Consider the following 56328-nt stretch of genomic DNA (forward strand, 5'->3'; position numbering starts at 1 on the left):
CAGTTGAACATGGCTAAGGTGCTATCAAACAACTGATTAGCAATCGCAATCACCTTCATATTGGCCTGATACATTTTCTGGTATTCAACGATATTCATCGCTTCTTCATCACGGTTTACGCCGCTGGTGCTTTTCCAATCCTGCTCAGATTGACTCCGCACCACCTTGGCCGTAGCTAGGGACGATTGGTTTTGCTGGCTTTCAGAGGCCAGTCGCCCTAAAAGCTGAGCATAGGCGTCGCTCAGCGTCACCGTACCCAAGCCCGGCACCGTAAGCGCCTGGCTTTGAATATCAATCAATTTTTGTAAATTACCGCTGCCGCCGGGCTTATCCGCCGCACTGGCAAAAGCTAAATCTTCTGCCACGATGCCGGGTCGCAGTTTGAGCATGGCTTCCGGGTTTTGTGCGTCAAACACAAAGAGCGCCTTGCCAGGCGTGCCTGCTGCACCGGCAGTTGTGGGTAAATCAAAACCGGCAGCAAGTTGGCTGTTAATCCGCCCGGCAACTTCACTTGCCAAGGTACGGATGGCGTCTTCCATGGGCTTTAAACTGTTTTTCTCGTACTCATTTAAGCCGCCTAACTGACTGCCGATACTGCCGCCATTTAGGGTGAATTTTTCCTGAGCAAAAGACAACTTAATCAGCTGGCTACCATCAAGCTGCGCTTCGGTGCTCATCACTGAGGAGCTATCACCGACGACCAAAGGCTGGCCCGCACGCAAGGTGACCGAGATTGCACCGTCGTTTTGATTCACCACGCGCACATCAACAAGGCCGCTGAGCTGATCAATTTTGCGATCACGCTCGTCTAATAAGCCCGATGGATTCACGCCGGTGGCGGTAGCTGCAACGATTTCTTTATTCAGGCGGGCAATCGATCCGCCCAGAGAATTTACCTGCGTGACCAAGGCAGTGCGCTGCTCATTAATCGAGGCATGCTGGGCGCTTAATACGCGGTTTAGATTATTAAAGCGCTGCGCCATTGCGCCCGCTTCGGTAATCACACCTTGACGCAACGCTAGGGAGCTAGGCTCTACGCTGGCTGCGCCTAAAGCGGCATAAAAGTTATCCAAGCCGCCGCTAATGCTGCTGCCCGAGGCGCTCATCACCTGCTCTAGCTGGGTCAGATACCCTTGTTTGGCAGCGCTTTCGCCCATATTGGCCGATGCCTGCCACATTTGCAGGCTGCGATATTGATCATTAAAGCGGCGAATAGATTGGATATCCACGCCCGAACCCGCACTATGCGGGTCGCCCACCGATGGGGCGATGGCGGATAAAACTACGCCCTGACGCGAGTAGCCGGGAGTCATTACATTAGAAATATTTTGGCTGGCGGCATTCAGCGCGGCTTGTGCAGCCAGCGCTCCGGCCAGCGCATTTTGCATCATGCGCATCGGGGGGCTTATTTAGGAATAAAAGAAAGTGTGGCAAATGCGCCAGCAAATAGCAGCGCACTCTGTTTTATGGCGACACTATTGGCGTTTTTATTAAGCAGAATATTTACATATTTGTCTGGCGGCTTCCGGGCTAAGCCGCATCATTTTTCCGGCAGCAGCTGCGTCATAATGGCATTGGCGACGCCAAACACCCGTTGCTTCGCCAGCTCAGCAGCCACGACCTGATCGGCAAAATCAAGCATATCGCTATTGATGGTGTTTTTAAAAATACTGTCTTCGCTGCTGATTTCGCGAGTGGCTTTACGCATTTGCTTGAGCATATCCTGGATAAAAAAGCTCTCGAACTGCACCGCAGCTGTTTCAGCTTTTTTACGATAAGCTGTATTCTCGGCAATAACTGGCGAGTCTGATGCTGCAATTTGCAAAGGCGAAGAAGAAATAGGATTCATCAAATCACCACCAGCTCGCCGTCCAAAGCGCCCGCCTGATCCAGCGCCTGCAAGATCGCCATAATGTCGTCTGGCGACGCGCCCGTGCTATTAATCGTATCGATAATCGTCTTTAAGCTAGCTCCCGGTGGCCAGCGGAACATCTGGCCCGAGCCTTCGCGCACATCCACTTTAGACCGAGGCACGGTGGCGGTGGTGCCATTGCTAAACGCGCCCGGCTGACTAACTGCAGGCGCTTCGGAAATGACAATTCTTAATGAGCCATGCGAAACTGCGGCGGCTCTAACCGTTACCCCCTGGCTGATCACCACCGTGCCTGTGCGGGAATTAAACACCACGCGTGGCACTTCGGCAGCGGCAGTGATATTTAAGGCTTCCAGCCTGGCAACAAAAGCCACCCGCTCACTTGGATCGCTAGGGGCAATAATCTCGATATTGGTGGCATTCTTGGTGCTGGCGATTTTGCCAAAGCGCTGGTTAACCGCGCTGACAATTTGCGTGGCGTTTTGAAAGCTAGGTCGCTTTAAACTCAACGTGACCGTTGGCCGAGTATCAAAATCACTCTCGATCTCGCGCTCCACACTGGCCCCGTTCGGAATCCGCCCCGAAGTGGGCGTGTTCACCGTTACGCTGGAGCCACTGCTGCCCTGAGCCGACAAGCCAGTAATCACCACATTGCCCTGCGCCAAAGCATACACCTCACCATCGGCGGCACGTAAAGGCGTAAGCAGCAGCACTCCGCCGCGCAAGCTTTTAGCATCGCCTAGTGATGAAACCGTAATATCTATCGTCTGCCCCTTGTGATAACCCGAGGGCAAAACCGCATTCACCACGACCCCTGCCACATTCTTAACCTTGGTCTCGCCCGTCTGCTTAATACCAAACTGGCGCAGCAAATTAGCCACCGACTGCCCGGCAAACTTCACCTGAGAGTTATCCCCCGTGCCGTTCAAACCCACGACCACACCGTAACCCATCAGCTGATTCTCACGAATCCCTTCCACATTCACCAAGGTACGCAACTCCTGAGCACTGGCAGTTTGCAACAGCAGGCAGAGCCAAAACAGACATTTAAACTTCATAGATTCCACTTCAAAACAACGATGTGCAGCCCTGTAGGGCGGGGGCACCCCGCCAGACTTTGGCATTAGAGACAACAAGCGGAGGGTTACACCCCACATATGCTAAGCAAAATACAAAAAGACCTTCTTAGTGCCTTCGGCACATTGATTTTGGAACGGTAGCCACCGTGAGGGCGTTCTTTTCTTGAACGGCCAAGAAAAGAACCAAAAGAAGGCCGCCCCACGAAACACGAAAGCCCCGTGCCACGGATTGCGCTATAAATCCGTATCTTTGAATTTGAAAAGACTAAATTCCTTTTAAAAATTCTTTCCTTTTCTCCGTGAAACTCCGTGTTCTCGGTGCCCTCCGTGTTTCAAAATTTGGGTTTTCTTGCACACCACAAAATCAAAACGGCATCCACGGACTGTTGAACAAACGGGTCAGCCAACCCGCTGTATTCACATCATTTAATGCGCCTTTGCCTGAATAGCTGATTCTGGCATTGGCGACGCGTGGTGACATGACACGGTTGTCGCTATCGATATCGTCGCTGCGCACATAGCCCACTAAGCGGATCGATTCTTCGCCTTGATTCAACGAAAGTTGTTTTTCGCCACGGATCAGCAACAGGCCATTGGGCAGGACTTTCTCAACCACTACGGTGATTGCACCGCTCAACATATTTTGCTGGGTGCTAGAAGACGAACCAGCAAAATCGCGCTTGGCTTGCACCCCTACATTGGTGGCATAGCTGGATGTGCCCAAGATAGTCGGCTTGATATCGACGCCGCTGCTTTTATCAAAATTGGTACCCGCTTTTTTGCTGGCCTGCGTGGTTTCCTGCAAGACCACGGTGAGCAGATCCCCTGCGCGAAACGCTCGGCTATCCGCCAACCAAGAGCTAGCGGTATCAGCCGTAAATACTCCGCCCGATTTGGCTTTGGCCGCCGGAGGAATATGCACCGGCGCAGGCGGATCTTGCTCCGGTGCTTCGACCAAAGGATTACTCACGCAGGCGCTGAGCAAACTAAGGAGCAGCAACATCAAAAAGACACGCTTCATCTCACAGACTGCGCAAGGTATTGCATCATATTGTCGGCTGCAGAAAGCACCTTGGTATTCATCTCGTAAGTGCGCTGTGCCGAAATCATATCGACCATTTCTTCGACCACTTGCACATTGGAGCCTTCTAAAGAGCCTTGCTTTAGCTTACCCAGAGAATTCTCGCCGGGATTACCCAAAGTTGGTGCACCGCTGGCAGCGGTTTCCTGAAATAAATTGCTGCCCAAAGCCACTAAGCCAGTTGGGTTTACAAAGTTTGCTAGGGTAATCTGGCCCACTTCTTGTGGCGTGGCATTGCCTGCCAGAGTGATAGAAACCAAGCCGTTTTCAGCAATCGTGACCGAAGCCGCCTCTTTGGGAATCGTGATTTCTGGCTGCAAGGGCACGCCCTGCGCGTTCACAATCCGGCCTTCAGAATTAAGCTGCAATTGCCCAGCACGGGTATAGCCCGTTTCACCGCTGGCCATTTCAACCTGCAAAAAACCGCTGCCCATAATCGCCACATCCAGCGGCTGGCTGGAAGTCATCACCGAGCCTGTGGTAAATACTTTTTGCGTACCCGCCAAACGCGTGCCATTCCCCAGCTGCACGCCTGAAGGCGCGGCGTTGTTCTGATCCACTTTAGCGCCGGGCTGACGCTCTACCTGATAAAACAGATCTTCAAACACCATACGATCACGCTTGAAACCAACGGTGTTCACGTTGGCCAGATTATTAGCGATCGCATTAAGCTTAGCGTCTTGCGCCTGAATACCGGTCTTGCTGATCCACATAGCTGGATTCATAAAATAGTCCTTATCAGGGTGTTTTGTTCGTTCAATTGATACTTCGCAGGGCAGGTAACCCCATGAACGCTGAGTAACATTTTTTTATTAGCAAACAACAAATAAACTGTAATGACCGCGCTCTCAGCACGGGGCCTTTTAAAATCCCCTTGAAACACGCCGAGGCGAGGAACAAGCGGGCGGGGTTTCGGCGAGGACTGTCTGAGCGAAGCGAGTTCCGCAGCCGCCGCTCGATTGTCCGCAGACGAGGGGCCTTCGTGTTTCGTGGGGCGGCCTTCTTTTGGTTCTTTTCTTGGCCGTTCAAGAAAAGAACGCCCCCGCGGTGGCTACCGCTCCTAAACCAACGTGCCGAAGGCACAATCACAAGACCTTTAAATCTTGCTTAATCACGCCCCATCCCTAGCCACGAATCAAACGATTGCCAGCATCGGCCATATCGTCTGCACTTTTAAACATTTTCATTTGTACTTCAAAGCTGCGCGTCAGCGTCATGGTGGCGATCATTTCTTCGACTGCCGATACATTGCTGCGCTCCAGATGGCCGCCCAGGACTTGCACTGTTTCATCCACCGGCAGCGGCTGACCAGAGCGGCTAACGACTAAACCTGCTTCATTTTTGGTCAGCTCGCTAGCATTAGGACGAACCAATTTAAGCTTGCCTGCTTCTTGCAAAGCGCCTGTCTCACCCTGTGGCAGCACAGAAATCGTGCCGTCATTGCTAATCGAAACCTGAGCAAAAGCAGGCAAGATAATGCCCCCGCCATCGCCCAAAACAGCACGGCCATTGATGGTCAGCGCGCCTTGGCTATCCACATTTAAATTGCCACTGCGGGTATAGGCTTCACCGCCTGCGTATTCAACGGCCAGATAGCCTTCACCTTTTAGCGCCACATCTAGGGATCGGCCTGTCGGCGTAACCATTCCGGCGCGGGCATCCACCGCGCTGGCTTGCAGCTGCGCCATATGGCGGGCTTCATAACCGTAGCCCGGCACGGCTTGTGCACTAGCCACTTCGATATCTGCCCTAAAGCCGGTAGTTTCGGCATTGGCCAAATTATTGGCGTGAATTTGCTGTGCGCGCAGAGTGCGATCTGCGCCGCTCATTACCGTGTAGATCAGTGCATCCATGGTGCTTACAGCGCCTGCATCAGGGCTTGGATCACTTGATTCTCGGTAGAGATCACCTTGGTATTGGCTTGGTAATTACGCTGAGCTGTCATCAAGCTCACCAGCTCACCCGTCATATCCACATTGGATTGCTCCAGTGCGCCAGCGGTCAGCTTGCCGGTCATGCCGCTACCAGGCGCTGAATACAACGCCGTACCTGTAGCGGCCGTTTCTGCCCAGCTGGTATTAGAGATTTGCTGCAATGCGCTTTCATTCGGGAAAGTAGCCAGTACCAGTGTTCCGGCGCTTTGTTTCTGGCCATTGCTGTATTTGGCCATCACTTCGCCGTTTTCTTCGATCACCACACCGGTTAGCGTGCCAGATGCATAGCCATTGGCGCTGTTTACGGTATTGCTTACTTCGCCAGCAAAGCGCGATGTGCCTGCGTAATCTAGGTTAATCGATAGTGGCGAAGCATTAGCAGGCGTGCCTAAGGCCAATGTAACCGGTGCTGTTGGGCTGCTTAATTTACCGTTGGCATCAAAGCTCAAGGTATTGGTGGCCGCAATCGTTGCACCATCAAAGGAGTAATGAGCCGTTACACCTGCAGCCCCTTTTACAAAATATTGAGTCAGGTTGTGCTTGCCGCCAACAGAATCGTAAACCGTCGAAACCATTGAGGCATTGAACGAGGTGCCCTCGTCTTTACTAAAGGTGGCGGTAATCGGCGTTGGCCAATCTGCAGATAAATTGCCGGTAAATTGCAGCTTATCCGTAGCTTTGGCAGGCACTTGCCCTACTGGCACTTTGATATCGCCAATCGCTCCCATCGCTGTTCCGCCACCATTGCCTACAGGAGCATAGCCCTGAGCACGACGGCCAAAGCTATCCACCATATAGCCATCTTTGTCTTTATCAAAAATACCCACACGGGTATAAGCCATGCCGCCACTTGGGTCTTTGGTAACAAAAAAACCAGATCCTTGAATTGCTGCATCCAGCGCCCGGCCCGTAGTCAGTAAGCCACCACCTTTGGCGATATTCTGGGTATTGGATGAGGTTTCTACCCCAATCGCTTGCGAGCCTGCATAGGCCGATGAAAAATTCGCCCGACCCGATTTAAAACCGTAAGTGCTGGAGTTCGCAATATTATTACTGATGCTACCCAATTGATTATTAACAGCATTGATACCTGATAGCGCAATTTCAAAACTCATAATTCAATCCTTTTTACGCAGAATGGCCTTTTAGCTTTGAAATCGCCGCCACTGGAAAATCGCCCAAACCTGCAATACTCACCATGGGCAAACCATTACTTAAATTAACGCTCTTAATCACACCAAAAACTTCTACGGCCGCTTTTTCTTTGCTATCCGTTTCTACCGACAGCGAATACGTGCCTGGCTGTAAACCTAATTTTTTAGGATCAAAATTAAGCGCCACGTCCCCAACCGGCTTGCTACCTAAATCGACCACGGTGCGTTGCTGATCTGCCCCTGTAATCACTAAAGACACTTTTTTAGCCGGACTTTCTAAAGCAAATTGCCCCGATATCGCATCTTTATCCAAGGTAACTGCGCCGCCATTTACCGCCACGGTAGAGCCCACATGATTACCCAAAGTCAGCACTTGCAAATCGTGCATCATTTGTGAATTCGCTTTTAATTCGCCCAACATCTTTTTGGAGTTATCCATTTGATTAAGCTGAACGAGTTGATTCACAAACTGGCTAGGGTCTGATGGCTCTAATGGGTTTTGATTTTTGATTTGCGCGACCAGCAAAGTCATAAAGAAATTGCCGTCGCTTTGCCCGGCAGCAGGCTCAAGCGGGTTTATTTGCTGCTGCGGATTGGTATTTTGCTGAGCGGGAGAAAAGGCAATCGACATGGCTTGTGCTTATATTTGCAAGGCGGCTGAGGCCTTGTGAAGGATAAAAATGAAATTAATTCAGGAATAAAACGAAATGAATTAAGCCTCGCCCATTTTTAATAAATCCTGCTGCATCGCCTTAACCCGCGATAAGACTTCCACATTGGTTTGAAAGGCGCGCGAAGCCGACATCATGTCGGTCATTTCTGCGACAGGGCTCACATTGGGGTAAAAAACATTGCCGTCCGCATCTGCCAGAGGATGGCTTGGCTCGTGGGCTTTACGCAGAGGCTCGGTGCTTTCAATCACATCCAATACCTGCACTTTTCCGCCACTTAGCGCAGCAAAGACCGGCTTTCTAGCGTGATAAGTGCTGGCCTCATTACCCGAGGCAGATTCCGCATTGGCCAGATTACTGGCGATGGTATTAAGACGTGTAGTTTGTGCCGTCATTGCTGACCCGGCAATTTGTGCGATATTTCTAAAAGACATGGTTTATCCCGAAATCGCCTTGGCCAGCCCTTTTATCTTCATATTCACGAAGGCAAGGCTGATTTGAAAATCTGAAACGTTTTGTGAAAACTCAGCCTGTTCAACACCCAGCTCAACGGTATTGCCATCGCGGCTAGGATGATTTGGCGCACGATAAAGCAGCTCGTCACCATCCCCGAGGCCGCCTAAATCGCCTGCCTCGCTTGCCAAAACGCCATCTAAGCGTTCACGAAAACTAAAATCACGTGCTTGAAAACCCGGCGTATTTTCATTTGCAATATTTGCAGCCAATACCTGTGTACGCTCTGCACGCAGTCGTAAGGCTTCGGGATGCATATTCAATGCTTTATCGAAATGAACGCCCATTGCCGCTGCCCTCGCTCTATTTATCATTACAAAAAAACCTGCCTACCTTTCAAATAGATGAAAGGTGAGCGCGGATGGTAAATATTCCCTCGGGAACCGTATACGGTATAATTACCCTCTAATATTCTAATATATTGATATAAATGTGAAAAAAACACAGAGTAAATTCTCGACCGTCATATTTTACTTAATGTTTTCAATTAGTTCGGCATATTCATCAGGCATGGAAAATATTAAATTAGAAGAAAATATAAAAATATTCGCACAAAATTACTTTGAAATTACTGCAAAAAACCACTTTAACCGTAAGATTTTTCTGTCAGTCGCACTCATCCCTCCGCGTGATATCAAGCAGCTCCAGCGCTGTGAATCAACCCCGCAACTTGCCGCCTTACAAGGCGAAGATTCTGCCTTGCTAAAAATAAATGTAAGCTGCACAACAGGCAAAACATGGAATGCTCGTTATATGGCAAGGGCAATGTATCGCCTTGAAGAAGGCGAACCTTTACGGGCTTTTACGAGTAAAGCAACGCATCAGATAGCAAGCAGCCCTCAGCCAGCCGGATATCTTATTAAAAAAGGAAAGGAAATTGAACTCATTGCCCGAGCGGAGCTAGTTGAAATCCGCAGCAACGTAGTGGCGGAGGAAAGCGGAAAATTAGGGGACGTGATTTGGGTTAGAAACAAACGCAGCGGCAAAAAATTGCGTGCCGTGGTGAGCTCAGAGCAAGCAGTCTCTCCACTCTAAAACAGATATTAGAGCTTAATTGATCTCACCGTATCCACCACTTTGAGTAGCTTCTCTGCATACGCAGGGTCGGTGGCATAGCCACCTTTGACTAAGGCACTGGCAAAGGCTTCGGCGCTATTGCCTGTACCCAGCACAGAGCGAAAGCGTTTGCTCTCGCTAAAAAAAGCCGTGTAATCCTGAAATGCACTGCGGTAATCGGCGTAGGAGCGAAAATGATCCATCTTTTTAATCGATGCACCATTTTCAAACTCGGTGGTCAGCACTTCGGCACGCTCGCCACGCCAGCCACCTGCCGCTTTAATCCCGAATAAATTAAACGCACTCTGCCCATTTGCTTTAGTAATCGGTGATTTACCCCAGCCCGATTCCAAAGCCGCATGGGCCAACAAAATCTCGCTTGCCACACCCAGCTTGGCCGATGCTTCACGTGCATAGGGCTGCATCTGCTCAATAAAAGCGTGTTTATCAGCATTTAAAGCACCAGCAGGCGACGAATTGATGCTGGTATTTCTAAGCGCAAACCCTTCCGGGCTGAGCGGCATAGCCTGAGTGCCGCCATCTTTAATAAAGCGGTGCACCTCAGAGCGGGTTTGCGCAAATAGCGCCGAGAATGCAGCACTGTCGCCCTGTGAGCGAGGCGTATCTGAACGAGTAAAAGGCAAATAGCCAATTTGATCAAACTGGATCATAAATATCCTGCTCGCCAAACAAGACTCTTTGCATGATTTCTTGCTGGGATAAAATAAATTCGCCGTTGCGCTGATTTAATTGCTTGGCTTGGCGTAATAAAGCGCCTAATTGCTGCCATTTTGACGAGCAGGCACTTTGCAAAGCAACGGGAAATAAAGCCATTAGGGCGTCACAATCCGCTACCCTGCTAGCTTTAATCATTTGGCTGCGGCGCGCGCGGCGCACTTCTATAGCGGCAAGCTGCTCGCTAATTTGCTCTAATACACGGCTTAATTGCGCGGTCTGCTGCTGCACAGAGGCCGTAAACTGCTCGTCGAGCAGGGCAATTAAATCCTGATAAGCTTTTACATCGCTTTGTAAATCGGCAGCAAATTGCCGGATAAGCGTATTCAAGCAAGCCCGCCATGATATTTCTGCATTAGGCCTGCCACTTTATCTGCATCAAAATTAATCTCGCCACGCAGCAAAGCATCACGAATTGCCTGCACCTTGGCCATATCGATCTCTGGCCCAGCTTGCAGTGCTTGTTTAGCGATGCCAAGAGTAGAAGTTGCATCTGCCATTTTATGCGCAGCGGGCTTAGCCACAGGGCTTGCAGGGGTGGAGGTGATAATAGCTTCGCTTCGATTAGAGTTGATACGCATAGTCATTTACCTAGTAAGCACTCTTTATAAGAAGCGACACAAACGAAGAAAATCTTAAATCAAAGCAGAAAAAACATACGAAAAAGCCGCTATTCGATTGAATAGCGGCTTTTTCAATATTTTGGTTGCGGGGACAGGACTCGAACCTGTGACCTTCGGGTTATGAGCCCGACGAGCTGCCAACTGCTCCACCCCGCGACGGGTATTTTACTAAAATGCATAACTGGTTGCGGGGATAGGACTCGAACCTATGACCTTCGGGTTATGAGCCCGACGAGCTGCCAACTGCTCCACCCCGCGACGGGTATTTTGCTAGAGTGCGACTGGTTGCGGGGACAGGACTCGAACCTGTGACCTTCGGGTTATGAGCCCGACGAGCTGCCAACTGCTCCACCCCGCGACGGGTGCGCTACCTTAAAAGTGACTCTAACAATGCATTTCTGGTTGCGGGGACAGGACTCGAACCTGTGACCTTCGGGTTATGAGCCCGACGAGCTGCCAACTGCTCCACCCCGCGACAGAGGGGCGAACTATACAAGAGCTTATTGGGCGTGTCAATACATAAGGAATACCAAAAACCATAAACTCATAAATAAAATCTATTGAGCCCTGCTGATCGCTAGAAGCAAGGCTCACAAGAGTTACTCAATCAGGTCTTTGTAGGCGTACCAAGTAGCGTGCCCAAGCAAGGGGAAAATCACGATCAGGCCAATCACAGTGACAAAACCGATCGCCGTCAGCAGCACAATCAAAGCCGCCCATTGAACCATCACTATGCGATTTTCAGAGGTGGCACGCAGGCTGCACATCATGGCGGTAATACTGTCTACTTCCCTATCGGCCAGCATGGGAATCGAGATGGCCGTTAAGCCAAACACAAAAAAGGCAAGTAAGAAACCAGCCAATGACCAGACAATGGTGAAGGGTAAAAACTCACCCGTTAAAGAGCTCAAGTAACCAAGCAAGCTCACATCCTGCCCTCCGTAAAATATGGCAAACAAAATGGCAGAAAAGCGCTCCCAGGCAATTGCCACCATTGCTAATGCCAAGCCTAGAAAAGCCAGTTGCCCCATGTTGGCCAATAAATCACGGATCGATTGCACAAAAGAAGTTGGCCTGCCTTCTTCTCTTTCAGACGTCAGCTCATAAATCCCTGCCGCCCCCAAGGGAGCCAGCAGTAAAAACCCGGTAATTGATGTGGTGAATAAATAAGGATTATTTATGGCGAGCGACAACACCAAAGCCCCCACCAAAGTGACGAGCAGCCCGTAAACCAAGCTCGGCCCCGGATGCGACCATAAATCTACCCAACCCTTTTGTAGCCATAGCACGGGGCTATTGGCAGCTACCTTTCTGATTTTAGGCAGCGTGAAGTGCTGATCCAATACGGCCATATGTACGCTCATGATCATCCTCTCTGGTGATGGCCTTTTTTCGGATCCGATTCGTATTTATCGAAGCTGGCTCCGCCCCTTGGCCGACAAAAACTGGCGACCACAAAAACAGATGGTCATTTATTTTTTAGTACAACTTTGGCAAGGCACTTCTAAAAAGCAGACAGGCGGTAAAAACCAATGGCGTGGTGTAAGAAATATCATGGGCTATCTGACTTGCATATGTCAGATCTTCTGCTACGTTATATGAATAAAGATTAAAACAGCGACCGTCCCTGTCATTAAGAGGAAGGCGCTACACCTCGGGAGGTGAGTAATGCGCAGACTTGCATTAGCTTTAATGCTGCCTGCTATTGCAAAAGCAGGGGAAATGAACTTTCCACCGGCGCAATCTGCAATAGCACACGAAATCACTAATCTGCATACGCTATTGATGTGGGTCATTCTGGTGATTTTTCTTTTAGTATTTGGCGTGATGTTTTACGCCATCCTGAAACACCGAAAATCCTTGGGCCATGCGGCCAAACCTTTCCACGAAAACACCACGGTTGAAATTCTCTGGACCGTTATTCCTGCGCTGATTCTCATCGCGATGGCTTGGCCTGCCGCACGCGTAGTGATTGCGCAAAAAGACACCCGAGATTCAGAAATCACCATTAAAGCCACTGGCTATCAATGGTTCTGGGGCTACAAGTATCTGGATCATGGTGTTGATTTTAAAAGCCGCCTCACCACGAATCGCAATCAGATTGAAGAATATAAGGGCAAAGGCAGCCCTAAGGGTGAGCACTACCTCTTAGAAGTAGACGAGCCTTTAGTAGTGCCCGTTGGCAAAAAAATCCGCATTCTGACCACCAGTAACGATGTTATCCACTCATGGGCCATGCCTGCCTTTGGCGTAAAACAAGATGCGATTCCGGGCTTTATACGCGATACCTGGTTTAAGGCCGAAAACACCGGCACCTTCCGCGGCCAGTGCTCCGAGCTCTGTGGTAAGGACCACGGCTTTATGCCCGTGGTCGTTAAAGTGGTGACCGACAAAGAATTTCAGGACTGGGTAGGCAAAAAACAAGCCGAGGCCAAAGCCGCTTCTGACGATCCAAACAAAAAATGGACCAAGGACGAGCTAATCGCCCGAGGCCGATCTGTTTACGAAGGCAATTGCTTTGCCTGTCATAAGGCTGACGGAAAGGGCTCTGGCCCTTACCCATCGTTGGTCGGATCAAAAATTGTACTTGGCCCTATAGCAGACCATCTTGGCATGGTACTTAAAGGCAAAAACGCCATGCCTGCATGGAGTGCACTATCGGATACCGAAATTGCCGCTGTCGTCACTTACGAGCGTAATAGCTTTGGCAATACCGTAGGCGATGCCCTATTCCCGGCCGACGTTAAAGCCGCCAGAAAGTGAGGACAAGACGATGACTACAGCAAACGATGCACTCCACGCCCCCAGCCACGACCATGCCCATGAGGAGCATCACGTCTCCTTTGTGCAGCGCTGGTTTTACGCCACCAATCACAAAGACATTGGCACGCTTTATCTATGGTTTGCCTTCAGCATGTTTATTACTGGCGGCATTATGGCGCTGTGTATCCGTGCAGAGTTATTCCAGCCCGGCCTGCAATTCTGGCAGCCTGATTTCTTTAATCAGCTCACCACTTTGCATGGCGTGATTATGGTGTTTGGTGCAATTATGCCGGCGTTTACCGGCCTGGCTAACTGGATGCTACCGCTGATGATCGGCGCGCCGGATATGGCGTTTGCACGAATGAATAACTGGAGCTTCTGGCTGCTGCCCCCTGCTGCCGCACTGTTAATGATTTCGTTTTTTGTACCCGGCGGCGCAGCGGCAGGTGGCTGGACGCTTTATCCACCGCTGTCGATTCAGGCGGGGATGGGGATGGATTTGGCGATTTTTGCCATCCACCTCTTAGGGCTATCTTCGATTATGGGTTCGATCAATATCGTCACCACCGTGCTGAATATACGCGCGCCGGGAATGACGATGCTGAAAATGCCGCTATTTGGCTGGACGATGCTGATTACGGCTTATCTATTGATTGCTGTGGCTCCTGTACTCGCAGGCGCAGTCACCATGCTGCTCACCGACCGGCACTTTGATACGCACTTTTTTAAAGCCGTTGGCGGTGGCGACCCGGTATTGTTCCAGCATATTTTCTGGTTCTTTGGCCACCCCGAGGTCTACATCATGGCGCTACCCGCTTTTGGTATCGTCAGCCAGATCATCCCCACCTTTGCCCGTAAGCCGCTGTTTGGTTATGTGTCGATGGTTTACGCCACCTGCTCGATCGCTATTCTGTCGTTTATGGTATGGGGCCACCATATGTTTGCCGTCGGCATGCCGGCTAGCACCCAGCTGTTCTTTATGTTTCTCACCATGCTGATTGCCGTGCCAACGGGAGTAAAAGTATTTAACTGGATTGCCACCATGTGGCAGGGCAGCATGACTTTTGAAACGCCAATGTTGTTTTCAATTGGCTTTGTTTGCCTGTTTACCGTCGGTGGTTTCTCGGGACTAATCCTTGCTATCGCCCCTGTCGATACGCAAATGCAAGACACCTATTATGTTGTGGCGCATTTCCACTATGTGCTAGTGGCAGGCGCGTTATTTAGCCTGTTTGGTGCTACCTATTACTGGCTACCTAAATGGACCGGCTATATGTATCACGAGGGCCGGGGCCAGTTTCATTTCTGGTGGTCAATGATCTGGTTTAACGTCACTTTTTTCCCGATGCACTTCCTGGGCCTTGCCGGAATGCCACGCCGCATCCCTGATTACAATATGCAATTTACCGACTTTAACGCCATGGCTACAGTGGGTGCGTTCTGCTTCGGGCTAGGGCAGATCTTCTTCCTGTTTAATGTGATTCACACCATTCGCGGCGGCGTAGGTAAAGCACCAGCCAGCCCCTGGGAAGGCGCAAATACGCTGGAATGGGAAGTCGCATCGCCAGCACCACACCACACTTGGGAAACACCGCCGTCACTGGAAATCGTCGAAAAAGGCCTTAAAGCCCAAGGCCTGCTAGGGGATCATCATGAGTAAAAATCTGCGCACCGCCCTGATCACCGCCAGCATCGCCGCCGCCTTTTTTGTGGGGATTATTATTCGGCGCTGGTTGATGGACGTATAGAGCCAAAACCAAACCTAAAATCTGTGGGCACGGAGAACACGGAGTTTACAAAGAGAGCGTACTAAGCCAAGGCCTTATCTACAAAAAACACGAATAAAACTAGGCGCATCGCCCACTCACAGCTTGGTTTTCTCTGTGCTCTCCGTGGGCTTTGTGCTCTCTGTGCCTACAGGTTTTTTACGTTTTTCACCTGATTATAAGAGGCAGCAATGCAAAGCACTCTCCAACAAGCCAATCGCAAACTCGCCATTCGAATGATGGTCATTGCCTGCATGATGTTTGGCTTTGGCTATGTCATGGTGCCGTTTTACGATGCTTTTTGCCAAGTATTGGGAATTGACCGAGCCAATAGCGATTTTGCCAATACCAGTGCAGCAGTGATTCGTGTGGAGTTTGATACCAATGTGGACGATGGCTTAGCCGCCACATTAGAAGCGCTCGATCCTGTATTGGCGGCCAAGCCTGGGGGCTTACTTAAAGCAAGATTTCGTTTAGTTAATAAAAGCGATCAGCCCTTGAAAGTGCGCGCCGTTCCCAGCTATGCCCCTGCCAGATCGGCAGGTTTACTGCAAAAGCTGGAATGCTTTTGCTTTGATGCGCTGACTTTAGCGCCCAATGAGCAACGCGATGTCACCGTGGTGTTATTAGTCGCCAATGAATTACCAGCAGAGCTAGGCGCTGCCACGCTTTCTTACACGCTACATCCAGAGCTTGCACCATCATGATGGCCGCACTTAAAACGGTACTGGCCGCATTTTTTGGCGTTCGTAGCCGCAAAAATGCAGAAAGCGCAAAGCTAAAACCTCAGCAAATTATTGCAGCGGGTTTGTTTTTGGCCCTGTGCTTAGCGCTTAGCGTGTTTCTGTTGGTACGGATATTGATTGCCAATACTTAGGGTTAGGGCGTAATCCACCAGTGCAATGGTGGGTTACGGCAAAAAACCGCCTAACCCACCCTACAAAATCTGATTGCGTTTTTTTAAAGCGAACCTGGCCGCGAGAACATAAAAACAGGCCCACCCTAAATATTGATGGAGCTGAAAATGAATGTAGAAAACGGAATTCACGACGCGCATTACTATGTGCCCGCACCATCGCGCTGGCCTATCGTCGGCTCTGTCGCCTTATTCTGTATGGGGCTGGGGGCTGCGTTTGCCATGAATAGTGTGCCTGCTGGCAACTGGATTTTGCTACTGGGGTTTGCCATCTTAATCTGGATGATTTTCGGCTGGTTTGGCGATGTGGTTAAAGAATCGCAAAGCGGCAGTTATGGCCAGCAAGTCGATTACTCTTTTCGCTGGGGAATGAGCTGGTTTATTTTCTCGGAAGTCATGTTCTTTGCCGCCTTCTTTGGCGCGCTGTTTTATACCCGTGTGATTTCCGTTCCCGAGCTAGGCTTTTTCTCTGATACCCACTCTTTTCTCTGGTCTGGCTTTAAAGAAAGCTGGCCTGCGCGCACCGGCCCGGAAGCCGCCCCCTATACCCCGATGGGCGCAATCGGCTTACCCGCCATCAACACCGCCCTGCTACTCACCTCAGGTGCAACACTCACCTGGGCGCACTGGGGATTAATGGCAGGCAAACGTGGCCAGCTCAAGCTTGGCCTCTTGTTTACCGTGCTGCTCGGCACTCTGTTCTTAACGCTGCAAGCCGTTGAATACCACCACGGCTGGACCGAGCTAGGCCTAAAAATGAGCTCCGGCGCTTACGGTGCCACTTTCTATATGCTCACCGGCTTTCACGGCATGCACGTACTGGTTGGCACCATCATGCTTGCCACCATGCTGGTGCGCACCATACGCGGCCACTTCAGCCCCGAACACCACTTCGGCTTCGAAGCCGCCGCATGGTACTGGCACTTTGTAGATGTGGTGTGGTTGATCTTATTTGTGTTTGTTTACTGGCTGTAAACAAACCCAGATCTTGAACCACGGAGGACACTGAGAACACGGAGTTTCACGGAGGAAAGCAGAAAGGAAGAATCGTTCAAATAGGCGGTGAGTAGGTAAATGAACTGTATTTCAAAACCCAGCGATCTGAATTTATATCGCGGTTCATGGCATGGGGCTTAAGAACCCCCTTAAAGCACGCCGAAGCGAGGAACAAGCGGGGCGGGGTTTCGGCGAGGATGTTTGGCGAGCGAAGCGAGTGAGTCCCGCAGCCGCCGGCTCGATTGTCCGCAGTGAGGGGCCCTCGTGCTGGCCGGGGCGGCCTTCTTTTGGTTCTTTTCTTGGCCGTTCAAGAAAAGAACGCCCCCACGGTGGCTACCGTTCCAAAATCACCGTGCCGAAGGCACTTAAATGAGATCTTTTTAGTTAGCGCACAAATAGAAAGCGGCGGGTTGCACCCGCCCTACAAAAGCAGTCCAAAACAAAAATAAAAACTCATGCATTGGGATGTATCCACCCCATCCCATAAGCAATCAATAACAAAATAAATAAAGCAATCGACAAACCCACCCTCAGCGTTAGAGCACGCACCACCTGTGTGGATCGCCCGCCGCGAACCAGCTGCAAGAGTGCTCGCCCAAGGGCAACAACAATAACCAAGAGCAGGATGATGGCAACAATTTTCATGAAAAATCCTCCGTATACTCCTATCTTAGCTCAACGTCGTCGATCTGCGCTTATCTGTTTAGCAGTCTTAGTCGTAATTACTTTTTGCATGGGCTTATGGCAGCTTGGCCGTGCACACGACAAACAAATATTGATAGCGCAACTGGCAAAACAAGAAGCACTCGCCCCCCTGCCTTGGGCCAAGGGCATACCGCCATTATTTCGCCCAATCAAACTGATTGGGCAATGGCTGCCACAGGCCGAAATCCTGCTGGATCACCGCATTGAAGCAGGCCAGATCGGCTATCACGTTATCACCCCTTTTCAGCTAAGCGATCAAAGCATTGTGCTCATCAACCGTGGCTGGTGGCCAGATACCCGCCCACCCAAAACCAGTGATAACACCATCGTGAACGCTCAGCCTTGGCCGCGTTATATCGAGCTAGCCAATACCCAGCCAACAGGCCATATCTTTCAAAATATCAATCCGGCCCGCTTTGCCGCGTGGAGCAAGCTGCCGCAGCCTCATACCTATGCACTGATACAAGAAGGAGAGAGAGGTTTGATCGTGCAACACAGCCAACCCGCTATCCCGCCAGAACGGCATCTTGGCTATACCGCCACATGGTGGGGAATGAGCTTAGTGGGAGTTTTTCTTTGGATTCGCTTTAAACGGGAGACAAGATTATGAAAGGACGCACCGTACTCATCGCATGTTTTATGTTATCCCTGCTACCCGTATTAGCCGCCCAAGCCGTTTGGCAATGGTGGCGGCCCGTTGGGGGTAATAGCTTTGGCGAGCTACTCGCCACCCCGATAGCATCCCCCGGCCCTTGGCGATTAGCCGCCGCCGATGCAGCTTGCAGCGATGTGCATCGCAAGCTGCTCTTTGCCGCAGGACAGCTAAGATTAGCGCAAGGCGAAGCCAGCCAGCGTATCGTGCGCGCCAGCTTTTGCCCCTCGGACAATACCGACATCGCCTATCTACCCAGCCACGCCCCCAATAGCGGCCTCTACCTGATCGACCCCCACGGCAATGCCGTACTGCGTTATTCCAATGAACAACTTTCTAGCGACGATGGCAGACGCAAGGCACTGAAAGAAATTGGGCAGGTTTTGAAAAACAATAAAGCGCTGGGTTAAGCCCACTCCCGTCAACTTAAATGGAATGCCACTTATAGAGCGGGCTTCACCCGCCCTACGAAAGCACTGACTAGGAGCAACTCAATGAAACCACTCCTCTGCCTTACCCTGATCTGGACTTTTTGCTTGGTGATGCTCGGTGCTTATGTACGGCTTTCTGATGCGGGTTTGGGTTGCCCGGATTGGCCGGGCTGCTACGGGCAACTGGGCGCGCCGGATGAAGCACATGAAATTGCCCGAGCGAGTGCGCAATTTGGCGGTGAAGTAGAACCTGCCAAGGGCTGGAAGGAAATGATTCACCGCTATTTTGCTGGCGGGCTGGGGTTGTTGGTGCTGGCGGCGTGCTGCTTGCTCTGGCAAAAACGCCAGCGGCTTAGCCGCCTTAGTATTCTTTTGCCGCTGGGGGTGATTATCTTTCAGGCCCTACTGGGGATGTGGACGGTCACCATGAAGCTGATGCCGGTGATTGTTACCGCACACTTACTGGGAGGAATGGCTCTGCTGGCTCTACTCACCTGGCTGGCCGCATGCTCCTCCTTTACACCTCAGCTCCCCAACCACCTGCGACCAATTTTAATCATTAGCCTGATTGCCATCGTGCTGCAAATTGCCTTGGGAGGCTGGGTATCGACTAATTATGCAGCACTGGCCTGCAATGGTTTTCCTAGCTGCCAAGGCAGCTTTACCGCGCCTGCAGGTTTAAGCGAAGCCATGCAGCCGATTCGCCAGCTAGGCCAGACCACCAGTGGCGAATCGCTGACAATTCATCATCTAGCGGCCATTCACTGGCTGCACCGGCTGGGTGCTTTATTACTACTGGCCTGCCTGAGTGCACTGATATGGCAGCTGCGTAAAGCCAGCCTAAGATGGGCGGGGCTGATTGCAGCGGCGCTGCTGCTGCAAATCTCACTTGGCATTGTCAATGTCTGGTTTGATTTACCCCTGCCACTAGCTGTAGCGCATAACGGTGGCGCGGCAATTTTACTGATGCTGGTGGTTGCGGCATTGGCACAGGTTTTACCAGTTCATCAGCAAGCAACAAGCAGCACCTTTGACGCTACATCCCCTAAACACTCCGGAGCTTAGCCATGCGTACTCTCGCCCTTACCCGCTCCCACGCCCAGCTGACTGAGCTACTGAAACTTGGCAAGCCGCGCGTCATTGCCCTGATTGTGTTCTGTGCGGTAGTTGGCATGCTGCTGGCTACACCACAGCTGCCATCCATCGCCCTGCTTTTGGCTGCCACGGCAGGCATCGGCCTCGTAGCCAGTGGAGCGGCCGCTTTTAACTGCCTGATCGAAGTAGAGCGTGATGGCAATATGCGCCGCACTCAACAGCGCCCGCTGGTCAAAGGATCTGTAAAGCACAGCGATGCCCTGCTCTATGCCCTGATTACCACCGCAGTTGGGCTATGGCTACTAGGCGCTTTTGTAAATATGCTGACGATGTGGCTGACGCTGGCTACTTTCTTTGGCTATGCAGTGATTTACACCCGCTTACTAAAAGCCGCTACACCGCAAAATATCGTGATTGGTGGTGCGTCAGGAGCCATGCCGCCAATCCTAGGCTGGGCCGCCGTCACCGGCAGTGTGCCACCCGAAGCGATGGTGTTGTTTTTGATTATCTACACCTGGACTCCGCCGCATTTCTGGGCACTGGCAATCTACCGCCGAGATGAATACGCCAAGGCGGGCCTACCTATGTTGCCGATTACGCATGGCTTGGCATTTACCCGATTATCTATCCTGCTCTACGCCGCCATCCTCGCCGCAGTCACCGCCCTGCCGGTGGCACTAGGCATGAGTAGCTGGCTCTACGGCATTAGCGTAGCCGTACTGAACGCAGGCTTTTTATCTCGGGCGTTTAAATTATGGCAGGAAGAGGGTGAAGCGGAAGGCGATGTGATTGCGCGGGAATTATTTAAATATTCGATTAAATATTTAGCGTATTTATTTGCAGCTTTGTTGCTGGATCATTGGTTGATGGTGTTTGTGGCGTAAAGCGCCCTCTCCCTCTCTCCCAAAAAGGAGAGGGGAGACAACGCAAACTACACCGTCCAGCTCACCATGCCACTGTAAGCAGTAGCCAATACGATCAAGCCAAAGGCAATCCGGTAATAGGCAAAGCCAACAAAGGTATGGGTAGAAACAAACTTAATCAGCGCGCGAATGGCGATAAAGGCGAAGATAAACGAGGCAATAAAGCCCACAGCAAAGACACCGCTGTCGCCGATATCCAATTCATGGCGGTGTTTAAGCAGGCTATAAATTGAAGCCGCACCCAACGTTGGAATCCCCAAAAAGAACGAAAACTCAGTTGCCGCCTTGCGAGAAATACCAAGAAACATTCCGCCGATAATCGTTGCGCCAGAGCGGCTGGTACCGGGAATCAACGCTAAACACTGGCAAAGCCCTACTTTCAAGGCATCTTTCAGACTTAAATCATCCACCGTTTCAACCACGGGGGTTTTATTCAGCTGGCGTTTTTCAGCCCAAAGAATAATCAAGCCACCAATAATAAACGCCATCGCCACAGGCACAGGCTGAAATAAATGCGCCTTAATCACCTTATTAAATAAGAGGCCAAATATTGCAGCAGGAATAAAGGCAATCACGACGGCCAGCAGCAAATTACGCTCACTACCCGGCTTGCCTGCGCCCGTCAGGGTCTGAGTAATCTTAGCGCGATACTCCCAAACCACCGCCAGCATAGCTCCTAGCTGAATAAAGATTTCATAAACATCACGCTTTTCCTTGCTCATAAAATTGAGCAAATCACCGGTTAAAATCAAATGGCCCGTGCTGGAAATCGGCAAAAACTCAGTAATACCTTCAACCATGCCCATAATGAGCGACTTAAACAGCAATACGATATCCATTGATAATCTGCCAATAGCCTGAAAAGAGAAACGCATTATATCTGGGCAATCTTATTTACTGATTAAGATCTGATGTTTATTGAAGGATTTACATTGGAGCCTGTTGGGTTACGCTGTTTTCTTTGTGTTTTTTGTGTGCTCGGTATTCTCTATGTTTACAGACCTTTGGGCCCCTTTTAAACACAAAATCAAACGGGCAAATGTGCACGTAATTTGCTCGGCAGCCACGCCAGAAGCGGTTCGAAATCGGTTGCATCCATCAAGTTTTTTAGTGTGAGGCCAAGCTCGGTATCGCCCTCAATACTTAAGCGGCGCTGAAAAAACAACGTGTCAGGGTCTTCTAAGCGGCGAGCCAGCACCAGATAATCGGCAAGGCTGGCGCTAAAGGTCACGTCTGCTTCGCCGGTCCCACGCTTAAACCGGCCATTCTGAAAAGATAGCGTTAAGCCCCGGCCAATATCCAACACTTCTAAACGGATATTGCGCCCAGCCAGCCAAGCAAAGTCTTCCTCTGGCCACAGCTTGTTTTTGACCAGATTCAAACTACTTGCCAAGGCAATGGCAAGAGGCGCTTCGGGGAGCTTTAGTAAGACAAATTGACGTAAGCGTTTCATACACATTCCTTTATGCCTGCTTCCCCGTGCCAATAACCATTCACAAGGCCCTGTGGATAAGCTGTTGAGAAGTCGTGGATAGCTGCGGGATAAGTACATTTCTCAGCATAGGCAGCGACTAGCTCAGCCGTACCGGTGGATTGTGGGCTGATACGCAAATAGTCGACGCCCATCTGCGCCATTTGTGGCAACTCAGCGTAAAGCGATTGGCAGGCGGAAGACTGGGTTTGAATGCCGTTTAAGCGCAAAAACCCTTGGCCCTCACGGGTAGACATCAGCTGCCCGTCGGCATGATCTAAGCAACGGAACTCGCACGCGTCTTTGCTTAAGCCGTAATAGCGCGCGGTAAAGCAGCGAGCCGAAAACGCCAGTGGCAAATGGCCGTGCACGAAGATTTCGGTTTCAATGGCGCCCGTTTTCTCCGCCAGAATAGCGGCGATCGTTGCTTGGCTACTTTCTAAAGAAGGCAGCCAGCGCATCGCGCCCTGAGCCACAAACCAATCCAAAGCCGCGCCGTTATAGATATTAAGATGTGGGCCTGCCACAAAGCGCATTCCCAAATCACGCGCCACCTTCACCGCGCCTAAATCATTGGCCTCAATACAAGCGCCCGCCTCGGCCAGCTTTTTCAAGCTGGAAAGATCACTGGCGGATTCCAGCAGCGCCTGGGATGAAATCACCACCTCCTTACCTGCGGCACGCAAGCTCTGCCCCACTTCCAGCCAATCTGCACTGCGCAGCTCGTGGCGGCGCGAGCACACCACCTCGCCCAGATAAATCACATCCACCGGCCAGCTTGCTGCCTCGGCATAAAAATCCAGCACCTGCTGCTTAGGCCAGTAATAAAGGATGGGGCCAAGAGAGAGTTTCATTGCTATTCCTAATGGGTCTATTTTTAAAAACCCACAATTTGTACTTGTAAGGCAGGTAAACCCCGCGAAACGATATAAAAAGATACGCGGGTTACACCCGCCCTACGCTTAAACACGAACTAACTCATCGCCACGGTCTGCTATATGCACCCAAGGTTTGCTGATGTCCTTCGGATACTTTATCCAGCGTGGCTTGCCATGCGGGTTTGACTGAATAACGTGGGTCGGCGGAGGCGTCGATGGCCATGCGTAAGGTCTTGGTCACTTCTGCCACATAAGACGGGCTGCGCTGGCGGCCTTCTACTTTGATGGCGGCCACGCCGATACGTATCAGCTCGGGCAAGATCGAAAGGGTATTCAGGCTGGTCGGCTCTTCCATGGCGTAATAGGTATCGCCATCAACTTCAAAGCGGCCCTTGCATAGCGTGGGGTAACCCGCTGGCTCACCTGCTTCAAAACGATCGATCAGCACACCATTTAAACGGGCATCCATACGCTCGCCTTGTTTTTCCCAGCGCACAAAATGCGCAGGGGAACATACGCCGTGAGTGTTAGGCGATTGGCCCGTTACATAGCTGGATAAAATGCAGCGACCTTCAGCCATCACACAGAGGCTGCCAAAACCGAATACTTCGATTTCTACCTCGGTGTTTTTAATCACGTATTCAACTTGCGGCAGAGTCAGCACGCGGGGCAATACCGCACGGCGCACGCCAAAACACTCGTGCGCTAAATTAATCGCTTCAAAATTAGTCGCCGAGCCTTGCACCGATAAATGCAAATGCAGATGAGGATGGGTGCGGTAGGCGTATTCCAACAGCCCCAGATCGGCCAGAATCACCGTATCAGCACCCAAATCTGCCGCTTTATCGACCGAAGCGCGCCAATCGCCAAGCCGCCCTGCCTGGGCATAAGTATTAATCGCGATTAATACTTCACGGTTTTTAGCATGAGCGTAGCGCACGCCCTCGCTGAGCTGCGCATCGCTAAAATTGAGGCCCGCAAAATTTCTGGCATTGGTGGCATTTTTAAAACCGAGGTAAACCGCATCGGCCCCGTGGTCGACGGCAGTTTTTAATGCAGGCAAGCTGCCCGCTGGGCAAACAAGTTGGGGCAGGGCCATAAGCACCCCCGAATGATAAACATAGGGGAGCTTAAAGAGAGATGGCGCAATGCTTTTTAAGCTAAATCAAACTAAGCCCAGAATAGCGCGCAGAAAAAAGCGTGCGGCCACCAAAAAGTAGCAACGCACGCCCCAATCACCCACACACAGAGAGTCTGCTCACAAAGCCCACACGCTTTATGACGACTTTTTAATCATAGTGCACTGCAATATATTTTGCCTTAATCGAGATCAATTTTGCAGAAATAAGCAAAATTCTCATATTAAAACATCGAAAAACGCCATTTACTGGATTTTGTAGGCATTTGCTTCGCACTACGCACAATGCATAGTGCCATAATTCCCAATTGGCAGACATGTGACTAAGGTTCATGCTGCAAGTTATTCCCGCTAGGGCACAAGCCCAGCAACGAAAACCAACAAACAAGGATGCTCAAAATGCAAATTGCAATGATTGGCCTCGGTAAAATGGGCAGTAATATGACACGTCGTTTGGCCGCTGGCGGAGCCACTGTATTTGGCTTTGACGTAAGCGCCGAAACACGTACCCAGCTTGCCGCTGAACACGCCAATATCCGCAGTTTTGACTCCGTAGCCAGCCTGATTGCAGAAATGCCAAGTCCACGCGTGGTATGGATGATGCTGCCAGCAGGTGAAATCAGCGAAACCATGTTTGGCGAGCTGACCTCACTAATGGCACCAGGTGATTTGATTATTGATGGCGCAAACGCCATGTATAAAGATTCACAACGCCATGCAAAAGAACTGAACGCCTTAGGCTTTAAGTTTATGGATGCAGGCGTATCAGGCGGCGTATGGGGCTTAGCTAACGGCTACACCATCATGATTGGCGGCGAAAAAGACGCATTTGCGATGGCTGAGCCTTTCGTTAAAATCTTGGCCCCGGCTTCGGATCGCGGCTGGATTCATGCAGGCCCAGCAGGTAGCGGCCACTACGTGAAGATGGTTCACAACGGTATTGAATACGGCATGATGCAAGCTTTTGCCGAAGGCTTTGCCCTCTTGGAAGCCAAAAAAGAGCTAAATCTTGATCTGGCTGCCGTAGCTGAAACATGGCGCCATGGCTCGGTGATCCGCTCTTGGCTGCTCGACTTAACTGCCGACACGCTGAAAAACGATACCAAGCTAGACGACATCCAACCCTTCGTTCCTGATTCAGGCGAAGGCCGCTGGACGGTACTAGAAGCCGTAGAACTAGGCGTTCCTGCGCCGGTGATTGCAGCTTCATTATTCCAGCGCTACACCACCCAAGGTAAAGGCGATTACGTCGCTAAATTGCTATCGATGATGCGCAACGCCTTTGGCGGCCATCATGTGGCAAAGAAGTAATGCACTAAGATAAAAGATCTTCCCCTTATTAATTTAAGAGGGAGATCTTTTTTAAAAAGATAAATCTAATAAACTATTTTCGTAATTACTTCTGCACTATCCAATAATCGTGAAATATAAAGGCTCCCATCAACGCTAACTGCAATGGCATGTAGAGACCCATCAAGATAACTTAAAGTGTTAACTGCTCCATTTTGACTCACCTTTCGAACTCGGTGATTCCAAGCATCTACAACATAAACTTGGCCCAAAGCATCAATCGCAACATCACTTGGATAATTAAAGCTTGCTGAATTTCCTGCTCCATCGAGCAATGACGCATTTCCATTGCCTGCGAGCGTAGTTACAGCACCATTTTCGGCTATTTTTCTTATCCTATTATTGCGACTATCGGCAACATAAATTGTTCCATACTGATCTATCGCTATACCTTGCGGTTGGTCAAATAATGCTAGCTCTCCAACTCCATCGCTAAAACCAGCCAGATTACCTCCTGCTATCGTTTTTACAGCCCCATCAAGTGTTATTTTTAAAATTTTATCGCCAGAAGAAACAAAAATATTACCCCTACCATCAACGGCAATTCCTTTGGGATAAATAAGACCGTTAATAGCTATCGTACTCACAGTCCCATTTCTATCTATTTTTCTTATTTTACTATTGCCATCTTCCACATAGATATTTTCATTTTTATCTATAGCTATACTTTGGGGCAAATATAGACTTGCGGAAATAGCTGGACCATCAACATAAGCTGCAACACCATTACCTGCATAGGTTGAAACAACGCCAGATTTAGTAATTTTTCTTATTCTATTATTACAATAATCAGCAACATATATATTTCCTGCTTTATCAGAAACAACCCCCATTGGATAATTAAATTTAGCCAAATCACCTGTTCCATCAAAAAATCCAGAACTACTACCTGCCAAATTCGTAATCACAACACGAGTTGGTGTCGGTGTTGGTGTCGGTGTCGGTGTTGGTGTCGGTGTTGGTGTCGGTGTTGGTGTCGGTGTCGGTGTTGGTGTTGGTGTTGGTGTTGGTGTCGGTGTCGGTGTTGGTGTTGGTGTTGGTGTTGGTGTCGGTGTCAGTGTTGGTGCCCGAGTTGGTTCCTGCACTTTAGTTGGAAATGTCGAGCCATTCTGATCAAGTGAAGATTGAGACTCTCCCCCTCCTCCCCCACAAGCAGCAAGAGAAAATGCAAAAAAAACATATAGCGGTCCAGGATATACAGAACATTTATTCTTTTTCAATCTCTATCTCTTCATAAAATAATGCATTCTTTAATAAAAACTTAATAACATTGCGTACTGCGTAAAAAACTACATATATTCTACCAAAGAGTAAACATATTAAAATAACTATTATCAAAATGTCATAGGCAAAGAATAATTTTATGAAAAATATCTAAGAATTTTAAACATCTCGCTTACCCCAATATATTTACATAGCATAGATGCGTAAATTCAAAGCTAACCTTTCAATAAACAAGACCTGCCATGCCTAATCCAATCCGTACTGCCATTACTGCTTTATTTATTGCCGGCTCTGCCTTAAGCCACGCCAATAATCTGGTTTTAGAAGCCGATACAATGGATAGATCGGCTGATCCGTGTAATAACTTTTATCAATATGCAAATGGGCATTGGCTGGAAAAGCACCCTGTGCCAGCAGATCGGGCCCGCTATGGGGCTTATGATGAGGTTTCTGAGCGCAATCTCACGGCGCTTAAAAGTATTATTGAAACGGCAGCCAAATCAACGGGCAATCACGCCGCAAGTCATAAAGTAGGGGCGTTTTATTTAAGTGGTATGGATGAGGCCCGTTTAGAGGCAGAAGGCGCGAAACCACTGGCAGAGCGCCTAGCGCAAATATCAGCCATGAACACGCAGCAGGATTTGATTCGAGTTTTAGCGCAGTTACATAAAGAAGGCGTTAATCCCTTATTTGATTTTAGTGTCAATCAGGATGCCAAAAATTCACTGCGTTATATCGTGGATTTATCTCAGGGCGGATTGGGTTTACCTGACCGGGATTATTATTTAAAGCTGGATAGCAAACACAAAAAATTGCGCCATCAATATAAAGCGCATTTAGTGCAAATGTTTACCCTATTAGGCGATAGCCCGCAAACTGCAGAAAAAAACGCCATTCGTATTCTTCGTTTAGAAACTGGCCTAGCCAGTGTATCAATGACCATGGTGGAGCAGCGCGACCCTGAAGCCACTTACCATTTGCTGAATATAAAAGATGTACAAAAATTAAGCCCGCATTTTACCTGGTCTGCCTATTTTGAAGAGCTAGGCATTACCGCGCCCAAAGAGATCAATATTGCCCAGCCTAAATTTTTTGCACATATCAGCCATCTGTTCAACAACACATCAATGGATGACTGGAAAGCCTATTTACGCTGGCATTTAGTGCATGCGCGCGCGCAATACCTCTCTACTGTCTTTGTAAATACTGATTTTGCTTTTTATAGCCAAACCCTGTCAGGCGCAAAAGAATTAAGGCCACGCTGGAAACGGGTTTTAAAAAGCTTGGATCAAAACTTGGGTGAAGTATTAGGTGAGCTATATGTAGCGCAATACTTTAGCCCCGCCGCAAAAGCCAAAGCGCTGGAAATGGTTGCTAATATTAAGTTGGCGATGGTAGAGCAAATTAAAAGCCTCGAGTGGATGAGCGCAGCCACTAAGGAGCAAGCTTTAAAGAAGCTTGATAAAGTCGTAGTCAAAATTGGCTACCCAGAGACTTGGCGTGATTACAGCAGCCTGCAAATTGATAAAGAATCTTATGCTGGCAATATCAAGCGCAGCCATGAATTTGAATTCAAGCGCCAGCTTGCTAAACTGGGCAAGAAAATTGATCGCAATGAATGGGGCATGACGCCTTCTACCGTCAATGCCTATTACAATCCAACCATGAATGAAATGGTTTTCCCTGCGGGTATTTTACAAGCGCCGCTCTTTCATATGGGCGCAGATACCGCCAGTAATTACGGCAATACCGGTGCCACCATAGGCCATGAATTGATTCATGCTTTTGATGATGAAGGCAGCCAGTTTGATGGCGATGGTAATTTAAAAAGCTGGTGGACAACCGAAGATAGAAGCAACTTTACCGCGCGTGTTGCCCGCATAGAAAAACAATTTGATGAGTTTAACCCGATTGATAAACTACATATCAATGGCAAACTCACTGCAGGTGAAAATATTGCTGATTTAGGTGGGTTAAAAATTGCCTTACTGGCTTTAAAGAAATCATTGCAGGCAAAACCACAGCCAGAAAAAATTGATGGCTTAACGCAGGAGCAGCGTTTTTTTATTGCCAATGCACAAAGCTTTAGAAACAATACCCGTGTAGAAGCATTGCGCCTGCAAATACTCACCGACCCGCATGCACCAGAAAAATACCGGGTTATTGCCCCATTTGCCAATATGCCAGAATTTGCCAGCGCATTTTCCTGCGGTAAATCAGCATTAAGAAGCCAAGATAAGCGGGTTAATATTTGGTAATTTAAAGTGTAGGGTGGGCACAAAAACGTGCCCACCCTAAAGCTTAATTTAATAAAATACGTGGGCTTTATTCACCCTACGAATCTCATCTTAATGCTGCAAATTCTGCTCTACATATGCATTCAGACTATTTAATTCGCTTTTATTCAAAAATGGCAATTGCGACATAATATGCGCCAGCGTAGAGCTATCATTCAAGCCAAATTCTGAGGATTGAATCAGCACCGTGCCTTGCCCGCTAAAATCAATCTGCTTTTCTTCGCCAGATAAAGTGATATTGGTCATTGCACCGACCGCCGACAATACGCCGGTGACATGCTCGTAATCATAACGATAAGAAGGGCTGGGGCAATCTGCCCAGCCTAAAATTGCTTGCTCATCAACGCGGCATGGCAAATCTAAAAAGTGCACAGGCCCATTACTTGAGGCGATTAATTTGCCATTACCCATTAAGGTTAAAAACCCTGGCATGGTTGATTCTTGGCAAATAATATTTTTACTAAACCCCAACAAATGGCTGGCCTTAATTGTCATATTGGCGTCTTCAAGATCATAGCAGGCGATATCATTGCCGTTATCCCCCAAAATCAACTGTCCACGGCCTTTTGCCACGATAAAATTGTTGATATATAAGGGAGAATTGAATGATTCTTTAACTAAGATATCCAGCAAACTTGAGCCCAGCGATTCAAATTGCAGCTGCCCATAAAACGCAATCATTTTTCCTTTACGGATAAAAATCTCATCTGCCACATCGACTACAAAGGCAAAGCGATTTAGATTATCGTTTTTAGGTAAATTACTCGGATTGTAGATAGTCATTATCTTTCACTCGCCTGAATATAAACCGTGCCCTGTCCCATAAACTTCACTTGGTAGGATTCGCCCGAAGCCTGCCCAACAAAAGTTTTCCAATTTAAATCGGTCACAATCGTAGAAGTCAGATTCCCTTTGTGGCCAATATAGGCATTTGGATCAACAAATACCGGCTGCTCAGCCGTTACTTGCAAAGCAATCGCATTGCCATCCGATAAAATCGCCATTTCACCTGTACCTTGCAAGGTAGTGGTAAAGAGGCCCTGCCCACTTACCGCGCCGCGCACCATACTCTGCACGCCGCCCTGATTGCCCAGAAACATCGTGCCAACAGTTAGCCGTGAATCGTAGGCGAGCAGTGTTTCGCTTTCTACATACACCATCTCATTATTCACTTGGATAATGCTGACAAACAAACCATCGTAGGCGTAATAAACCTTACCATTGCCCTTGGCAACCATCAGCGCATTGCCTTCATTGGTGGCGGTACGCATGGCTAAATCCTGCACATTGCCGCCGCCCAGAAAGGAGCGAGCAAAGTTTACCTTGCCCTGATAGGCGATCATCGAGCCTTTCTTCGCAAAGACCTCCTCGTTATTCAGGGAGATTTCAATCAATTTTTCATTAATTTGTGTATATGAGGGCATCGCTAAATCCTTAAGAATCGCTGTCTAACAGGCGTGTTTAACGTTCAGCAGGCTGGATATACACCACACCCTGCCCTGTAAACTTGAATTGATAAGATTCGCCCGATGCCTCACCCACCATCGTTCGCCAATTCACATCAAACACAAATTCTTGCGAGAGATTGCCCTTGTAGCCAATAAACGCATCCGGATCAACAAACAGCGGATAGCTTGGCCCTACTTCCAGCGTGATCAGATTACCGCGTGAAATCACCGCGATATTGCCGCTGCCTTCTACCGTCGTGGTAAACAAGCCCTGCCCCGATGCCGCGCCACGCAGGCCAGCAAAAGAGGTATTGGTTTTAAGTCCCGAGTCGTAAGCCAGCAAGCTGCTGCTTTCAATAAAAAGTTTTTCATTGGCTAGCGGAATCACCGCAATCTCGGCCGCATTATTGGCAAAAAACACTTTGCCCGTGCCGCTGGTTTGCATCAGCGACATGCCTTCGTTGGTGACTTTGCGCTTCAGTGCACCAAACAGCCCTTCGCCGCCCAAAATGGCCTTTTCAAACTTCATCGAGCCAGTGTAGGCCACCATCGAACCGGCAATCGCCATTACCTTTTCACTCTGCAGATCGACTTCTAATAAGCGATCTGAATTGATTCTGAAACTGCTCACAGCACTTCTCCCAATTTATCAACAGAGTAAACAGGCTCTAGTCACCTAGAGCTGTTGTAAAAAATCCGTTAAATATGATTCACACGGCATAATATTGGGTTTTATACTGGCAATTTGCAAGATAAAAGTAAGTAAATTATCTTAAAATACTGTGTTTAACTTACTTATTTTCAAACACAAGTGGAATTGCTACTGTAATAAAGTGGTTTTTAAAACAAAAAAACCTGCCGAAGCAGGTTTCTTTAATCTTTAAAGAATTATTTCAAATCAAATTCGGCCTCGTTAATACCCAACTCGCGGCAAATGGTAATCACCATTTTCTGTTCATTGGCATCAAAATTGCCATCCGCAGCGCCAATCACGCAGCAAACACGAATCATTAATTTGCATGCATCGGGATTGCTCTTTAATTTAGCAATTATTTTCAATGCTTCTGCCTTGCCAATTTCATAATCAAAATCAAATTTAGCAGCAATCTTATTAAATGAATCAATCACATCGGCCGAATCAAATACTTTTAATTCATCTGAATTGCTGATATATCCCAGCATCTTTCTTTTTTCTTCCGGACTAATGCTGCCATCACTGGTGGCAACCAAAGCGCATCCAGCGACCACGGCATTTAAAAAATCTTTATTTTTAAATTTAGTCACTTCATTGCTCAGCATATTGCTGGCGTCTTGACCCATCTTTTTGATCGAATCGAACAAACCCATTGTCTATCTCCTGATGCAATTAGATTAACTGGATGATGAGGATATTACTGCTAAGCCTTGTCAGATCATGGCCGATACAAATAGTTCAGAATATACGCCACAAACAACTGTCTTCCTCAGTAAACAACAAGATAGATAATTAATCCAGCTTTAAAAAAAGCCCCGCAGCAATTAGCCCGGGGCTTCAGAAGTAAAGGAGCTGAATTACTCAGCACTTCCTTGCGCATCGGCACGGGCAGCAGCTGCCCGCAGTTTATCTTTCTTACTCATTCGCACCCCCTTCACACCACCCGTATTGTCGACCGCAGGCATGCTCGTTAATTTAGCTTCAAAGCCAGCAATCACTTCGCGGCTTAGGCGGATATTTTGGCGGGTTTCGATTAGGCGAAAATGCGCTTCGGTGGCGGCACTCACGAGGCTAATCGCCGTGCCACTCGCGCCATTACGGCCAGTGCGGCCAATGCGATGGGTGTAATCAACCGGCGAGCGCGGCAAATCGTAATTCACCACAAAAGGCAGACCATCGATATCGATACCACGGCCAGCCAGATCGGTCGCCACCACCACTTGCAAGCTGCCCGACTTAAATTCGGCTAAGACCTGATTGCGGCGACCCTGGCTAAATTCGCCATGAAAAGGTGCCGCGTTAATGCCTTTGGCGTAAAGCGTATTGGCCAGCTGCTCGCTACCATGCTTGCTGGCAACAAACACCAGGACCCGCTGCCCTTCATTCTCTTTGATCAAATGAGCGAGTAAGTCCGCACGACGCTCGGCATCCACAAAAATCGCCCGCTGCAAGATATCTGGCTGATTAATTTCTGTAGCCGCAATCATCACCCGCGTTGGATTATTTAATATGCCTGTCGCCAGTGCGTTGACATCGTCTGGGAAGGTTGCCGAGAAAAATAGGCTTTGGCGTTTAGCCGGTAACAGCGCTAGGATGCGGCCAATTTCGGCAGCAAAGCCCATATCCAATAAGCGATCGGCTTCGTCCAGCACCAAGGTATTAAAAAACTCAGGCCGAACCGCGTTCTTATCGATCAAATCTAGCACGCGGCCTGGCGTTGCCACCAGCACATCGGCCCCACCACGCAGCTGCATCATTTGCGGATTAATCGCCACACCACCAAATACCGTTGCCAGCTTGATCGGCTTAGTTAGATTATTTTTGCTTAAAGCCGCCAGCAAGCCCTTGATCTCTTCCCCCACCTGCACCGCTAACTCACGCGTTGGCACCAGAATCAGCACCTTGCTACTGCCCGTCGTCATGAGATGGAGCAGTGGCAAAACATAAGCAGCCGTTTTGCCCGAACCCGTAGCCGCCTGTGCCAAAACATCCTCCCCCCACAGCACAGCAGGAATTACCTCCGCCTGAACGGGCGTTGGAGTGATATAGGATTTTTTGCTAGCAGCAAGTAAAACGGCGGGTGACAGACCCAGAGCGGAAAAGGACATGATGGGCCTTAGATAATATTTCTGACGGGTGCGAAGTATAAGCGAGATGGGGGGAGCTGTCCCTGTGCTTAGGACAGGATGCAAGGCAGGGTGGGTAGGCCAGTCTGGGGTATCACTGAAAATACCCAGCTAGGCGGCTGCCCAGACGGCCATGCTTGCCACTGCCGGGTGTTTACATCGGATAGATCAAACCCGCCAAGAGCCGGATAAGCATGGCAGTACCGGCCCGCATCAGCTAAAACAAGCAGATCAGACCATGCTGGAGACTTCAAGGTGAAAACGCAATATCTGCTGGCAATGCTTCTTGCAAGCTGGCTACTGCCTGCCTTTGCTGCAGATCTCAGCCTGTGTTACGAGGATGTTGATGTTTATCCGTGGGTATATGGCAAGAACGAAGGAATGGATCGTTATTTACTCCAGGCCGTCTCCAGCCGCCTGAAAATCAATATTGAATATCGCCCCCGCCCATGGAAACGTTGCCAGTATGAAGTTCGCAATGGCATCAGCGACGGTATGTTTTCAGCCTCATTTAATACCGAACGGCAAGAGTATGCAGTTTATCCGACTCTCGCCAACGGCCAGCCCGACCCAAATTACCGCATGGCCCGTGATGACTACCGGATTTATCGACGCACTGGCACAACAATAAACTGGCAGAGCAGGCGGATGAACCATGTCAATTTGATTGGTATCCAGGCTGGCTATAGCATCCACGCAGAGCTTCACGCTGCAGGCTATACACTGGAAGACAGCTCAAAAAATGTCAGTGATCTGATGCGCAAACTGGATGCCGGCATCGTCGATGTTGTCATTACCATGCAAGGCCCGGCCCAACATACTCTGCAAACTTTGCCACACCTGACCAGCCGCATCGAAGTACTCCCCATTCCCTACAAAGTTAACAATTTGTATCTGCCCTTGAATAAAGGCTACTGCCAGAAACAAGCAGAACGCTGCCATGCACTCTGGCAGGAAATCCGCAACGTCCGCGAAAGTACGGAATACCAGAATTTGTTAAAGGCACACGGCTTCTGATTACTTCCCTAATTAAATCCATACCGCCTAGCCCAAGCGAAATAGAGCCCAAACGGCAAAATACTTAATCTGTTACGGGCTTCCAAAACAATACGCCGCCACCCATGGGGTGGCGGCGTATCACTGCAAAGTCTGGCGATAAGCTGCCTGTCTTCCGTCAAACCGTAATTTCTTCAATCCGGTGGCAAGCCACTAAGCGGTCTTCCAGCGGGCGCAGCTGAGGAACTTCTTTGCGGCAGTGGTCGGTGGCAAAGGGGCAGCGGGTGTTGAAGGCGCAACCGGTGGGTGGGTTGAGCGGGGATGGCAGCTCGCCGAGCAGCTTCACTTTTGCACCACGATCCTCCGCCCGGATGGCTGGCGTGGCCGACATCAGGGCACGGGTGTAAGGGTGCAGAGGGCGATCAAACAGAACATCTTTGCTGCCGTGCTCTACCGCGCGGCCAAAGTACATCACCATCACATCGTCGGCGACATGCTCAACCACAGATAGATTGTGGCTGATAAAGACGTAGGCGATGCCCAGCTCGTCTTGCAGATCCATAAACAGATTCAAAATCTGCGCCTGAATCGAGACATCCAGCGCCGAAGTTGGCTCGTCTGCCACCACCACGCTTGGGTTCAGCATCATGGCACGCGCCACGGCGATACGCTGGCGCTGGCCGCCGGAGAACATATGCGGGTAGCGGTGATAATGCTCAGGCCGTAGGCCAACACGCGTCATCATGGCGCGTACTTTTTCTTCGCGCTCGGCGGCGCTTAAAGATGTATTCAACAGCAGCGGTTCGGCCAGCATGGTGCCGATTTGTTTACGCGGATTTAAAGAGGCGTAGGGGTTCTGAAACACCATCTGCACTTTAGGGCGCAGTGTTTTTAGATCTGCAACACTCGCGCCTACGGTATCGATACCGGCGATTTGCAACTGGCCACTGGTCAAATCTTCGATCAGGGTAAGTTGACGCGCTAAGGTCGATTTACCACAGCCCGATTCGCCCACAACGGCCAGTGTTTTCTGCGCCTCTAGGCTAAAGCTCACGCCATTTAAGGCTTTTACCGTGGCGGATGGCTTCATGAAGCCGCGTGAAACGTGGTAATGGCGAGTAATTTCGCTGGCGACCAGGATAGGATTGTTGCTCATGCTTGCGGTCTCCCAGCTTCATCCAGTGGTGTAATGCAGCGCACGGTGCTTGTGCCCGTATTGATCAGCGCTGGACGATTTGTTTTACAGGACTCTTGCACATAGGGGCAGCGTGGCGACAGTAGACAACCCACCGGCCTATCGTATTGCCCCGGCACAACGCCGGGTAAAGTCGCCAAGCGATGTGCGCCCTTGCTGTGCTCAGGAATAGAGCTAAGCAGCGCTTGGGTATAAGGGTGGCGTGGCACGTCAAAGATCGCAGGTACAGGGCTGGTTTCAGCCACTTGGCCGGCATACATCACCACCACACGCTGTGCTACTTCTGCAATCACGGCCAAATCGTGGGTAATCAGGATCAGCGCCATATCGTGCTGCTTTTGCAGATTAACCAGCAGCTCCATAATCTGCGCTTGCACCGTTACATCCAGCGCGGTGGTTGGCTCATCAGCAATCAGTAATCGTGGTTTACAAGCAATGGCCATTGCGATCATCACGCGCTGGCTCATGCCGCCAGATAATTGATGCGGGTAGGCATCTAGCCGTGATTTGGCAGCGGGGATCTCTACCATTTCCAGCAGCTCAATCGCCCGAGCCTTAGCCGCAGCACCACGCAGGCCTTCATGCTCGCGCAGCGTTTCCATCAGTTGATAGCCCACGGTATAGGCTGGATTTAGGCTGGAGAGTGCGTCTTGGAAAATCATGGCGATATCTTTGCCGATAATCTTGCGCTTCTCGCCTGCTTTCATATTCAGCAGATCTTTGCCTTCAAAAGACAATTCATCCGCAGTGACGCGGCCAGGGGCGTCGATCAACCCCATCAAGGCCAGCATGGTCACGCTTTTACCCGAGCCCGATTCGCCAACAATCCCGACGATCTCGCCACGGTTAATCGAAAAATCGACGCTTTCTACTGCCCGAAATGGCTTATCAACCGAACCAAACGCTACGGAGAGGTTTTTTATATCTAATAAACTCATCGTTTTCTCTTTATTAGAATCATTACACAAGCTAGCTGCCTGCAACTCTAGGCAAACCCAAATCTTGAACCACGGAGGGCTCAGAGAACACGGAGTTTCACGGAGAAAACCAAGGGAGGTTTTCTCCGTGTTCTCGGTTTTGCTCCGTGTCCTCTGTGTTGAAGATTTATGGTTTTTTTAAGCCAGCTTTTTCAGTTTTGGATCTAGCGCGTCGCGCAGGCCGTCGCCCATTAGGTTGAGTGCCAATACGGTAATCAGAATGGTGACCCCCGGCATGGTCACTACCCACCATGCGCGCTCGATATAGTCGCGGGCGGAGGCGAGCATCGTGCCCCATTCAGGCAGCGGCGGCTGAGCACCAAGGCCCAAGAAACCCAGTGCGGCGGCATCTAGAATGGCGGCGGAGAAACCCATGGTCGCTTGTACGATCAAAGGTGCCATGCAATTAGGCAGCACAGTGTTAAACATCAAACGCAGCTGACCCGCACCGGATAATCTGGAAGCAATCACATAATCTTTAGATAGCTCGCCCATGGCAGACGCCCGTGCCAAACGCACATAAGACGGCAAGCTCACTACAGAAATCGCCAGAATCGTATTGAGTAAGCCCGGCCCAAGCACGGCCACAATCGCTACCGCCAAGAGCAATGAAGGCAGCGCCATCATCACATCCATCGCACGCATGATGGCGGTACCGATAAAGTTGGGATAGAACGCAGCGATCATACCCAGCACAATGCCCGGTAGCAGCGACATCAGCACCGAAATCAGGCCAATCATCAAGCTCAGACGAGCGCCGTGTAAGAGGCGACTTAAAATATCGCGGCCTACTTCATCCGTGCCTAAGAAAAACTGCATCGATCCGCCGGTTTGCCAAGCCGGTGGGCTCAGGAAAAACTCGCGGTATTGCTCGGTAGGCGAATGCGGTGCTAGCCATGGCGCAAGCAGCGCGGCCAAGACGAGCAACACAAAAAAGATAAAAGAAACCAAAGCCCCACGGTTGCTACTAAAGCTTTGCCAGAATTCTTTAAGGGGGGATGGATAGCTGTACAGCGGCTCAGCGGCCGCCAGAGTTGAAGCGTTTGTCATACTTACCTCGCGTGGCGAATACGTGGATTGATAACGCCGTACAGCACATCAACCAGCAGGTTCACAATAATAATCAGTGTGGCGATCAGTAAAATACCGCCCTGTACCACCGGATAATCACGACGCGAAATCGAATCGATCAACCACTTACCAATGCCCGGCCAAGAAAAAATACTCTCGGTCAGCACGGCACCGGCCAGCATGGTTCCCACTTGCAAACCAATGACTGTCACCACCGTCATCAAAGCATTACGCAGTGCATGCACCAGCACGATACGGGTTTTAGATAGCCCCTTGGCACGTGCAGTACGGATATATTCTTCACGCAATACTTCCAGCATGGACGAGCGCGTCATCCGCGCAATCACCGCCATAGGAATAGTGCTGAGCACGATGGTCGGTAAAATCAGATGCATAAAGGCCGATTTAAATGCACCTTCTTCACCGGAAATCAGCGTATCAATCAGCATCAGGCCGGTGACGCGGGTGATATCGAATTCCAGATCAATACGGCCAGAAACCGGCGTCCAGCCTAGCTGCACCGAAAACAGCATAATCAATTGCAAACCTAACCAGAAAACCGGCATCGAATAACCAGTCAGCGCAGCGCCCATCACGGTGTGGTCTATCCAGCTGCCACGGCGAATAGCGGCAATCATGCCGATCGCCAAACCAAATACCGAGGCCACCAACATGGCACAGATCGATAGCTCTAATGTGGCCGGAAACAGCGCCCAAAAGTCTTTAATCACCGGCTCATGCGAGACCAGCGACTGGCCCAGATCGCCTTGCAATACTTTCAGCAGATATTGCCAATACTGCACATATAAAGGCTGATCCAAACCAAGCCGGATCAGGGCTTGGCGATAAAATTCAGGGTCTAGACGACGCTCGCCCACCATGACCAGAACCGGATCCCCGGGAATCATATGGATCAGGGCAAACGCCAAAACGGTGATGCCTAAAAAGGTAGGAATCGTGACGCTTAAGCGGCGCAAAATAAAACTAAACATGGATATTTCCCCATACGACCTATAGCCGTTTGCATATCAACACCGCACAGAACAAAACTCCGTCCTGCAAATGCAATCTTCATAAATACACTACAAAACGCTTACGCAAAAACGGCCGCCCGAATCGCAGCGGCCGCTCTTCTTACTCAAGCAGGTTTATTTCAAGCTGACGCCAACAAAGGAATTCAGACCAAACGGGCTGATTTTGAAGCCTTGCACTTCTTTACGCATCGGCTGATATACAGTCGAGTGAGCAATCGTGGTCCAAGGGAGTTCGCGTTTAAAGATGTCTTGTGCTTTTTCGTACAACTTAGTGCGCTCGCCTTGATTGTTGATCGTGCGCGCCTTAGTGATTAAGCCGTCGAAGTCTTTAGCGCACCACTTAGCGTAGTTATTGCCTTCCAAAGCGCCGCAACCCAAGTTCACACCCAGCCAGTTATCAGGATCACCATTGTCACCCGTCCAACCCACCAGCATCGTGTCGTGCTCACCGGCCTTACCGCGCTTCAGGTACTCGCCCCACTCGTAAGTAGTGATCTTGCCCTTGATGCCCACTTTTTCCCAATCAGACTGAATCATTTCGGCCATCAGTTTTGCATTCGGGTTGTAAGGGCGTTGTACTGGCATTGCCCACAGGGTGATTTCTGTACCCTCGGCAATACCGGCTTTTTTCAGCAGCGCTTTTGCTTTAACCGGATCGTAATTCTGATCTTTCAGCTTTTTGTTGTAAGACCACTGGGTAGGCGGCATTGGGTTGGTGGCCGCTTGGCCTGCACCCTGATAAACCGCTTCGATAATGGCTTTTTTATTGATCGCCATATCAAGAGCTTGGCGAACTTCCAGCTTATCGAGTGGCTTATGCTGTACGTTGTAAGCCAGATAGCCCAGATTAAAACCGGCTTGCGATGGCACAGTCAGTGCAGTGTTTTCTGTCATGGCTTTTAAATCAGCCGGACGCGGGTAAACCATCACCTGGCATTCACCCTTTTGCAGTTTTTGGTAACGCACAGACGCATCCGGCGTAATCGCAAAAATCAGCTTGCCCAGTTTTACATCGCCTTTCTTCCAATATTGCTCATTGGCATCAAAGCGAATATTGCTGTCTTTTTGATAGCTTTTGAAAATAAACGGGCCAGTACCAATAGGCATGGTGTTCATTTGCGATGTCTTGCCGCTCTTCACCAGGCTATCGGCGTATTCAGCCGAATAGATTGAGGCAAAAGACATGGCGATATTTTGCAAGAATGCTGCATCTACCGTTTTAAGCTTTAAGCGAATGGTATAAGCATCCACTTTTTCGATGCCCACGATATTGGTGTCGAGAGCCATATCAGCAACGTATGGGAAATCGGATGGCGCTGCCTTATTAAATGGCAGGTTTTTATCCGTCATGCGCTGGAAAGTAAACGCCACATCGTCGGCGTTAAAATCGCGGCTTGGCTTAAAGTAAGGCGTGGTATGAAACTTCACGCCTTTACGTAGATTAAAGGTGTATGTCAGACCATCTGGCGATACTTCCCATTTTTCAGCAAGGCCTGGCTCGATTTGGGTAGAGCCTTGTTTGAATTGAACCAAGCGATTGAAAACAGTTTCTGCCGATGCATCAAAATCAGTGCCTGAGGTATAGCGCACGGGGTCAAAACCAGCCGGGCTGCCTTCTGAGCAAAAAATCAAAGTCTTACCAGCGGCCATCGCCGTACCGGCATTCAATGCACACGCCGTAGCGAGGATAAATCCGAGCTGTTTCAATCGCATTAGTGATTCTCCTACCTTACTGAGTTAATAGAAAAAACGCATACAGAGTCTTAAAAAGTGCTGTCTATCAGTAAACCTACAAATAGGGCCAAGTCCTACTAGAGATATCCCCAACACTTTTCTAGCTGGCCGCTTAGCCAGGTTCATTCTGGCTATGCTGACGGCCTTCTTCGTGCATTAAAAAACGATATAAATCATCACTCAAGCGCAAAAATATCATCCTTATTCGCGGCCCCTTCACAGACCCGCAACATAAGCTCATAATTAATAATTATTTGGCATAAAACACCCAAATCGCACACTACAATGCTTTTATATCGTAGTTTGTCAGAATAGATGAAAGAATAAAAAATCACAGATACAAGTAAATATACCCGAATAAAATAGCTAAATTTGGACTTGCATCCTATTTTCTTACAAAAATTACTGGTTAATATGTAAGCAAAATCTCCATTTTTACAACAGACATACCACTCACGATCCCGTCTCTAAAAAAAACGACTCCGGCTGGAGTCGTTTTTTGCATCCTTCAATAGTATTTACGCCATTTTAATCAAGCTACTACGTCTGCGGTGCTGCAGCCCTAGGCCCAGTAAGCCTAAACCCAGCAAAGCATAGGTTTCTGGCTCTGGTACAGGTGTGATTGTGGCCGCTGTATTCAGACTTTTAAAATCCAAAGCTTGGCCGGGTGTGAACTCAGCAAAAACAATGGCCCCCGATGGATCATTGCTTAACAAAGCATTTGCGCTTTGATCAAACAAAGAAAAAGCAAAACTGGTGCCTGAACCTAGCGGCGCATTATTGCCTTCAAATTCAATATTAAACTGCAGCTTTTTGCCAAAAACCACACTCTGAGTAAATTGATTTGGCAATGTATTCTCTAGTTGCAGCGTAGTTTGTAATTGCCCCACCGCGTTAAACGTATTGCCCGCATCAACCGCACCCAAGCTAGCGCCGCGATACTGGCTCACCAAGGCACGCACCCACGGTGAATCGCTAAGCCCATTTAAACCCAAAGCCACAAAGCCACCTTGACCTTCTAGTGAAGTGGTATCGATATCAACGTGGTATATCGCCGCTGAAGCCATACTGCTGCAAGCGAGCAAAAGGCTGGCTAAAGCCAGTTTAAGAGCGTGGTTCATTATTTAACTTCCTTATTCGCAAGAATTTGTACGCTGTAATTGATGATGCTACGAGCTGGATTAGCAAATTTCAGCGGCAAAACCAAAGGCGTGCCTGCCACCACATCAGCCAATAACACACCTTCTGTGCCATTGAGCAGGCTGACACCAGCAGGCAGATCTTTAATCAGCACCCGAACCGGGCCGGTGGCGCTGTTCTGAGCGGCCAGAGTGAGCGTGCCGTTAAAGGTTTTGCTTGCCATGTTGTAAACCACGCCGGATTTCTTCAGCGCAAAGCGCGCGCTCACATCAAACCATTGCTTAGGCAGCGTTAATCTGGCGACTTCCGGCTCGTGATCTGAAGTTTGATCGGCAAACTCTGCGTTCACGTGAACCACATCGTATTCAGCACGGGCAGCAAGCGCTGGCGACACCAGAATATGATCCAGCGCCTGGCTATTACCCTCGTAAACATAGGTATAACGCTCGCCTTCAGGTAGATTTTCAACCAGATCAACCATACCTACCGCTTTGAGGCGGGCTACGCTGTCTGAAAACTGAAAATCATTAATATCGCCCAGCACCACCACATTGGCATTACGATCCAAGGTATTAATCCGGCCTACAAAATCAGCCACAATTTGAGCCTGGCTGTTGCGCTGTACTTCCGAGCTGCGAGCTGCTGGTTGGAAACGACCACTTAAAGGCTGATCACCACCTTTAGAATTAAAGTGGTTGGCAATCACAAACAGTTTCTGGCCATTAAATGAAAACTCACCTACCAGCGGCTTGCGGCTGGAATTAAAAGCAGAATCAAGCGGCAAAATACGGCCCGGGCTAGCGGTCAGGCATGCTTGCTCTGAGCATGCCACTACATCAACCGCCTTGGTAGACGTGCCACCCGCGCGATCAATAAAGCTCACTCGAGCAGGGTTAAATAAGAACGCCTGACGAATATTGCCGCCTGGCTCACCACCATCCAGCCCATCTACCGGGTTAATCTGGCGATATTGATAAAGAGGGCCGCCTGCACTTTGTACCGCAGCCATCAGCTTGCCCAACGTTTGGGACGAATCAACCGTGCCATCGCTGGTTGCACCGTTATTGTCCTGAATTTCCATCAGACCAACGATATCCGGCGATTGCAGATTTTGAACGATTTGCGCCGCTAAACGGGCAAACTTGGCTTCACCTTCTTTAGCATCCAAGTTTTCTACATTGAACGAGGCAATCGCCAGCTCATCAGCAGTATGCTTGCGCGTCACTTCTGGCTGCAGATTGCTGCTCACTACCGCCGATAATTCGCTCAGTACAACGTTGTAATTAGCGAAGTTGTAATCCATCACACCCACCGCCTGCGGGAACCAATCACCCACATTCACCACCGGAGCAGTCACCACTCCAGAAGCCAGCTTGATGCGCTCCGGGTTGAAATCTGTTTCTGTAATCACCACCCCACCCCGCGGCGTGCGCGGGCTGGCATCACGGCCGTGATTAGCCACTACAAAAACATCGCCAAATTTATTAGTCGGGCCAGTTGCTACCGCAGCATCAACCTGCACCCGCATACCTTCCAGACTTTCATAAAAATCGAGGCCATTGGCCAAATCGAGCTGAGCCGCTTGCTCGATATCGCCCACGCTGCCTTGCCACATACGCTGATTAGGGATATTGCTGCCCAAAATAACGGCAGCAGGCAGTGCATTGCCTGATGACAATTTACTTACACCACCCACGGCCAATTTAATCTGTGTGGTTGATAAGTTCTGAGTACCGCCCGTTCCTCCCGGGCGGAATTCATTCACCACACCCGAAACCAGTACCGAATCACCCGCCGCAACACTAGGTGCACTGCCCACAAAAACAAAAATCCCTTCCGAAGTTAAAGGATCGTTATCTGCTTGCAGATCTTGCATATAAAAGCCATTACTACCCACTAGTGTGACCACACCTGCCACATTACTCACGCTACGGTTTTCCATCACAGTGCGATGTGCTCGGCCCTGAATATCATGGATACGCTGTGCGCTTGGTGTTGGTGTTGGCGTTGGCGTTGGCGTTGGCGTTGGCGTTGTGCCACCGTCACAGGTTTTAATCAGCGTTGCCGTATTACGTGGGGCAGGGGTCGTCGCGATAAAATCAGCGCTATTATCATTGCTATCGATGCAACCCGCGTTTTTACGTACTGCCGCCGTACTATTACTTAAAACAACGCTTGGGTTAGTTTCTGCATTATTGGCAGTACCAAAACCAAGGTAATCAAGCACGCCGGGCTGGCCGCTACATTGGGTGCCGCAGCTCAATGCTGTGTTATTAGATACCAAGGCCACTTTGCCGCTGCTACCGCTTAAGGCTAAAGTACCCACCGCATCTGGCGTAGGTAAATTAGCGCTGCCCCCCGTACCTGCGGCCTGCTGAATCAGATAATACTGACCAGCAAGCAATACGCCGCTTAACGGCGTTTTTTGCCAAGAGCCACCCGTTGCGGAAGCATATTGCACGCTCCAGCCATTGAGCACTTCCGGCTTATCCCCGGCATTGTATAACTCGATAAAATCATTTTTAAATATCGCACCGCTATTACCGCCGCCGCCATAAACCTGACTAATCAGCACAGCAGAATGAGCTGGAGCAGCCATCCCCCAAGCCATCAGACATAGCGCCATTAATTTTTTTAATTTGCAGCTCTCAACTGTTTTCTTATTCATTGCAACCCCTGCTAAACAATATGGTTTTTGATACCCCGATGTGGGGCTAGACCATATAGAGACAATATGAAGGCAAAGTGTCAGGAATATGACAGATTTAATACAGTAGTAAACGCTAATGATCAGCCTACCAGCAGGAAAAATGAAAGCTTAGGATTGCCGCCCATTAAGGGAAGCCAAGCTAAGCTGGTAGCGCAAAACCAAAAGCCTCTTCAAAACGAGCGGCCAATACTTCACGGCTGATCTCGTGATTTTGCCCGCCTTTAAAGCCAATTTTGATACTACCAAGCAACGAAGCAAGCCGACCCGCCGCAGGCCAATCCCAACCTTGGCTAATGCCATATAAAAGCCCCGCACGATAGGCATCACCGCAGCCTGTTGGATCAAGCACTTCGCTAGCCGCCACCGCAGGAATGTCGTGGCAAATGCCATCGATATAAATCTTAGAGCCTTCACCGCCCAGAGTAACAATCAGCACCCGCACCGCTTTTTTTAAGCCTTCTATGCTCAGGCCCGTGGTGTTCAACACCATTTCCAGCTCGTAATCATTCACCGTTAGATAACTTGCCAAGGAAATCATGCGTAGCAGCTCATCTTTGCTAAACATCGGCAAGCCTTGGCCCGGATCAAACACAAAGGGGATGCCCGCCTCAGCTAATTGCTCGCAATGCTCTTGCATACCCTGCTTACCATCAGGCGAAATAATCGCCAGCCCGATAGAGGCTTTCACATCGGCCACCCGGTTTAAATGCGAAAAGCTCATCGCCCCCGGATGAAAAGCATTGATCTGGTTATCGTCCAGATCGGTCGTTAAAAAGCATTGCCCAGTAAACGTGTTGGCCACTTCCTGAATGCTGTCGCGGCGAATACCCAGCGTATCGAGGCGCTCTGCATAGGGGGCAAAATCGCAACCTGCTGTTGCCATAATCTGCGGATCTCCCCCTAACATTTTCAGGCTATAGGCGATATTGCCTGCGCAACCGCCAAATTCCCGACGCATTTCCGGCACCATAAACGACACCGAAAGCATATGAATTTTTTCTGGCAGGATATGATTCTTAAAACGATCAGGAAACACCATGATCGTGTCGTAAGCCATAGAACCGCAGATCAAAACAGCCATCGTTTCATACCTCGCTTAGGGTTGGCGATCGGGAATAAATTGAAAAACGATATTTGAAATTAAGCCTATCCATTATGCGCAATGAATGAGCGCCACTCACTATGGCCTTAAAACAGAAAACTGGCTAAAACAATGATTGAATACGAGCGAATACTGGGGATATTTGCAACAGAATATGACGAGTTTCTACACCTTATCAATCACAGAGGTAAGGCATTTTCATACACAAATAAAGTATATTTATTCACACTCTAAAAAAGCAGCACAGTTTCACAATGCTCAATGTTGGCCAGTGGTAATGGCCCTATACTTAGGAGGGGATAGCGATGAAGAAAAAATTGATTGCCAGTGCAATGGCAGCAGCTGCCGTATTAAGCACTTCGACTGTTTTTGCTGCAGAGAAAGTAAAGCTAGAAGTTTGGACCATGAGTATGGCACCTAAATTCAACCACTATTTTACAAATCTCACCAGCCAATTTAATCAGAAAAACCCCAATTTGGAAGCCATTTGGGTCGATATGAACTGGGATCAGATTCAGCCAAAGCTGATCGCTGCGATTGCAGCCGGCAATCCGCCTGCCTTAGTAAACTTCAATGTACCTTGGGTACACGATTTTGCCCGCCAGGGAAATATCCTGCCGCTGGATGAATATCTGGGCGCAGATAAAAACCTATATCAGGCCAATGCGCTCAATGATGTCACTTATAAAGGGAAAATCTACGCCTTTCCTTGGTATAACTCTGTTTCTGTAATTGCCTATAATAAAGAGCTATTTGATAAAGCCGGTATTAAAACAGCGCCAAAAAACTTTGATGAATTACTAGCTCAAGCCAAGACCATTACTGAAAAAACAAAAATCCCTGCTTTTGCCCCTAAATTATCGGCAGAAAGCGGCGGTAGTTTTATTAACTGGTTTTACTACGCAGGCCTGCCTGTAATTGAAAATGGCAAAGCTGTTTTTAATTCACCCAAACACATTGCTTTATTGCAGAAATTTGCTGATTTATACAAAGTAGGCGCAATGCCTAAAGATGTATTCAAAATGGAATTCGAGCAAGAAATTGCAGCGTATAACACGCAAAGAATTGCCATGATGACCACCGCACCACAGGCACTCAAACGTACCCAAACCGATAGCAAAGCCATTTACGCCAAAACAGATATCGCCGCCTTCCCGATTGCAGAGGGCAAAATGGCTTTTGGCGGCTGGATGATGGATTACGTGATTCCAAAAGGCACCAAGTCTCCTGCTGACGCAGCGAAGCTGGGTAAATTTATTACCAGTGATGCCGCGCAACTGGCTTTCTCTAAAGAAACGGGTACAACTTTCCCATCCACTAAGCTAGCCGCAACAGATGGCTACTTTATGTCCAGCGCGAAGAGCACTGATCCAGTAGAAAAATCACGCGCCATCGCCGCGCTATCGATTGGCAATGCCAAAACGCTAACTCTGGAGCCTGGCCTCTTGCCAGACGAAGCCACCATGCAGCGCGCTTTGCAAAACGAAATACAAGCCGCCATTACGGGCCGAAAATCAGCAAAAGCCGCGCTAGATGCAGCGGTGAAAAACTGGAATGCGCGACTGGCAAAGTAAAAGGCAGGGCCGACGGTGTGCACCTATGCACAACAAATCAGCTAGTGCCATTGCAGCTTATTGGTAAGCATTGCACCATTCGTAGGGCGGCTGAAACCCGCGTATTTCGGAGGTTTCAGCCGCCCTACACATAACACTGGCTTGAATTGATGCGCATACACACAGATATACCATTTCTAAATAGCGGAATTGGGCTTACGCCCCGCCAAAGCCTCTAAAATCGCCAACTCGTCATCGCTATGATTACGCAGTGGCGATTTTTCTATGCTGCCTTTGGCATCCAAGGTATGCGCATTATGATGACTGGCTTTTACCTGAAAGCGTTTGGCTCGCTGGTGCATCGGGCTTAAATCTACTTCGCCGTAACAGAGGCAAAAATAGGTGCTCTGCTCACTGGCCTCTGCATAGAGGCCAGTGCCCCGTATCCCGGCCGTAACCGTTGGGGTAATGATTTGCTTATTTCCCTTAGCAAAGACCGCCAGTAAAGCACCACTGGCAAGCCGCAAGCCGCTGATCAGCAGCCCTTTTTGCTCAAGCTGCAAAACACTATTGGCCCGCAACAAATACACGTCGCCCTCTACCCTCACCACCAATTTTGAATCTGCACCGGTACGTAACTGATCTCCTGCGGCAATAGGATCGCCTACTTTTAAAGACCGATCATTACGCCACGCCTGCCCTTCTAACAGCTTAACTTCACCTTGCGATCCCGCCGCCCATGCAGGCATGGCCACCGTGGCGAGTAAGCCGCTCACCAATAATAAAAACTGCCTGCGCTGTAAACATAGAGGTTTCATTTACTTACTCCAAAAGTATGAATTAACCATAGCCAACTTTCGGTAGTCTGGATTTTATTCTCTATTAAAAAAGCCGCAGCACCACTCCCTGAGGGGAAAGTGGTGCATACGGCTTGGTACGCACGCCTCACGGCCTAAGCAGCCATGATTTATTGTTAATTCACAGTGTTAATACGCTCAGTACTTGGCACAGCAAGCTTAGGATTTTTCTTGATATAGCTTTCTAGTGCGTCAATATCCTGAGCACCGCCCAGCACCTTGCTGCCATTTACAAACTCAAGATAGCCATCCCCGCCACTGGCCATAAAGTTATTTACCGTCACGCGGTAGCTGGCTTTTGGATCAATCGCTACACCATTAAGCTTGATGCTCGCGATATCAATTTTGCTGCCATTGGGCTTGATCTTGTCCCAAACATAGCTAAAGCCCGTAGAAACCTGCATGATTTTGGCAGGAGTGCCACTCCATTGTTGTTCAAGCACTTTGTCAATTTGCTCGCCCGTTAGCGTCATGGTCACCAGCGAATTACCAAAGGGCTGTACAGCAAACAGCTTGCCGTAAGTCACTTTACCTTCTGCATCTGGTGTTAAATCAGCACGCACCCCACCTGGGTTCATAAAGGCAATTTGCGAAGCGCCTAAATCTTTGTCTGCCGTGGCAGCCAGCTGTGAATCAGCAATCACGCGGCCTAATACAGATTCACCTGCACCATTAACCAATCTTGGCAGAGCACCAGCGACTGTTCCCACCACACGATCTTTCAGCGGAGTAACCAGCTTCAGGAACTTATCAATCAGGGTAGTTTGTGCAGGATCTTTAGCCACGCCACGGGTAACGGCCAGATTATTAGCGCTCATTTTGCTAACGTGACCGGTTTTTGGATCAATCGTCAGATCGATATCGGTCACCATGCCGCCATATTGATAGGCGCTGGTCACCAGCTTATCGTTAATGGTGCAGTTATAAGGCTTGTGAGTATGGCCTGAGATGACGATATCGATCGCTTTATCCAGCTTTTTAACGATATCCACAATCGGGCCTGCAATATCTTTACATCCATTAATTTGCGCATCAGCCGGAATTCCGCCTTCGTGCAGCAACACCACAATCGCTTCCACACCTTGTTTTTGTAACTCTGGCACCAGCTTATTGGCAGTTTCTACTTCGTCTTGAAACTCAAGCCCGGCTACACCCGCCGGGGTAACAATGCCAGGCGTGCCTTTTAAAGTCATGCCAATAAAGCCAATCTTTGCGCCTTTGAATTCTTTAATCTGGTAAGCAGGCAGAATAGTTTTGCCGGTTTTACTATCCAGCACATTGGCAGCCAGAAATTTGAATTTTGCCCCTTCAAATTTGCCATCGGCGCAGCCCACTTTATCAGCGTGGCAGCCGCCATTTTGCATACGCATTAATTCTGCGTGGCCATCATCAAATTCATGATTACCTACCGCGTTAATATCAAGGCCCATGGTATTCATGGCCTCGATGGTCGGCTCGTCGTGATACAACGCCGAAATCATCGGGCTGCCACCAATCAGATCACCCGCTGAAACCACCACATTATTTGGATTTTTAGCTTTTAGGTTTTTGATCCAGGTAGCTAGGTACTCAGCACCGCCCACAGGCTCTTTAATGGTTTTGCTTGGGTCTTTAGGATCAGGCAGGGTAAGAGTAATGCCATCCGCCGCCTCGATATTGCCATGAAAATCATTAATGGCAATCAACTTAACATCGACGGGTGCGACAGGCACTACAGCTTCGGTTGAATCAGAGTCATTACACGCAGTCAGTGCCAGCGCAATGCTGGCCACGAGCAGGCCATTACGTAAATTCATGGGGAAATCCTTAGGCAGGAAACAAAAAGTTAGTAAGACTAATGAAATAACATGACTAAATCGTAACAATAACATGACAAAATCATGACAACATTTATCTACCTCAAAACTTCCCCACTTTCTATTTACTGACTAGGCACCAAGAGCGCCATTTGTGCTTCGGATAAATAGCACCACTCTCCTTCGGGCAAATCCATTTCCGCCAGCTTTAAGCCACCAATCTCAGAGCGCCTTAGCCCGGCGCAATGATTACCCGCTGCGGCCAGCATGCGTTTTACCTGATGATATTTGCCCTGCTCCAGCACGATTTCCAGCTCGTGCTCGCCTAGCTTTTTGCAATGCACAGCAGCCAGAGGCGCAGGCTCATCGTTGAGCTGCACACCGGCGATTAACAGTGCGACCAATTCATCGCTCACCGGCTCGGCAGTAATGGCGACATAAACCTTAGGCACATGCCGCTTAGGGGATGATTGCGCATGGATAAACGAACCGTCATCCGACATCAGCAACAAGCCGGTGGTATCGTGATCTAATCGGCCAACTGGCTGCACTTCACGCCAGTGAAATTGATCGGGCAGCAGCGTCAGCACACCGGGGTGGTGGCTAGGTTTACGCGAGCATTCAAAATTGCTTGGTTTATTCAGCGCAATATAAACGTGTTCACGATAGGGCCAGCTTTCACCAAAAATGGTGAGCTCCAGCCCCGTAGTTTCAAAAGCGAGCTTGAAGTTGCTGACAATTTCACCGTTTACGGCCACTTCACCGTCGGCAATCATCTCGCGACAACCCTTGCGCGTACCAAAGCCCTGCGATTGCAGGATGCGATCTAATGTTAATTTGCTCATGCTTGAATTTTACCGGATCCACGGGCGAAGCTGTAGCCACCTTTAGGCAAATTAGTATCTGCCCAGTACAAAACCTTGGTGACGCAGAATCCTGAGCATAAAAAAACCGCGTCAAGCCTTGGGGCCAACGCGGTTTTTTGTGGGCTAAGGATTACTTAACGTAACCAGAAGCAATGGCTGTACCCGCTGCAGCTTTACCCCAAACCGTGTGCCCAACGACCGAAGGATGCACACCATCAGCAAACAGATATTGAATATCTGCATCCAATGCAACCAAGGTCTTAGGATTGCATGTCAGGGCAGAAACTTTAGCTGGATTTGTGGTCGGCGGCAAAGGCGTTGCAGATGGCGTTGTATCGTTATTGCATGCCATAGCCGTAGTATTCACCAAACCAAAACTAGCCGGGCTGGCAATAGCTGTAGCGACTAAGCCTGCAGTGTTGTAAACCAACACTTGTTTGGCTGCAATTTCAGCAGCTAAGCCCGCTGCAACAGCCTGGTTATAGCCGGTAGAAATTGAAGTGGCCAAACCTTTTAATGGGGTAGAAGAGAACTGCGGTGTCACACCCAAATCAGGCATATTGGCATACACCACCTTGCTTGCACCCATCGCTACCAAAGATTTGACCTGAGCCACCATAGCCGCTGCGTTTTTACCAACTTCGGTTGACGCAGTTGCTGGATCAATCTTGCCCGCTGCAACACCACCTAAGAAAGCAAAGAAATCATTTGGGCCGCCTTGGATCAACACCAGCTGGCTAGAATTAAAGCTACTACGCGCGGCTTTATATTTGGCAATCTGGCCTTTGATAGAAAGTGCTGTGGCCGATTGATAAGTAACGCCCGGCGCAACGGTAATCAGCCCATTATTAATGGCCTGACCACTTGCATTAACAGTAAGTTCGGTTTCAATTCTTGCTCCGCCCTCAGCGTAGGCAGAGCCGCCAAGATCATAAATCTTCCCCATAGAGCCGGGCGTTCCAACTGGCGCACCAGTCGCTGGATTGATGCCGCTAAAATTAACTAAACGATTCGGAGTAATATTTAAGCCATATTCAGCAGCCAGAACTTCAGCCCAAACTGCACCCGGTGTCGCCTGATCAGGCTTACCAGCCACTTTAAGAATAGGCTTAGTTGTAAAGCGAAGGCCCAGCGCCTGATCATTAGTCAGATCTGCATCAGCCGTAGTCGGGTTATACGTGCCCACATCGCTCAGGCTATCACCAAAAGAAACCACTTCTTTAATATTGCGGGTATCCGCCGGGGTATTTGCATCTCCACCACCGCCACACGCAGCGAGCAGGGAGGTCAGCAGCAAAACAGCAAATGGGCGACTTGCCCGTGGCAGCGAAGAATTCATGTATATCTCCCGTCTTGTTATTAGGTTTACCGCAACCCAAAGCCCTATGCTCTGTCGTTGAGAAACGATCTTCATGCTACGAATCAAACAAATGTTTGACAAGCTAAACCAGCCTAGGACTATCCCTAAGTCAGGGCAATCCTGTATAAATTACTGATAAACAGTTGATAGCTGTAAGAATACAGTAACACCATTGTGCATCTGCAAAATATTCGCCAGATTGGCCTAGCCAGTCATTTCATATTGAATTGAACGATTTATTCCTCTTCTTTATCAATTACTGACCAGCCCTAGAAACTTGCGTATCCTGACAAAAACCTGCAAAAACATTCAGCGGATACAGGAGCTAAGCGGGAAGCAATGATGTATTTAAACGACAAACAAGCAAAACTCGCTTTCTTAAAGTAGCCGCAGATGAAATAAATACAATTTTTATGCTGATTTAAAGCGATATACGCCCGTCTACCCAAGCAAACACCAATGACAGAATTACTCGCCTTATTTATTGTTTCATTAATCGCCAATACGCTTTCTGCCCTTGCGGGGGGCGGTGCGGGCCTTCTGCAATTACCTATTTTGCTATTTCTGGGTTTAGCCTTTCCTGTGGCATTGGCAACTCATAAAGTGGCCAGCGTAGCGCTGGGGCTAGGCGCTACCGTCAAGCACTTAAAAGCAGGCACGCTTAACTGGCGGTTTTCTGCCTTAATACTGGCGAGTGGCTTACCCGGAGTGCTGATTGGCACCCTGCTCGTCCTGCATATCCCTGAACACTGGACGCTATTGATTTTAGCCATCCTTACCAGTGGCTTAGGCCTGTACTCTCTATTCTCCCCTGCCCTTGGTCAGCAACAACAAAGCCGCCATCGCAGTGGCTCAAAACTCTGGCTTGGTGTGGCGGGTTTATTTTTTATTGGTGTACTGAATGGCTCGTTTACTTCCGGTACAGGCCTGTTTGTTACGCTTTGGCTGGTGCATTGGTTTGGTATGGATTACAAGCAGGCCGTGGCTTACACCATGGTGTTGGTAGGGCTGTTTTGGAATAGTGCGGGGGCGATTTCGCTGGCTTTACAAGCTGGCGTGTACTGGCCGTGGATTCCTGTGTTACTGCTGGCTTCTGCCCTAGGTGGTTATTTAGGTGCGCACTGGGGATTAAAGCAGGGTAATCAAATGATTAAACGCTGCTTTGAAAGCGTCACCATCCTGACTGGAATATCATTGCTTATTAAAGCTCTGCACTAAAGCATGCAAGGATTGCGCACCAAACAGACCGCCCTACTCCTGCCTAACTCACAATAAAGAACCGAGTCATGCTACCTATTGAGTTTATTCCAGAATACAAACACCTAACGCTCAGCGCCAATAGCCTGTGCTTAGCTTTTATCGGCGATCAACTCTTGGTTTATCCCGATGGCAGGTTGCCTGTGGCAAGTGATTTACCACCGCACGATGGCGCAGAGATTTCAGTGCAAATTGGCAGCGTAACAGCACAAGCCTGCGTGTTAGTGGCTTGGCACAAAGACACACCACATGCTGCTGAGCTGCAAGCCATAGGCCTGCGTGCGGCTTGGGGATTAATCGAAGAAAGCCATTATTGGATTGCCGCCCGGGCGCAGCAATTACTGACCTTTGACAGGCAGCACCGCTTTTGTGGCTGCTGTGGCACGGCCACAATACGGATGAGCAGAGAAACCGCCAGAGAATGCCCAGCCTGCCTGCACCGCGCTTATCCCAGAATTTCACCTGCGATTATGGTACTGATCAAGAAAGACCAGCAGTTGCTTTTAGCCCGCTCCCCTCATTTTCGTCCTGGTGTTTACAGTGCACTGGCTGGCTTTGTGGAAGCAGGAGAAAGCTGTGAAGAGGCTATTTTTCGTGAAATTTATGAAGAGGTAGGGGTAAAAGTCTCCAACCTGAGCTGGTTTGGTAGCCAAAGCCATCCTTTTCCGCACTCTTTGATGCTCGCTTTTATTGCAGATTATGTTTCAGGGGAGATCATACCCCAAGAAGGAGAGATCGAAGATGCACAGTGGTTTAGCCTGGAAAACCTGCCCGAGTTACCCAGCAAGGCCAGCATCGCCTATCACCTGATTCAAGCTGGCTTAGCAAAAATCAGCACTGCTGAAACTTAATCTCACCATGAGCCGACGAGTGCAATGAGCGGGTTGCACCCTCCTACATTATTAGACAGCGCATAAGCACTACGAAATAGACGGGAGATTTATCGTGTCTGAAACGATTTACTATCACTTTAGTGATTTAGAAAGCATAGACCCAACCCCGTTTATTGCAGAACACGCACTGCTTAAGCAATTTAACAACAGCACGCATGATGAACGCAGCAAACTCATCCAAGCCCTGTTTGCCAAAGCAGAACAAGTGACGATTTATCCACCACTGTATTTATCACGTGGCTGGGAAGTTGAACTTGGGCGTAAAGTGATGATCAATCTAGGCGTAAGCATTTTAGGTGGTGCACCGATCAGAATCGGCGATCACAGCCTAATCGGCCCGCATGTGCAAATTATCAGCGTGAGCCACCCAGTGGACCCCACCGAGCGCCAGCAATACGCCTTTACCGCCAAGCCTGTCCGCATTGGCAGCAATGTATGGATAGGTGCGGGGGCGATTATTTGCCCTGGGGTTTGCATTGGCGACCATAGCGTTGTAGGTGCCGGGGCGGTGGTGACGCGTGATGTGCCACGCTGCACTCTGGTAGGCGGCAATCCTGCCCGCATCATCCGCACACTAAAAGAGCCGGACCCTGCAACACTTTATCTGGATAGCCAATGAAACTCTGGAATGCGCTCAGCGCTGTTTTTACCCGCAAACCAGCAGGCCCCGCCTGTGATCTGGCCCTACTTACTGCTTTGGCAGATAGCGCCAACCCACGTATTAAGCTCGCCAGCCGTTATCAAACACGCCTGCAAAATGCTTACGCGATTGCCTACTCCTGGAGCGGCCGCATTGTGGCAAAGCTGCCAGAGCCAGTGGAGTTATCAAGCCGTAGCTGGAATAAGGAAGCCCATACCCACGCAGCTTTTGGCACCGCTGAAAGTGTACAAGAAACCATCAGCCACTCCGAAGAAGTCAGAAACTGGTTTGCACAAAACCCGCTTGCCGATCACGCTTATGCTGTTCTGGTTATGCAAAGCCAATTGCAGCAGCGCTATGGCATGGAAGTCTGCGGCGATAATATTCGGCAAGATGTAGCCCAGCAGGTGCTGGTTTGCCGTGGGCAGCAAATCAGCCAGCTTGCTGGCAGCATCGCTGATTTACAAGAAAAGCTAATTGGCCGCTTGCTCAAGCTGCTTGCCAGCCACGCGGCCTGGCATATCGAAGCCAGAGAGCAATTTAAACGCCAGCTTGAAGCCGAGCTGAATGAAGTAAGAATAAGCTGGCGCTATTGCAAGCCTACCGAGCCACGCCATGCCGCGCTCACGCAGGAGGTCGATAAATTATCCACAGAATTTAACGCCTGCCGCAGCGCCTTGGAGCCTGATGCCCTGCTCGCCCTGCTAGAAACCTCGCTCACTGATGCCAATAGTCACCTCAAGCTGGAAATCCAATCTTTAAAACTCGATAAAATGGGTGTACTCAGCCAGGCAGAAGACGCCGTAGAAATGACGCTCTGCCATGTTTTAGTCGAGCGTGGTCAATGGCTGGATCGCACCGTGCTACCCGTTAAGATATTACGCAGCGATGTGATTCCGCCTAAAGACTTTAGCCAGCGGCTGGATGAGGTGCTGTTTTAAAGCGCCAGTGTAAAAACCAAAGATCTGTAGATACTAAGCTCAATGAGAGCACAAAGAGCACAGAGAAAAAGTGATCAAGCCTATCGTGCTCTCTGTAGTTCAAGCTTTTGCCAGCTCATTGTTTGCAAACCAATCGCTCAGAAAATCGATCAGCACCCGTAGCTTGGCGGGTTGGGGCAGACGTTGTGGATAAACCAGATACAGTGATTGGGCGGGCAGACTAAACTCGGTCAGTAGCTGCTGCAACTGACCGCTGGCTAAATCCCCGGCAATTAAGTAATAAGGCAAACACACCGCCCCCGCACCATCCAAGGCCAGATTCCTTAGCAAACCATAATCGCTGATTCTTAGCTCCGCCTTGATATCTACTGAGTGCAATTCCTTGCCGCGATTAAAAACCCAGTGGCAGGGATCTCGAAAATGAGAGTTGGCAAGGCAAGGCCAAGTCAGCAAATCACTGGGCGAGACCAGCTCCGGCGAGCTAGCAATACATGTAGGGGAAGCAACAAGGCAAAGCTGCGCCGATACCAAAGGCTTAGACACCAGCCGCTCATGCCCCAAATAGCCAGATCGCACCGCCAGATCATAACCATCGGCCTCTAAATCTCGCGGCT

57 protein-coding genes, 4 tRNA genes and 1 pseudogene (2 of these 62 cut by a window edge) are annotated in these 56328 nt (G+C 49.4%); 20 read left to right on the top strand and 42 right to left on the bottom strand.

Annotated elements, in window-relative coordinates; all coding sequences use genetic code 11:
* The 10 genes from flgK to flgB form a co-directional block, all read right to left on the bottom strand.
* A protein-coding gene (flgK, locus tag VN23_RS16580) for a flagellar hook-associated protein FlgK (protein ID WP_046353573.1) crosses the window boundary here: on the bottom strand, nt 1-1397 show its 5' portion. It extends 1 nt beyond the left edge of the window; only the first 1397 of its 1398 coding nucleotides appear in the window; its start codon is at nt 1395-1397; only part of the stop codon is in view: it crosses the left edge, with 2 bases visible at nt 1-2.
* 143 nt (nt 1398-1540) lie between these two features.
* The gene (locus tag VN23_RS16585) at nt 1541-1849 is read right to left on the bottom strand and encodes a rod-binding protein (RefSeq protein WP_046353574.1); all 309 of its coding nucleotides are present in this window, start codon (nt 1847-1849) and stop codon (nt 1541-1543) included.
* Nucleotides 1849-2931, bottom strand: coding sequence for a flagellar basal body P-ring protein FlgI (locus VN23_RS16590; protein ID WP_046353575.1), 1083 nt, complete (start codon nt 2929-2931; stop codon nt 1849-1851). The genes VN23_RS16585 and VN23_RS16590 overlap by 1 nt, the downstream gene beginning before the upstream one ends.
* Before the next feature lie 385 nt (nt 2932-3316).
* Entirely contained in the window at nt 3317-3973 is a 657-nt protein-coding gene (gene flgH / locus VN23_RS16595) for a flagellar basal body L-ring protein FlgH (protein WP_046353576.1), read from the bottom strand.
* On the bottom strand, nt 3970-4758 hold the full coding sequence (flgG, locus tag VN23_RS16600; RefSeq protein WP_082752812.1) for a flagellar basal-body rod protein FlgG: 789 nt from the start codon (nt 4756-4758) through the stop codon (nt 3970-3972). Before flgG ends, flgH begins: the two co-directional genes overlap by 4 nt.
* Before the next feature lie 399 nt (nt 4759-5157).
* A complete protein-coding gene (locus VN23_RS16605) occupies nt 5158-5886 on the bottom strand; it encodes a flagellar basal body rod protein FlgF (protein ID WP_046353577.1) in 729 nt (242 codons plus the stop codon).
* Between the two features lie 5 nt (nt 5887-5891).
* Complete coding sequence (locus VN23_RS16610; protein WP_046353578.1) at nt 5892-7082, bottom strand: flagellar hook protein FlgE; 1191 nt, start codon at nt 7080-7082, stop codon at nt 5892-5894.
* Nucleotides 7083-7095: 13 nt separating this feature from the next.
* Nucleotides 7096-7752, bottom strand: coding sequence for a flagellar hook capping FlgD N-terminal domain-containing protein (locus tag VN23_RS16615; RefSeq protein ID WP_046353579.1), 657 nt, complete (start codon nt 7750-7752; stop codon nt 7096-7098).
* Nucleotides 7753-7833: 81 nt separating this feature from the next.
* Entirely contained in the window at nt 7834-8226 is a 393-nt protein-coding gene (flgC, locus tag VN23_RS16620) for a flagellar basal body rod protein FlgC (protein ID WP_046353580.1), read from the bottom strand.
* A 3-nt stretch (nt 8227-8229) separates the two neighbouring features.
* Entirely contained in the window at nt 8230-8592 is a 363-nt protein-coding gene (gene flgB / locus VN23_RS16625) for a flagellar basal body rod protein FlgB (RefSeq protein WP_046353581.1), read from the bottom strand.
* A gap of 145 nt (nt 8593-8737) precedes the next feature.
* Between flgB and VN23_RS16630 the strand changes: the two genes are divergently transcribed.
* Nucleotides 8738-9340, top strand: coding sequence for a flagella basal body P-ring formation protein FlgA (locus VN23_RS16630; protein WP_156455216.1), 603 nt, complete (start codon nt 8738-8740; stop codon nt 9338-9340).
* Nucleotides 9341-9348: 8 nt separating this feature from the next.
* Here the strand turns inward: VN23_RS16630 and flgJ are convergent, their stop codons facing one another.
* The 8 genes from flgJ to VN23_RS16670 form a co-directional block, all read right to left on the bottom strand.
* Nucleotides 9349-10032 carry a flagellar assembly peptidoglycan hydrolase FlgJ gene (gene flgJ / locus VN23_RS16635; RefSeq protein WP_046353583.1) on the bottom strand — a complete coding sequence of 228 codons (684 nt, stop codon included), beginning with the start codon at nt 10030-10032 and terminating at the stop codon, nt 9349-9351.
* The gene (flgN, locus tag VN23_RS16640) at nt 10019-10426 is read right to left on the bottom strand and encodes a flagellar protein FlgN (RefSeq protein WP_046353584.1); all 408 of its coding nucleotides are present in this window, start codon (nt 10424-10426) and stop codon (nt 10019-10021) included. Before flgN ends, flgJ begins: the two co-directional genes overlap by 14 nt.
* Nucleotides 10423-10677, bottom strand: a complete 255-nt coding sequence (gene flgM / locus VN23_RS16645) for a flagellar biosynthesis anti-sigma factor FlgM (RefSeq protein ID WP_052746789.1) — start codon at nt 10675-10677, stop codon at nt 10423-10425. The genes flgN and flgM overlap by 4 nt, the downstream gene beginning before the upstream one ends.
* A 122-nt stretch (nt 10678-10799) precedes the next feature.
* Nucleotides 10800-10875: transfer RNA gene (locus tag VN23_RS16650), tRNA-Met, on the bottom strand.
* Between the two features lie 26 nt (nt 10876-10901).
* Nucleotides 10902-10977: transfer RNA gene (locus VN23_RS16655), tRNA-Met, on the bottom strand.
* 24 nt (nt 10978-11001) lie between these two features.
* Nucleotides 11002-11077, bottom strand: a tRNA-Met gene (locus VN23_RS16660).
* A gap of 41 nt (nt 11078-11118) precedes the next feature.
* A tRNA-Met gene (locus tag VN23_RS16665) sits at nt 11119-11194 on the bottom strand.
* 124 nt (nt 11195-11318) lie between these two features.
* Nucleotides 11319-12083, bottom strand: coding sequence for a DUF2189 domain-containing protein (locus VN23_RS16670; protein WP_046353586.1), 765 nt, complete (start codon nt 12081-12083; stop codon nt 11319-11321).
* Between the two features lie 304 nt (nt 12084-12387).
* On the opposite strand from VN23_RS16670, the gene coxB reads away from it, so the two are divergent.
* The 6 genes from coxB to VN23_RS16690 all read left to right on the top strand — a co-directional run bounded on the left by coxB (nt 12388) and on the right by VN23_RS16690 (nt 17139).
* On the top strand, nt 12388-13482 hold the full coding sequence (coxB, locus tag VN23_RS16675) for a cytochrome c oxidase subunit II (protein ID WP_046353587.1): 1095 nt from the start codon (nt 12388-12390) through the stop codon (nt 13480-13482).
* Between the two features lie 10 nt (nt 13483-13492).
* The gene (gene ctaD, locus VN23_RS16680) at nt 13493-15142 is read left to right on the top strand and encodes a cytochrome c oxidase subunit I (RefSeq protein ID WP_046353588.1); all 1650 of its coding nucleotides are present in this window, start codon (nt 13493-13495) and stop codon (nt 15140-15142) included.
* A complete protein-coding gene (locus VN23_RS22200) occupies nt 15135-15230 on the top strand; it encodes a cytochrome oxidase small assembly protein (protein ID WP_218586923.1) in 96 nt (31 codons plus the stop codon). The genes ctaD and VN23_RS22200 overlap by 8 nt, the downstream gene beginning before the upstream one ends.
* Nucleotides 15231-15439: 209 nt before the next feature.
* On the top strand, nt 15440-15955 hold the full coding sequence (locus VN23_RS16685; protein WP_046353589.1) for a cytochrome c oxidase assembly protein: 516 nt from the start codon (nt 15440-15442) through the stop codon (nt 15953-15955).
* Nucleotides 15952-16125, top strand: a complete 174-nt coding sequence (locus VN23_RS21585) for a DUF2970 domain-containing protein (protein WP_082752815.1) — start codon at nt 15952-15954, stop codon at nt 16123-16125. Before VN23_RS16685 ends, VN23_RS21585 begins: the two co-directional genes overlap by 4 nt.
* A gap of 147 nt (nt 16126-16272) precedes the next feature.
* Nucleotides 16273-17139 (top strand): cytochrome c oxidase subunit 3, encoded by an 867-nt coding sequence (locus tag VN23_RS16690; protein WP_046353590.1) that lies wholly within the window; start codon nt 16273-16275, stop codon nt 17137-17139.
* A 474-nt stretch (nt 17140-17613) separates the two neighbouring features.
* Here VN23_RS16690 and VN23_RS16695 read toward each other — a convergent pair whose 3' ends face one another.
* On the bottom strand, nt 17614-17805 hold the full coding sequence (locus VN23_RS16695) for a twin transmembrane helix small protein (protein WP_046353591.1): 192 nt from the start codon (nt 17803-17805) through the stop codon (nt 17614-17616).
* Here VN23_RS16695 and VN23_RS16700 point away from each other — a divergent pair.
* The 4 genes from VN23_RS16700 (at nt 17804) to cyoE (ending at nt 20927) form a co-directional block, all read left to right on the top strand.
* On the top strand, nt 17804-18475 hold the full coding sequence (locus VN23_RS16700) for an SURF1 family protein (RefSeq protein WP_197432939.1): 672 nt from the start codon (nt 17804-17806) through the stop codon (nt 18473-18475). The two genes, VN23_RS16695 and VN23_RS16700, sit on opposite strands and share 2 nt — an antisense overlap.
* The gene (locus VN23_RS16705; RefSeq protein ID WP_156455217.1) at nt 18472-18927 is read left to right on the top strand and encodes a hypothetical protein; all 456 of its coding nucleotides are present in this window, start codon (nt 18472-18474) and stop codon (nt 18925-18927) included. Before VN23_RS16700 ends, VN23_RS16705 begins: the two co-directional genes overlap by 4 nt.
* A gap of 84 nt (nt 18928-19011) precedes the next feature.
* A complete protein-coding gene (locus tag VN23_RS16710) occupies nt 19012-20013 on the top strand; it encodes a COX15/CtaA family protein (protein ID WP_046353593.1) in 1002 nt (333 codons plus the stop codon).
* A 2-nt stretch (nt 20014-20015) separates the two neighbouring features.
* A complete protein-coding gene (gene cyoE / locus VN23_RS16715) occupies nt 20016-20927 on the top strand; it encodes a heme o synthase (protein ID WP_046353594.1) in 912 nt (303 codons plus the stop codon).
* Nucleotides 20928-20974: 47 nt separating this feature from the next.
* Here the strand turns inward: cyoE and VN23_RS16720 are convergent, their stop codons facing one another.
* From VN23_RS16720 to ubiU, 4 genes are all read right to left on the bottom strand, one after another.
* A complete protein-coding gene (locus VN23_RS16720; RefSeq protein ID WP_046353595.1) occupies nt 20975-21805 on the bottom strand; it encodes an undecaprenyl-diphosphate phosphatase in 831 nt (276 codons plus the stop codon).
* Nucleotides 21806-21993: 188 nt separating this feature from the next.
* Nucleotides 21994-22419: a ubiquinone anaerobic biosynthesis accessory factor UbiT gene (gene ubiT / locus VN23_RS16725; RefSeq protein ID WP_052746791.1), complete on the bottom strand. Its 426-nt coding sequence runs from the start codon at nt 22417-22419 to the stop codon at nt 21994-21996.
* The gene (locus VN23_RS16730) at nt 22416-23297 is read right to left on the bottom strand and encodes a U32 family peptidase (RefSeq protein ID WP_197433119.1); all 882 of its coding nucleotides are present in this window, start codon (nt 23295-23297) and stop codon (nt 22416-22418) included. Before VN23_RS16730 ends, ubiT begins: the two co-directional genes overlap by 4 nt.
* A 118-nt stretch (nt 23298-23415) precedes the next feature.
* Entirely contained in the window at nt 23416-24414 is a 999-nt protein-coding gene (ubiU, locus tag VN23_RS16735; RefSeq protein ID WP_046353598.1) for a ubiquinone anaerobic biosynthesis protein UbiU, read from the bottom strand.
* A gap of 423 nt (nt 24415-24837) precedes the next feature.
* On the opposite strand from ubiU, the pseudogene gnd reads away from it, so the two are divergent.
* A pseudogene (gene gnd, locus VN23_RS16740) lies at nt 24838-25764 on the top strand (phosphogluconate dehydrogenase (NAD(+)-dependent, decarboxylating)); the annotation flags it as partial.
* Nucleotides 25765-25829: 65 nt separating this feature from the next.
* On the opposite strand, the gene VN23_RS16745 reads toward gnd, so the two are convergent.
* Nucleotides 25830-27023 carry an NHL domain-containing protein gene (locus VN23_RS16745; protein ID WP_156455218.1) on the bottom strand — a complete coding sequence of 398 codons (1194 nt, stop codon included), beginning with the start codon at nt 27021-27023 and terminating at the stop codon, nt 25830-25832.
* 246 nt (nt 27024-27269) lie between these two features.
* On the opposite strand from VN23_RS16745, the gene VN23_RS16750 reads away from it, so the two are divergent.
* Nucleotides 27270-29285, top strand: a complete 2016-nt coding sequence (locus tag VN23_RS16750) for a M13 family metallopeptidase (protein WP_046353601.1) — start codon at nt 27270-27272, stop codon at nt 29283-29285.
* Nucleotides 29286-29375: 90 nt separating this feature from the next.
* On the opposite strand, the gene VN23_RS16755 is transcribed toward VN23_RS16750, so the two are convergent.
* The 5 genes from VN23_RS16755 to VN23_RS16775 form a co-directional block, all read right to left on the bottom strand.
* On the bottom strand, nt 29376-30107 hold the full coding sequence (locus tag VN23_RS16755) for an AIM24 family protein (protein ID WP_046353602.1): 732 nt from the start codon (nt 30105-30107) through the stop codon (nt 29376-29378).
* Nucleotides 30107-30748, bottom strand: a complete 642-nt coding sequence (locus VN23_RS16760) for an AIM24 family protein (RefSeq protein ID WP_046353603.1) — start codon at nt 30746-30748, stop codon at nt 30107-30109. The genes VN23_RS16755 and VN23_RS16760 overlap by 1 nt, the downstream gene beginning before the upstream one ends.
* 37 nt (nt 30749-30785) lie before the next feature.
* Nucleotides 30786-31403: an AIM24 family protein gene (locus VN23_RS16765; protein WP_046353604.1), complete on the bottom strand. Its 618-nt coding sequence runs from the start codon at nt 31401-31403 to the stop codon at nt 30786-30788.
* A 257-nt stretch (nt 31404-31660) separates the two neighbouring features.
* Nucleotides 31661-32119 carry a tellurite resistance TerB family protein gene (locus VN23_RS16770; protein ID WP_046353605.1) on the bottom strand — a complete coding sequence of 153 codons (459 nt, stop codon included), beginning with the start codon at nt 32117-32119 and terminating at the stop codon, nt 31661-31663.
* 204 nt (nt 32120-32323) lie between these two features.
* Entirely contained in the window at nt 32324-33574 is a 1251-nt protein-coding gene (locus VN23_RS16775) for a DEAD/DEAH box helicase (protein ID WP_046353606.1), read from the bottom strand.
* Nucleotides 33575-33725: 151 nt separating this feature from the next.
* On the opposite strand from VN23_RS16775, the gene VN23_RS22315 reads away from it, so the two are divergent.
* Both VN23_RS22315 and VN23_RS16780 read left to right on the top strand, forming a co-directional pair.
* Nucleotides 33726-33851, top strand: coding sequence for a hypothetical protein (locus VN23_RS22315; protein WP_257722032.1), 126 nt, complete (start codon nt 33726-33728; stop codon nt 33849-33851).
* Complete coding sequence (locus tag VN23_RS16780) at nt 33848-34609, top strand: substrate-binding periplasmic protein (protein ID WP_046353607.1); 762 nt, start codon at nt 33848-33850, stop codon at nt 34607-34609. Before VN23_RS22315 ends, VN23_RS16780 begins: the two co-directional genes overlap by 4 nt.
* 157 nt (nt 34610-34766) lie before the next feature.
* Here VN23_RS16780 and VN23_RS16785 read toward each other — a convergent pair whose 3' ends face one another.
* The 8 genes from VN23_RS16785 to VN23_RS16820 form a co-directional block, all read right to left on the bottom strand.
* Nucleotides 34767-35744 carry a peptide ABC transporter ATP-binding protein gene (locus VN23_RS16785; RefSeq protein ID WP_046353608.1) on the bottom strand — a complete coding sequence of 326 codons (978 nt, stop codon included), beginning with the start codon at nt 35742-35744 and terminating at the stop codon, nt 34767-34769.
* Nucleotides 35741-36721 (bottom strand): oligopeptide/dipeptide ABC transporter ATP-binding protein, encoded by a 981-nt coding sequence (locus VN23_RS16790; protein WP_046353609.1) that lies wholly within the window; start codon nt 36719-36721, stop codon nt 35741-35743. Before VN23_RS16790 ends, VN23_RS16785 begins: the two co-directional genes overlap by 4 nt.
* Nucleotides 36722-36898: 177 nt before the next feature.
* Nucleotides 36899-37810: an ABC transporter permease subunit gene (locus VN23_RS16795; protein WP_046353610.1), complete on the bottom strand. Its 912-nt coding sequence runs from the start codon at nt 37808-37810 to the stop codon at nt 36899-36901.
* Nucleotides 37811-37812: 2 nt separating this feature from the next.
* On the bottom strand, nt 37813-38823 hold the full coding sequence (locus VN23_RS16800) for an ABC transporter permease subunit (RefSeq protein ID WP_046353611.1): 1011 nt from the start codon (nt 38821-38823) through the stop codon (nt 37813-37815).
* Nucleotides 38824-38979: 156 nt separating this feature from the next.
* Nucleotides 38980-40578 (bottom strand): ABC transporter substrate-binding protein, encoded by a 1599-nt coding sequence (locus VN23_RS16805; protein WP_046353612.1) that lies wholly within the window; start codon nt 40576-40578, stop codon nt 38980-38982.
* 539 nt (nt 40579-41117) lie between these two features.
* A complete protein-coding gene (locus VN23_RS16810) occupies nt 41118-41720 on the bottom strand; it encodes an NF038129 family PEP-CTERM protein (protein WP_046353613.1) in 603 nt (200 codons plus the stop codon).
* Entirely contained in the window at nt 41720-44407 is a 2688-nt protein-coding gene (locus tag VN23_RS16815) for an endonuclease/exonuclease/phosphatase family protein (protein WP_052746792.1), read from the bottom strand. The genes VN23_RS16810 and VN23_RS16815 overlap by 1 nt, the downstream gene beginning before the upstream one ends.
* Nucleotides 44408-44588: 181 nt before the next feature.
* On the bottom strand, nt 44589-45530 hold the full coding sequence (locus VN23_RS16820) for a carbohydrate kinase family protein (protein WP_046353614.1): 942 nt from the start codon (nt 45528-45530) through the stop codon (nt 44589-44591).
* A 326-nt stretch (nt 45531-45856) separates the two neighbouring features.
* Here VN23_RS16820 and VN23_RS16825 point away from each other — a divergent pair, with 326 nt between their 5' ends.
* Nucleotides 45857-47125: an ABC transporter substrate-binding protein gene (locus tag VN23_RS16825; protein ID WP_046353615.1), complete on the top strand. Its 1269-nt coding sequence runs from the start codon at nt 45857-45859 to the stop codon at nt 47123-47125.
* Between the two features lie 176 nt (nt 47126-47301).
* On the opposite strand, the gene VN23_RS16830 is transcribed toward VN23_RS16825, so the two are convergent.
* The 4 genes from VN23_RS16830 to VN23_RS16845 form a co-directional block, all read right to left on the bottom strand.
* Nucleotides 47302-47922, bottom strand: coding sequence for a FecR domain-containing protein (locus VN23_RS16830; RefSeq protein ID WP_052746793.1), 621 nt, complete (start codon nt 47920-47922; stop codon nt 47302-47304).
* Between the two features lie 155 nt (nt 47923-48077).
* A complete protein-coding gene (locus VN23_RS16835; RefSeq protein ID WP_046353616.1) occupies nt 48078-49757 on the bottom strand; it encodes a bifunctional metallophosphatase/5'-nucleotidase in 1680 nt (559 codons plus the stop codon).
* Between the two features lie 125 nt (nt 49758-49882).
* Nucleotides 49883-50602, bottom strand: a complete 720-nt coding sequence (locus VN23_RS16840) for a pseudouridine synthase (RefSeq protein ID WP_046353617.1) — start codon at nt 50600-50602, stop codon at nt 49883-49885.
* Nucleotides 50603-50753: 151 nt separating this feature from the next.
* Complete coding sequence (locus VN23_RS16845; protein ID WP_046353618.1) at nt 50754-51962, bottom strand: SGNH/GDSL hydrolase family protein; 1209 nt, start codon at nt 51960-51962, stop codon at nt 50754-50756.
* Nucleotides 51963-52442: 480 nt separating this feature from the next.
* On the opposite strand from VN23_RS16845, the gene VN23_RS16850 reads away from it, so the two are divergent.
* From VN23_RS16850 to VN23_RS16865, 4 genes are all read left to right on the top strand, one after another.
* Nucleotides 52443-53201 carry a sulfite exporter TauE/SafE family protein gene (locus tag VN23_RS16850; RefSeq protein WP_046353619.1) on the top strand — a complete coding sequence of 253 codons (759 nt, stop codon included), beginning with the start codon at nt 52443-52445 and terminating at the stop codon, nt 53199-53201.
* 68 nt (nt 53202-53269) lie between these two features.
* Nucleotides 53270-54091, top strand: coding sequence for an NAD(+) diphosphatase (nudC, locus tag VN23_RS16855; RefSeq protein WP_046353620.1), 822 nt, complete (start codon nt 53270-53272; stop codon nt 54089-54091).
* A gap of 94 nt (nt 54092-54185) precedes the next feature.
* Nucleotides 54186-54752, top strand: coding sequence for a sugar O-acetyltransferase (locus VN23_RS21995; RefSeq protein WP_052746794.1), 567 nt, complete (start codon nt 54186-54188; stop codon nt 54750-54752).
* Complete coding sequence (locus VN23_RS16865; RefSeq protein ID WP_046353621.1) at nt 54749-55714, top strand: hypothetical protein; 966 nt, start codon at nt 54749-54751, stop codon at nt 55712-55714. The genes VN23_RS21995 and VN23_RS16865 overlap by 4 nt, the downstream gene beginning before the upstream one ends.
* Nucleotides 55715-55813: 99 nt before the next feature.
* Here VN23_RS16865 and VN23_RS16870 read toward each other — a convergent pair whose 3' ends face one another.
* On the bottom strand, nt 55814-56328 hold the 3' portion of the coding sequence (locus VN23_RS16870; protein WP_052746795.1) for a LysR family transcriptional regulator. The gene runs 400 nt beyond the window's last position; only the last 515 of its 915 coding nucleotides appear in the window; its start codon lies beyond the right edge, outside the window — the gene reads right to left on this strand; the stop codon is at nt 55814-55816.

Origin of the sequence: Janthinobacterium sp. B9-8 (genome assembly GCF_000969645.2) — a bacterium.
Classification (GTDB): domain Bacteria; phylum Pseudomonadota; class Gammaproteobacteria; order Burkholderiales; family Chitinibacteraceae; genus Iodobacter.

What these genes read in the sequence shown, in the direction of transcription:
- VN23_RS16585 (WP_046353574.1), bottom strand. Translation starts at nt 1,849, where the DNA reads ATGAATCCTATTTCTTCTTCGCCTTTGCAAATTGCAGCATCAGACTCG.
- VN23_RS16590 (WP_046353575.1), bottom strand. Translation starts at nt 2,931, where the DNA reads ATGAAGTTTAAATGTCTGTTTTGGCTCTGCCTGCTGTTGCAAACTGCC.
- flgH (WP_046353576.1), bottom strand. Translation starts at nt 3,973, where the DNA reads ATGAAGCGTGTCTTTTTGATGTTGCTGCTCCTTAGTTTGCTCAGCGCC.
- flgG (WP_082752812.1), bottom strand. Translation starts at nt 4,758, where the DNA reads ATGAATCCAGCTATGTGGATCAGCAAGACCGGTATTCAGGCGCAAGAC.
- VN23_RS16605 (WP_046353577.1), bottom strand. Translation starts at nt 5,886, where the DNA reads ATGGATGCACTGATCTACACGGTAATGAGCGGCGCAGATCGCACTCTG.
- VN23_RS16610 (WP_046353578.1), bottom strand. Translation starts at nt 7,082, where the DNA reads ATGAGTTTTGAAATTGCGCTATCAGGTATCAATGCTGTTAATAATCAA.
- VN23_RS16615 (WP_046353579.1), bottom strand. Translation starts at nt 7,752, where the DNA reads ATGTCGATTGCCTTTTCTCCCGCTCAGCAAAATACCAATCCGCAGCAG.
- flgC (WP_046353580.1), bottom strand. Translation starts at nt 8,226, where the DNA reads ATGTCTTTTAGAAATATCGCACAAATTGCCGGGTCAGCAATGACGGCA.
- flgB (WP_046353581.1), bottom strand. Translation starts at nt 8,592, where the DNA reads ATGGGCGTTCATTTCGATAAAGCATTGAATATGCATCCCGAAGCCTTA.
- flgJ (WP_046353583.1), bottom strand. Translation starts at nt 10,032, where the DNA reads ATGATCCAGTTTGATCAAATTGGCTATTTGCCTTTTACTCGTTCAGAT.
- flgM (WP_052746789.1), bottom strand. Translation starts at nt 10,677, where the DNA reads ATGCGTATCAACTCTAATCGAAGCGAAGCTATTATCACCTCCACCCCT.
- VN23_RS16670 (WP_046353586.1), bottom strand. Translation starts at nt 12,083, where the DNA reads ATGAGCGTACATATGGCCGTATTGGATCAGCACTTCACGCTGCCTAAA.
- coxB (WP_046353587.1), top strand. Translation starts at nt 12,388, where the DNA reads ATGCGCAGACTTGCATTAGCTTTAATGCTGCCTGCTATTGCAAAAGCA.
- ctaD (WP_046353588.1), top strand. Translation starts at nt 13,493, where the DNA reads ATGACTACAGCAAACGATGCACTCCACGCCCCCAGCCACGACCATGCC.
- VN23_RS22200 (WP_218586923.1), top strand. Translation starts at nt 15,135, where the DNA reads ATGAGTAAAAATCTGCGCACCGCCCTGATCACCGCCAGCATCGCCGCC.
- VN23_RS16685 (WP_046353589.1), top strand. Translation starts at nt 15,440, where the DNA reads ATGCAAAGCACTCTCCAACAAGCCAATCGCAAACTCGCCATTCGAATG.
- VN23_RS21585 (WP_082752815.1), top strand. Translation starts at nt 15,952, where the DNA reads ATGATGGCCGCACTTAAAACGGTACTGGCCGCATTTTTTGGCGTTCGT.
- VN23_RS16690 (WP_046353590.1), top strand. Translation starts at nt 16,273, where the DNA reads ATGAATGTAGAAAACGGAATTCACGACGCGCATTACTATGTGCCCGCA.
- VN23_RS16700 (WP_197432939.1), top strand. Translation starts at nt 17,804, where the DNA reads ATGAAAAATCCTCCGTATACTCCTATCTTAGCTCAACGTCGTCGATCT.
- VN23_RS16695 (WP_046353591.1), bottom strand. Translation starts at nt 17,805, where the DNA reads ATGAAAATTGTTGCCATCATCCTGCTCTTGGTTATTGTTGTTGCCCTT.
- VN23_RS16705 (WP_156455217.1), top strand. Translation starts at nt 18,472, where the DNA reads ATGAAAGGACGCACCGTACTCATCGCATGTTTTATGTTATCCCTGCTA.
- VN23_RS16710 (WP_046353593.1), top strand. Translation starts at nt 19,012, where the DNA reads ATGAAACCACTCCTCTGCCTTACCCTGATCTGGACTTTTTGCTTGGTG.
- cyoE (WP_046353594.1), top strand. Translation starts at nt 20,016, where the DNA reads ATGCGTACTCTCGCCCTTACCCGCTCCCACGCCCAGCTGACTGAGCTA.
- VN23_RS16720 (WP_046353595.1), bottom strand. Translation starts at nt 21,805, where the DNA reads ATGGATATCGTATTGCTGTTTAAGTCGCTCATTATGGGCATGGTTGAA.
- ubiT (WP_052746791.1), bottom strand. Translation starts at nt 22,419, where the DNA reads ATGAAACGCTTACGTCAATTTGTCTTACTAAAGCTCCCCGAAGCGCCT.
- ubiU (WP_046353598.1), bottom strand. Translation starts at nt 24,414, where the DNA reads ATGGCCCTGCCCCAACTTGTTTGCCCAGCGGGCAGCTTGCCTGCATTA.
- VN23_RS16750 (WP_046353601.1), top strand. Translation starts at nt 27,270, where the DNA reads ATGCCTAATCCAATCCGTACTGCCATTACTGCTTTATTTATTGCCGGC.
- VN23_RS16755 (WP_046353602.1), bottom strand. Translation starts at nt 30,107, where the DNA reads ATGACTATCTACAATCCGAGTAATTTACCTAAAAACGATAATCTAAAT.
- VN23_RS16760 (WP_046353603.1), bottom strand. Translation starts at nt 30,748, where the DNA reads ATGCCCTCATATACACAAATTAATGAAAAATTGATTGAAATCTCCCTG.
- VN23_RS16770 (WP_046353605.1), bottom strand. Translation starts at nt 32,119, where the DNA reads ATGGGTTTGTTCGATTCGATCAAAAAGATGGGTCAAGACGCCAGCAAT.
- VN23_RS16775 (WP_046353606.1), bottom strand. Translation starts at nt 33,574, where the DNA reads ATGTCCTTTTCCGCTCTGGGTCTGTCACCCGCCGTTTTACTTGCTGCT.
- VN23_RS22315 (WP_257722032.1), top strand. Translation starts at nt 33,726, where the DNA reads ATGCTTGCCACTGCCGGGTGTTTACATCGGATAGATCAAACCCGCCAA.
- VN23_RS16785 (WP_046353608.1), bottom strand. Translation starts at nt 35,744, where the DNA reads ATGAGCAACAATCCTATCCTGGTCGCCAGCGAAATTACTCGCCATTAC.
- VN23_RS16790 (WP_046353609.1), bottom strand. Translation starts at nt 36,721, where the DNA reads ATGAGTTTATTAGATATAAAAAACCTCTCCGTAGCGTTTGGTTCGGTT.
- VN23_RS16795 (WP_046353610.1), bottom strand. Translation starts at nt 37,810, where the DNA reads ATGACAAACGCTTCAACTCTGGCGGCCGCTGAGCCGCTGTACAGCTAT.
- VN23_RS16800 (WP_046353611.1), bottom strand. Translation starts at nt 38,823, where the DNA reads ATGTTTAGTTTTATTTTGCGCCGCTTAAGCGTCACGATTCCTACCTTT.
- VN23_RS16805 (WP_046353612.1), bottom strand. Translation starts at nt 40,578, where the DNA reads ATGCGATTGAAACAGCTCGGATTTATCCTCGCTACGGCGTGTGCATTG.
- VN23_RS16810 (WP_046353613.1), bottom strand. Translation starts at nt 41,720, where the DNA reads ATGAACCACGCTCTTAAACTGGCTTTAGCCAGCCTTTTGCTCGCTTGC.
- VN23_RS16815 (WP_052746792.1), bottom strand. Translation starts at nt 44,407, where the DNA reads ATGAATAAGAAAACAGTTGAGAGCTGCAAATTAAAAAAATTAATGGCG.
- VN23_RS16820 (WP_046353614.1), bottom strand. Translation starts at nt 45,530, where the DNA reads ATGGCTGTTTTGATCTGCGGTTCTATGGCTTACGACACGATCATGGTG.
- VN23_RS16825 (WP_046353615.1), top strand. Translation starts at nt 45,857, where the DNA reads ATGAAGAAAAAATTGATTGCCAGTGCAATGGCAGCAGCTGCCGTATTA.
- VN23_RS16830 (WP_052746793.1), bottom strand. Translation starts at nt 47,922, where the DNA reads ATGAAACCTCTATGTTTACAGCGCAGGCAGTTTTTATTATTGGTGAGC.
- VN23_RS16835 (WP_046353616.1), bottom strand. Translation starts at nt 49,757, where the DNA reads ATGAATTTACGTAATGGCCTGCTCGTGGCCAGCATTGCGCTGGCACTG.
- VN23_RS16840 (WP_046353617.1), bottom strand. Translation starts at nt 50,602, where the DNA reads ATGAGCAAATTAACATTAGATCGCATCCTGCAATCGCAGGGCTTTGGT.
- VN23_RS16845 (WP_046353618.1), bottom strand. Translation starts at nt 51,962, where the DNA reads ATGAATTCTTCGCTGCCACGGGCAAGTCGCCCATTTGCTGTTTTGCTG.
- VN23_RS16850 (WP_046353619.1), top strand. Translation starts at nt 52,443, where the DNA reads ATGACAGAATTACTCGCCTTATTTATTGTTTCATTAATCGCCAATACG.
- nudC (WP_046353620.1), top strand. Translation starts at nt 53,270, where the DNA reads ATGCTACCTATTGAGTTTATTCCAGAATACAAACACCTAACGCTCAGC.
- VN23_RS16865 (WP_046353621.1), top strand. Translation starts at nt 54,749, where the DNA reads ATGAAACTCTGGAATGCGCTCAGCGCTGTTTTTACCCGCAAACCAGCA.